Here is a 55,510-nt window from a genome sequence, read left to right as displayed (position 1 = left end):
CCGACCATTCGAGCGGATCGATGACGAGGGCCGGGTGGGAGAGCGGCCATTCCCGTGTCTCTTCGCTCAGCTCGGTCGGCGCATAGACCCGGTGAAAGACGCCCGCTTCTGACAAATATTGCCGGGCCCGCTGAAGACGCTGGACGCGCTCGGCCGGCGACAGGCCGAACAATTGTTCGACGACCGACCGATAGTGGGGCTTGATGACCCCGCCAGGCCCGATCATCTCGTCTCGGCCTCCTGCGGTCATCGCCGCATAGGCTCGTGCGAAAGAAGACAACTCAGTAGACCGCATCTTGCGCTACGTACCCCCGAAGGCCCGTGCTATAGCAGCTCGAACCTGTGCGAGAATTGCTTGGACGACACATGATGCGCGCCCGATTGCAACACTTCCTTCAAACCAAGAGCTGGGAGCGCTTCATCGTCTCCCTGATCGCGATCAACGCGGTTATTCTCGGCCTAGAAACGGATTCCCGTCTCATGAGCGAGATCGGACCGGTCCTGATCGCCCTCGATACGGCGATCCTCGGCGTCTTCGTCGTGGAGATCGCAGCACGGCTCTTTGCCTTCGGCACGCGCTTCTTCCGCGATCCCTGGTCCCTGTTCGACTTCTTCGTGGTCGGTGTCGCACTCCTGCCGGCGACCGGGCCGCTGACGGTGCTGCGCGCTCTGCGCATCCTGCGCGTGCTTCGGCTGATCTCGGTCGTCCCATCGCTGCGCCGCGTCGTCGGCGGCCTCATCTCGGCCTTGCCCGGCATGGGATCGATCGTCGCGCTCCTGGCGCTGACCTTCTACGTCTTCGCAGTGATGGCCACCAAGCTCTACGGAGCGACCTTTCCCGAATGGTTCGGCAGTCTCGGCGCCTCGGTCTATACGCTCTTCCAGGTCATGACGCTGGAAAGCTGGTCGATGGGCATCGTGCGGCCTGTGATGGAAGTCCATCCCATGGCCTGGCTCTTCTTCGTGCCCTTCATCCTGTCGACGACCTATGCCGTCCTCAACCTCTTTGTCGGTGTCATCGTCTCGGCGATGCAGGGCGAGCATCAGGCGGAGATCGATGCCGAACATGAAAAGCGCCACGATGAGAACACCGAGATTCTGGCCGAGGTCCGTGCTCTGAAGTCGGAGATCGCCGCGATCCGTACGACGCTGGAAGCGAAGTAGCGCTAAACGTCTGTCTTAGGATTAAACTTTGGTAAGCTTGCGACAGTCTTCACCTTTGTGATCAATCCACCTGTTACGAATAGCAGATGATTCTTCATCGTTGTAGACTAAAGAACTTCCCCTGGGTTCGATGCGCAGGAGTACGGTAGAGAAAGGGCTGGGTGGCCTTTTCAAAACCATCATGCGGCGAAACACGGACTGAAAGCGCGACGGAGACGTTGTGTCCGCGCTCTGTGTTCTCGAAAGGGAAAGAAATGGCTTTTCGCAAGCGCGCAAAACGGGATGCCATCGCTCTTGTAGCGGCGGGGATCGTCGCTTGTGTCACCGCGTCGGAGCTTGAGGTCTTCGATCACTTGCCGACTGGCCTCTTGCCCGACGACATCTTCGCTGCCCTCCTTGTCATCGGCGCGCTCAGCGTCGTTTATGCGTGGCGGCGTTTCTCCGACCTTCGTTTGGAAGCTGCCCGCCGCAAGGATGCCGAGGACCGCGTTGAATTCCTTGCCTTCCACGATCCGCTGACCGGCCTTTACAATCGTCAATTCGCCGAGACGGATTTCGAGCCCGTCTATCGCGATCTCGGCGAGCAGACCGCGCTTTTATCCATCAATCTCCGCGGCTTTAAGAAGGTCAACGATCTCCTGGGACACCAGGGCGGCGACCGCCTCTTGAAGGTGGTCGCGGGCCGCCTGCGCACGGCGTTCCCCAAAGCCTTTCTGATGCGCATGGGTGGAGACGAATTCTGCATTTGCATGCCGGCGAAGAGTGCCGAAGCGGCCGAAGCGGTCGCGGCGCTTGCGATCGAGGTCATCTCGAAGCCGGCCGGCATGGACGGCCATCATGTGGGGATCGGCGCCTCCATCGGCATCTATCTCGACGCGACGAAAACCCGGGATCTGGATGAGGCACGACATCGGGCTGAACTCGCCATGCATGCGGCCAAGAAACAGGGCTGGAACCAGGCCCGCCTGTATTTCGAGGCGATGGCATCGGAATTGGCGGAAAGGCTGCGCGTCGAACAGGAGTTGCGCCAAGCCCTTCGCGAGGGGACGATCATGCCCTATTACCAGCCCCTGATCCATCTGGCGGACGGTTCCGTCCACGGCTTCGAGGCGCTGGCGCGCTGGCGTGACCGGACTGGCGAATTCGTGCCGCCGAGCCTGTTCATCGATATCGCCGAAAATGCCGGGCTGATCACCGAACTTTTTGATCAGTTGCTTCGCCGCGCATGCCGGGACGCGGTGACATGGCCCTCCTCCATGATCCTCGCCTTCAACCTGTCGCCCACCCAGCTTTCCGACAGCTTGCTGGGTGAGCGGATCGTGGAGATCCTGCAAGAGACCGGCCTGCCGCCCGAACGTCTAGAAATCGAGCTGACCGAGAGCGCCGTCGTCAAGGAGATGGATTGCGCCATGCGCGTGATCGGCGATCTGAGACGGATCGGCATCAAGATCGCGCTCGACGATTTCGGCACCGGCTTTTCCAGCCTGTCCCAACTCGCCAATATTCCCTTCGACAAGATCAAGATCGATCGCAGCTTCGTCGCCTCCTTCGAGACGAATGCCAAACAGATGAAGATCGTCCGTTCGATCGTCGGTCTCGGTCAGGGTCTCGGCGCCGCGACGCTCGCCGAAGGCATCGAGCTTGAGAGCCAATATAAGGGTCTCACGCTTCTCGGCTGCGAGTTCGGCCAAGGCTATCTCTTCGCCAAGGCGATGCCGGCGGACGAGGTCGCCGCGTTTCTCGCCGGCTCCAGAGGCGAGAGGCTTGCGAGCGAGCCGTTCAAACGAACGGCCTGAAGAGCGCTTCACCGCCATTAGAAGCTGCGGAGGATCAGGCGGGCGGGATGAGCACGATCTTTCCGGCATGCGCCTTGGTCGTGAAGGCATCTTGGGCCTCCGCGATCCGATCGAGTGGGTAAGTGCGCGAGACCAAGGGCCTGATCTCGCCTTTTTCGATATAGGAGACGAGATTGGGAAAGATCGGTTCGTCCCAGGCGGTGCAGCCGATCAGCGTGATGTCCTTCAGATACATCACCCGCATGTCGAGCTCGACGATTGGGCCAGCGATCGCACCCGATGAGACATAGCGGCCGCCCCGGCGCAGAAGTGCCAGCATGACGCCGAAGTTCGCTCCGCCCACATTGTCGACGACGATGTCGATGCTTTCGGCCCCGAGCTGGGCGACTGGATCGTCATCGCGCGCCAGAACTCTATCGGCCCCGAAGCCGACGACGAGATCGCGCTTGGATGGGCTGGTGATGGCGATCACCTCCGCGCCCCGGCGTTTGGCAAGCTGGATGACGGCCGAGCCGACCCCGCCCGAGGCGCCGGGGACGAGAACCCGCATGCCCTCGGTGACGCCCGCCCGGTGGAGCATGTTCTCGGCCGTGCCGTAGGCGCAAGGGATCGAGGCGAGCTCGGCATCGCTCCATTCGCAGTCGACGCGAAAGGCCTCGCCCGCCGGCACGAGAACGAACTCGGCGAAGGCGCCGTCGAAATCCGAGCCGAGCCAGCGGGTTTCCATCTGATCGAAGCCATGGGCGCGCATGCAGGCCCGCACGATCACCCGTTCGCCCAACCGCCGCTTGTCCACCGCCTCGCCGACGGCGACGATCTCGCCGCAGCAATCGGTGCCCTGGATGAAGGGAAAGGGCGTTGCCTGGTTCCAGCCACCATCGGGACGTGCCGCATCCTCTCCAGCATCCGCCGTCCCGTCGCGCACGGAAGACGAATACCAGCCGAGGCGCGTGTTGATCTCGGTGTTGTTGACCCCCGCCGCGAGAACTTTAAGGACGACATCCTCCGGCCTCGGAACCGGAATCGGGACCTGGCGATTTTCGAGCTTGTCGGTGCCGCCCGTTCCGGTTGTCACGATCGCCATCATCATGGGTGCGCTCACGTCCATTCCCATCGTCCCATTGGACCTTTGCCGTGCCTTGAGAGCAAGCGCTTCGATCCCAGAAAGATGAAGAGGCCCTACGGTTTCCCGTAAGGCCTCTCGCTCCATCGTCGTTCAAATCCTCACTGGGTCGCCAGAAAGGCTGGACGTCTGAGATCAAGCGTCATCGGGAAGGACGGATCGGGGATTTCCCGAACCGGATCGTAATGCCCGCCCGTATGGTTGATCGGCTGGAAGCGGGCGAGACGCCGTGCTTCGGCCTCGTAGGAATTGATCGGGAAGGTGTCGTAGTTGCGCCCGCCCGGATGGGCGACGTGATAGACGCAGCCGCCCAGCGAGCGGCGTGACCAGCGATCATAGATGTCGAAGGTTAGAGGCGCATGGACGGGGATCGTTGGGTGGAGGCCCGATGGCGGCTGCCACGCCTTGTAGCGCACACCCGCGACCGCCTCCGTGCCGCGCCCGGTCGCCGTCATCGGCACTTCGCGGCCATTGCAGGTGACGATGTGGCGGGCCTTGTCGAAATTCGACAACTTGACCTGCACCCGCTCGACCGAGGAGTCGACGAAGCGGACCGTGCCGCCGATCGCCCCGGTCTCGCCCATGACATGCCAGGGCTCGAGCGCCTGACGCAGTTCCAAATCGATGCCCTCACGCTCGATCTTGCCGCAGAAGGGGAAGCGGAATTCGGCCTGGGCCTCGAACCATTCGGGCCGGATCGGATAGCCGTCGCGTCCCAGATCGCCAAGCACGTCGAGGAAATCGGCCCAGACGAATTCGGGCAGCATGAAGCGGTCATGGAGATTGGTACCCCAGCGCACGAATTTGCCGTCTTCCGGCCGCTTCCAGAATTTGGCGATCAGCGAGCGGATGAGCAGCTGCTGGGCAAGGCTCATCTTGGCGTCTGGCGGCATCTCGAAGCCGCGGAATTCCACGAGACCCAGCCGGCCCGTCGGCCCGTCCGGCGAATAGAGCTTATCGATGCATATCTCGGCCCGGTGGGTGTTGCCGGTCACGTCGATGAGGAGATTGCGGAACAGACGGTCGACCAGCCAGGGCGGCGTATTCCATGAATCGGGCGTCACCTGCGCCATGGCGATTTCCAGCTCGTAAAGCTGGTCGTGGCGGGCCTCGTCGATGCGCGGCGCCTGGCTCGTCGGGCCGATGAAAAGCCCTGAGAAGAGATAGGAGAGCGAGGGGTGGCGCTGCCAATAGAGGACCAGGGATTTCAGGAGGTCTGGCCGGCGCAGGAAGGGCGAGTCGAGCGGCGTCGCTCCGCCGACCACGACGTGATTGCCGCCGCCGGTGCCGGCATGCTTGCCGTCAATCATGAATTTATCGGTGCCCAGTCGCGACTGGCGGGCGTCCTCATAGACGCCGGTGGTGATCTCCTTGGCTTCCTGCCAGGAGCGGGCCGGATGGACGTTGACCTCGACGACGCCAGGGTCGGGTGCGACGCGGATGACATTGAGGCGCGGATCGAACGGCGGCTGATAGCCCTCGATCTGCACGGGCAGGTTCATCTCGCTCGCCACCTCTTCGACGGCGCCGAGAAGGTCGAGATAAGCCTCCGTGAAAGCGACTGGGGGCATGAAGACGCATAGCTTGCCATCGCGCGGTTCGATGGACAGCGCAGTTCGCACCGAGGCCTCGATCTCCCCCGGCCCATCGACGGTGACGAAATTGCCGCCGGAATCGCCAGGAACCGGGCCGTAGTCGGGATAGTCGTCGAGATCCTCCAGTGGCTCCATCCATTGGCGCATGCGCGGCGCGCCGTCTTCGCCGACCTCCATGGCCTGGCCGGCGCCGGGGCTGTGCTGTTGCATCTCGACTCGGCCATATTGCTGGCGCGAGCGGGGCGGCAGCGGCGGGAAGCGCTGAGTGGGATCCTGGGTGTAGAGGTAAGGGTATTTGCCCTTCGGAATCCACGGCAGGGCTGAGAGCGGCAGGCGATAGCCGAGGGCGGAATCGCCCGGCACCAGGAAGAGGCGCTTGCGCCGGGTGCGCCAGCGCTCGGAATACCAGGCGACGCGCCGCGAGCGAGCCTGCCAGGCCTGGAGCGGCAGGACATGGCCGGTCGGCGTGTCGAGCCCGCGATCGAAGACGGCGGCGATGCGGGCGCGCTCCTCCCGGTCCTCCAGCTTGGAGTCGGTCGGATCGACATTGTTCGGCAGCTGCGCCTCGCGCGCGATCCAATAAGCCGCGTCCTCATAGGCCGCGAGCACGTTTCCGGTGTCGATGCCGAGGCTGGCCGCGACCTTTTCCGTAAAGGCTTCCGATTCGGCCGCCGAAATGGGTCTGCGCTCGTCCTCGCGGGCGACGAAATCCGGGTTCGACCAGATCGGTTTTCCGTCCTTGCGCCAATAGAGCGAGAAGGTCCAGCGCGGCAGGGTCTCGCCGGGATACCACTTGCCCTGGCCGTAATGGAGAAAGCCGCCGGGCGCGAAGCGCTCGCGCAGGCGCCGGATGAGATCGTCGGCAAGGCCCCGTTTCATCGGGCCAGTCGCGTCGGAATTCCATTCCGGCGTCTCGAAATCGTCGATCGAGACGAAGGTCGGCTCGCCGCCCATGGTGAGGCGCACGTCATTGGCCTTCAGCTCGGCATCGACTTTCTCGCCAAGCTCGTCGAGCGCCTCCCAGCTCTCTTCGGAGAAGGGATAGGTGACACGGGGACGCTCGGAGATGCGTTCGACGCGCATGTCGAAGTCGAATTCGACCTCGGCATAGTCGACGCCGCCTGAGATTGGCGCGGCCGAGCGGAAATGCGGCGTTGCGGCGAGCGGCACATGGCTTTCGCCTGTCAGAAGGCCGGATGTCGGATCGAGGCCGATCCAGCCGGCGCCTGGCAGATAGACTTCCGTCCAGGCATGGAGATCGGTGAAATCGTAGGAGGTGCCGGCCGGCCCGTCGAGCGCGACGACGTCGGGCTTGAGCTGGATCAGATAGCCGGAGACGAAGCGAGCGGCAAAGCCGAGATGGCGCAGAACCTGGACGAGGAGCCAGGAGGAGTCGCGGCAGGAGCCGGACTTTTTCGTCAGCGTCTCCTCGGGCGTCTGCACGCCCGGCTCCATGCGCACGAGATAATCGACATGGTTTTCGATCTTCTGGTTAAGGCCGACCAAAAAGTCGATCGTCCTTTGCTCGGAGCGATCGATCTCCTTCAGGAAAGCTTTGAGCTTCTCGCCCGCCGGCTCGGGATCGAGATAGGATTCCAGCTCCTTCTTGACGTCCGGATCGTAGTCGAAGGGCCAGTTTTCCGCCGCCTCTTCGACGAAAAAGTCGAAGGGATTGTAGACGGTCATGTCGGCAAGAAGATCGACCTCGATCTTGAACTCGGTCACCTTCTCGGGAAACACGAAACGCGCAATGTAATTGCCGAACGGATCCTGCTGCCAGTTGACGAAGTGGTTCTCCGGCGTCACCCGCAGGGAGTATGACGGAACGCGCGTGCGCGAATGGGGAGCCGGTCGCAGTCGGATCAGCTGCGGCCCGAGCCGAACGGGCCTGTCATAGCGATAATGCGTCAGATGATAGAGGCTGGCGAGGATCGACATGGGCGCTTTCGTTGGTTGGCGTCACATCCCGAAGATTACCGCCTGAATGCTGCGCGACAAGCACTTGAACGCCTAAATATGCCGCAACCGGAGCGTCATGCCTGCGCATCTCGGAGATGGTCAGGCCTGCAAGGGCTCGGGCAAAGCTCTGGAACCAAATGATCTTCCATCGATTGTTGCGCCAATGCCCACTGGCGTGCCCCGCCTCATTTCGGACCCCAATATGAAGCTCTTTTCCTGCCCGGCCTGTGATCAGGTTGTGTATTTCGAAAACGTCACTTGCGAGCGCTGCGAGCGGGCGCTGGGCTATGATGCGTTGAGCGACCGGATGGTCGCGCTCGATCCGGAGGACGGTTTCTGGAAGGAGGCGGGGTCCCATTCGGATCAGCCGACCTGGAAATATTGCGACAATTATCAGTTCGGCGTCTGCAACTGGCTGATTCCGACCTCGGACGAGGCGACCTTCTGTCTGGCCTGCCGACACAATGAGACCGTTCCCGACGCCTCGGACCCGGAAAATGTCAGGCTCTGGCAAAAGATGGAAATCGCCAAGCGCCGGCTGTTCTATGCCCTCATCCGTTGGAGGCTGCCGCTGGTCACCCGCACAGAGCATGAAGAGGGGCTCGGCTTCGACTTTCTGGCGGAAGACAGCGGTCAGCCCGGCAATGTCATGACAGGGCATGATCGCGGGCTCATCACCATCGCCCTCGTCGAGGCCGACGATGCCGAGCGCGTCAAGCGCCGCGAGGCGATGGGCGAGCCCTATCGCACGCTTCTCGGCCATTTCCGCCACGAGGTCGGCCACTGGTATTGGGACCGGATCGTGCGCGACGGCAATCCCGGCGCGCTCGAAGCCTGCCGCGCGCTCTTCGGCGACGACACGGAGGATTACGGCGAGGCGCTGAAGCGTCACTATGCCAATGGTCCGAAGCCGGACTGGCAGAACGAATATGTCTCATCCTATGCTGGTGCCCATGCCTGGGAAGATTTTGCCGAGACCTGGGCCCATTATCTTCACATCGTCGATACGCTGGAGGTCGGCCACAGCTTCGGCGTCGTCGTCGATCCGCGCGTCAAGGATCGCGGGCTCCTGACGACCCAGATCGATTTCGACCCCTATGCGGCCAACACGACGATCGAAGAGATCACCGATGCGTGGTTTGCTGTTTCGGCCGCCCTCAACTCCTTCAACCGTGCCATGGGCCATGACGACCTCTATCCGTTCGTCCTCGCCCCGGCGGTGATCGAGAAGCTCGGCTTCATCCATCATCTGGTGCGCGGTCAGGCGGGGCAGGGGCAGATGGCGGCGGCTTGAGGACCGGCAGGCGCCAGATCTGTTTAAGTGGCGGCGGGCTTCGGTCCGCCGCAATGTCGATCAGGCGCTCGGCAAGCCGAACCACCTGGCAAGTGCCTGATCAACCGCCCTCATCGTGTCTTCATCGATCCGGCCCAATCACTTGCCCGACCTTATCGCGTGGGATCGTCTGCACCTTGTCGATCATGATCTGGGAGGGTTTTGTCAGCCCATTGCCTTGGTTGGGCTCAATGCCGATCCGGAAGAGCGGTGTTGGTCTGAGCTCTCCCGTGATCGGCGCGATGGATATCGAAGGATGCCATTCGAAGAGGTCCGATTGGAGCACGATCGCTGGACGCGGCTTGCCGTAAGCGCCGGGTATGACGACCGTAATCAGATCGCCGCGTTTCAACGCCAGCCGGACCGGTCTGTCACGACGGCCCATTCGTCGAGCGTTTCGGCTTCCAAAGCGTCCTTGCCTATAAGTGACGATTGACGTTTGGCTTCCGCGACCACTTTGTCGCCTTGATCGTCCAGACGCTCCAGATCGCTGATATGCTTCAAGATCGCCTCTTCAGCGAGGGCATTCATGGACCGTCCCGTTCGCTTTGCAACGGCAATGAGACGGTCTTCGATATCCGGGGTTAGGCGAAGTGTCGGCATGGTTGTGCTCCGAGATGGCATCAATTTATGCCTTGCTCGCGTTTCTGACAACGAAACTTGGTCCGGAATCCTCGCCCATAGATGTCCCACCAAGCGCCTTCACCGCCGGCCACGGAAAATTCACGGCCCATCGGGGGTGGAAGCCTCCGCTGTCGCTTTAGTTAGGCCCCCAACACGCAATCGGTCGAACGGCGCCGGCATCATCCGGCGATGCGTCGTCCGATGCTCCAAACAGATGAACCAAGCCGGACTGAGCGCGCAAAGCCTTGACCGGCGCGGGAAGGGCAAAGATCGAGACCATGACACTGTCCGATGATCGCTTCGCTTACGAGACGCTATGGGGGCCGCGCTTCGTCGAAGGGGGGGCGGAATTTCGCCTCTGGGCGCCCTCCGCCCCGTCGATCGAGCTGGCAATCGGCGACGAGGCGGGCAAACCGTCCGACTTTCTGGCGATGGAAAAGGACGAGGCCGGTTGGTGGCGTCTGACGACGGATCGGATCGCACCGGGCGGGGCTTACGGCTTTCGCCTGGAGAGCGGCCTGATCGTGCCAGACCCGGCCTCGCGCCAGCAGTTCGGCAATGTCCATTCCCTCTCGGTCCTCGTCGATCCGGCGGCCTATCGATGGGAAGCGCCCGAATGGAACGGGCGCCCCTGGGCCGAGACGGTCTTCTACGAGCTTCACACCGGCACCTTCACGCCGGCCGGCACCTTCGAGGGCATCTGCGAGAAGCTCGATCATCTGAAGGCGACCGGCATCACCGCCATCGAGCTTCTACCCGTCGCCCAATTCGGCGGCCGTCGCGGCTGGGGCTATGACGGCGTGCTGCTCTACTGCCCGCATGAAGCCTATGGTGGGGCGGAAGGGCTGAAGCGCCTCGTCGACGAAGCCCATAAGCGCGGGCTGATGGTGTTTCTCGATGTGGTCTACAACCATTTCGGACCGGACGGGAATTATCTCGGCGCCTATGCGTCCGAATTCTTCCATGAGGACATTCATACGCCCTGGGGCCCGGCGATCGCTTATGACGAGGCGCCGGTCCGCCGGTTCATGATCGACAATGCCCTGTTCTGGCTGGAAGAATATCGCATTGACGGCCTCAGGCTCGATGCGATCGATTCCATCAAGGACACGACGGACACGCCGCTGGTCAAGGAACTCGCCGCGGCCGTGCGCGAGCGCTTTCCGGCCCGGCATGTCCATCTGACCACCGAGGACGACCGCAACATCACCTGGCATATCGAGCGGGGCGAGGCCGGCAAGCCGCTTCTCGTCTCGGGCGAGTGGAACGACGACGTTCATCACACCGTCCATGTGCTCGCGACCCACGAGCAGGAGGGCTATTACGAGGACTATCTGAAGGCGAGCGTCTCCCAGCTTGCCCGAGCGCTCGCCACCGGCTTCGTCTTCCAGGGCGACTATTCCGCCCATCGCGACAAGAAGGTCGGCACCTCCTCCGAGCATCTGCCGCCGACAGCCTTCGTCAATTTCATTCAGAACCATGATCAGATCGGCAATCGGGCCTTTGGCGAGCGGCTCACCGATCTCGCCTCCCGCCGCATGGTCGAATGCGCTCAGGCGATTCTTCTCCTGTCGCCGCAGATCCCGCTGATGTTCATGGGCGAGGAATGGGGCGAGACCCATCCCTTCTGCTTCTTCACCGATTTCGACGGCGAACTCGGCGAGGCGGTGAGCAATGGCCGGCGCGCCGAATTCGCCAAATTCGCCGCCTTCCGGGACGAGCATTCGCGCGATCTGATCCCGGACCCCAATTCGCTGACGACCTTTGCGGCCTCGTCTCTCGACTGGTCGGTGCTGAAGCGTCCCAATCACCGGCGTCGCCTTGCGCAGGTCCGCCGGCTTCTGGCGATCCGCCAGGACGTGATCGTGCCGCTTCTTAACGATATTCCGCCGGGCTGCGGCAGCTATCATGTCGCCGATGGTTCGCTGGCCTTTTCGGTCGCCTGGACGTTGAAGGACGGGCAAGTCCTCCATCTCTTCGCCAATCTCGACGACGAGCCCTGGCCGCTGCCATCGAGCCTCACCAGCACCGATCTGACCGGCGGGCACCTCGTTCACGCCTATCCAGCCGAGGCCGACAAGGCGCTCGCCGAAGGCAGCCTGCCAGGCACCTCGGTCGTCTTTCGCCTCGCCCACCAGTCTCTTATCGCCGGAGCCGTCGCATGAGCGAACGCCTCGACCAACTCGCTGAAAGCCATGGCATCCAGATCGCCTATCGTTCGGAAATGGGCGAGCATAAGGAGATATCGGACGCGGCGAAGGAAGCCCTGCTCAAAGCGCTCTCCGTCGACCCCGAGACCGGCGAGGCCGGCGGCTTTTCCGAAGCGCGATCGACGCCCTCGCGCAGCTGCGCCTTGCCGCCCTCGATCGCCGAGCATCGCCGCTGGGGCATCGCCTGCCAGCTCTATGGGCTGCGCTCCGAGCGCAATCTCGGCATGGGGGATTTCGAGGATCTGGCGCGGCTTGCGGTCATCGCGGCGGGGGAGGGGGCGTCCTTCGTCGGCGTCAATCCGCTCCATGCTTTGTTCATGGCTGATGGTGGGCGCTTCTCGCCCTATTCCCCCTCGACCCGGCGCTTCGTCAATCCGCTCTATCTGGCGATCGACCGGCTGGATGGCGGACGCCAGGCGATCGACACCCTTCGCCGTGAGGTGCCGGAGATGTTCGAGGCCTTTGACGGCGATCTCGTCGATTATCCCGCTGTGGCGCGGCTCAAGAACCGGCTCTTGAAGACGATCTTCGAGGCCCGGCGCGAGGCGATCGCGGACGCCCAGGCCTTCGAACGCTTTCGTGCCGATGGCGGGGCGGCGCTTCATGCCTTCGCCCTCTTCGAGGCGATCTCGGCCGATCAGGTCGAAAAGGGTGGCCATGCCGGCTGGCATGGCTGGCCGGAGGCGCTGAAGGACCGAAGCGGCGCAGCGGTCGAGGCCTTCGAGGCGGCCAATCCCGACGCCGTCCTCTTCCATGAATGGCTGCAGTTCGAGGCCGACGAGCAGCTCGCTCAGGCCCAGGCGCGTGCGAAAGCCGCCGGCATGGCGATCGGGCTCTATCTCGATCTCGCTGTGGGCGTCGCGCCCGACGGGGCAGAGACCTGGGCCGATCCCTCGCTGACCGTCGCTGCGGCGCGTGTCGGCTCGCCCCCGGACATGTTCAACAGCCAGGGCCAGGATTGGGGCCTCGCGCCGCTTTCGCCCAAGGCGCTTGCCGAGCGCGACTACAAGCCGCTCAAGACCGCCTTCTCGCAGCTGACGGCCCATGCCGGCGCGGTGCGCATCGACCATGCCATGGGCCTTGCCCGCCTGTGGTGGATCCCTCAGGAGGCGGGCTCGTCCGGCGGCGGCTATGTGCGCTATCCGCTGGGCGAGATGGTCGATGCGGTCGCCGAAGCGTCCAATGCCAATCACTGCCTTGTCATCGGCGAAGATCTCGGAACGGTTCCGGAAGGCTTTCGCGAGGTGATGGAGGCGTCGAATATCTTGTCCTATCGCGTCCTCTATTTCGAGCGCCGCGACGAGGCCTTCCTCATGCCCGATGCCTATCCGCGCATGGCGCTCGCCTGCGTCTCAACGCACGATCTGGCGACGCTTGCCGGTTGGTGGGAGGGCAGCGACGTGCAGCTTCGTTTCGAAGCCGGGACTCAGGATCAGGCGGCCACCGAGCGTGATCTGAAATCGCGCGAAGGCGATCGCTATGCGCTGCTTCGCGCGCTCTCGCGAGCCGAACTCCTGCCGGAGGCTCTGCGACCCGTTCTGGAGACGAACGCGCCGATGCCGCAGGCGATGAGCTCCGATCTCGCTGAAGCCGTCCATCGCTTCGTCGCCCGCACCGACAGCTTGCTTCTGACCGTGCAGCTCGAAGACATGATCGGCTCCAAACGCCAGCCGAATCTGCCCGGCACGACCGATCAATATCCCAACTGGCGCATCCGCCAGGATGTGTCCCTGGAGGCCGTCGCGACCCATGAGGGTTTCCGCGCCATGGCGTCCGCTATGCGAGAAGAAAGGCCCAACGCCTCATGAGCCGTCCGCTCGTCGCCACCTATCGCCTGCAATTCCGTGAAGGCACGACCTTTCAGACGGCGCGCGACCTTTCCGCCTATTGGAAGCGGCTCGGCGTCAGCCATCTCTATGCTTCGCCGATCTTCGCGGCGGCCGAGGGGTCGACCCACGGCTATGACGTCACCGACTACAACGCCCTCGACGAGGACCTCGGCGGCATTGGCGATTTCACCGAAATGTCCAATGCGCTGGCCTCGGCCGAGATCGGGCTCATCCTCGATTTCGTGCCCAATCACATGGGCGTCTCGCCGCGCAATCATTGGTGGGAGGACGTGCTTCGCTGGGGCGAGGAAAGCCGCTACGCCCACACCTTCGATATCGCCTGGGAGGCCGCCCGGATCATCGTGCCGGTGCTTGCCAAGCCTTATGGCGATGCGCTCGAGGCCGGCGACCTGACCGTCCAGCTCGACGAGCGCAATGCCGCGCTTCGCTTCGATGCCAGCGGCTACGGCGTGCCGATCGATCCGCGCACCTATGGCCATGTCTTCGGGCTTCTCGATCATGCCGAGCGCGACCGGCTGGTGCGCCGTTTCTCGGTCTCGACGCCGGCGGAAGCCGACGAGTTGCGCGAGCGCCTTGCCGAGCATCTGACGGAGCCCGATTTCGTCTCGGCGCTGAAGGCGGCGCTTACCAAGATCAATGCCGACAAGCCCGCCCTCCACGCTTTTCACGAGGCCCAGGCCTGGCGTCTTGCCTGGTGGCGAACGGCACGCGAGCGTCTGACCTATCGCCGCTTCTTCGAGATCGCCGACCTCATCGGCGTGCGTCAGGAATTGCGCCGGGTCTTTCGGGAAAGCCATCAATTCGTCATTCGGCTCGCCCGCGAGCGCCGGCTGGACGGCATCCGCATCGATCACGTGGACGGGCTCGCCGACCCCAAGACCTATCTTTCGGATCTGCGCGAGGCTTTCCAATCCGTGCGCCGCTCGCCGGCGATCCATGTGGAGAAGATTCTGACCGGCGAGGAGCGGCTGCGCACCTCCTGGGAGATCGAGGGCACCACCGGCTACGAGTTCATCACCGCCCTGTCGGGCCTTTATGTGGACACGGCCCAGGAAGAGGCGATGACGGAGGCCTATGAGGCCTTTATCGGTCGCAAGGAGTCCCTGAGATCGATGATCGTCGCCGAGAAGCGCTCGATCTTCACGCACAATCTCGCCGGCGAATTGGCGGTTCTGACCAATCTCGCGCTCGATGTCGCCGCGCGGGGACTGTCGACCCGCGATCTCGGCCGCGACACGCTCGCCCGCTCCATCGTCGAGGTCGCCGCCGCGCTGCCCGTCTATCGCACCTATGTCTCGGTCGATGGCGTGCCGCGCCGTGACGTCGCCATTATCGACGAGGCGGTCGAGACGGCGATGGGCCGGCGCGAGGTCGAGGCGGACGAGCCGATCCAGTTCATCGGCCGGCTCATGAAGCTCGATTTCGAGGACGGCGCCGAGGTCGCCGGCGCGCTCGATTTCACCCGGCGCTTCCAGCAGACCACGGGCGCCGTCATGGCGAAGGCGGTGGAGGATACGGCCTTTTATCGCTACAACCGTCTGATCGCGCTCAACGAGGTCGGCGGCGAGCCGGACCAGTATGGTGCGGACCCGGACGCCTTCCACGAGGCGATGCGCATCCGGTTGGAAGACCAGCCCGAAGGGCTCCTGGCCACCACCACCCATGACACCAAGCGCGGCGAGGATGCGCGCGCGCGCATCTATACGCTGTCTGAAGCCCCGGAGACATGGCAGCGGCTCGTCGCCGGCTTCGCCGAAGCGATGACTGAATGGCGCAAGGCGGTCGATCCCGGCCTGTTCTCGCCGGATGGCGCGACCGAATGGGGGCTCTATCAGTCGCTGCTCGGGGTACTGCCGACCGATTTCGATCCCGCCGACGAGGAGCACTGCGCTGAGATCGCGGAGCGTCTGACGGCCTATGCCGAAAAGGCTGTGCGCGAGGCCAAGCGCTATACCAGCTGGACGGCGCCCGCCGAAGCCTATGAGTCGGCGCTGAAGGCCTTTGTCGAGGCGATGCTCGATCACAATGGCAGCTTCATTCAGACATTTTGGGACGCGGTTCAGCCCTTCGTCGTCGCCGGGGCGATGAACTCTTTCTCCCAGACGGTTCTGAAGCTCGCCGCGCCGGGCGTTCCCGACATCTATCAGGGGACGGAGTTCTACGATTTCTCGCTGGTCGATCCCGATAATCGCCGGGAGGTGGATTTCGATGCCCGCGTCGCGGCTCTCGGTGAAGAGGTGGCGCCGGCCGAGCTTCTGGCCGATTGGCGCAGTGGCCGCCTGAAGGCACATCTGACGCGGGCCGGCATCCGCCTACGCGCCGAGGCGCCCGAGATGTTCACCAAAGGCGACTATCTCCCCCTCGCGGTGGAAGGGCCGATGGCGCAGCATGTGGTCGCCTTTGCCCGAATCGGCGAAGGGGGAGGGGCGGCGATCGCAATCGTTCCGCGTCTGACGCTGACACTTCTGGACGGGCAGTCGAGGCCGATCGTTCCTCAGGAGCGCTGGGCCGATACGGTGATCCGTCTTCCCGACGCCTTGAATGCGACATCCTGGCGCAATGTTTTGACGGAAGCCCGGATCGAGGGCACGACGCTCGCCTTGAGCGATGTCTTCGCCGATCTGCCGGTGGCGCTTCTGTCGGGATCGTAAGGCGCTTTCGGCGATCGGACCGTGCTCGAGGGTCACTCCGGCCGGATCAGCACCGTGAGGCCGAAGACCACAAAAGCGACGACGGCGAGCTTCCAGAAGTCGCCGCGTCGCTTGAGCCCGGGCAGGCCGAGCGGGCGAATGAGGTGGGCGCCCATCAGGAGGATGAAGAGCAGGGAGAAGAGTTTCGTCATCGCCCAACCCTATGCCCGATCTCGAATAGTGATGCCAATTGCCGCCGCAGTTTGATTTCGCGGGAGCGTCAGATCCGGTCGAGGGCCCCTGTCGCCACCACCGGGCCCGTCGGTGCGCCGGTCGGCGAGCCGCCTTGGGGTTCGAGCGAGATGGCGAGGCTGGAGCCCGCCGTCTCGTCGGAAACGCCTTGAAGAACGAGACGCAGGGGCCGGCCTTCGGAGAGGAGCCCGAGCGAGCGGGGGGCAGCCCCGCCCGGCGGCAAAAGCCAGAGCTCAGGCACGCGCGATCCGTCGTCGATGGTACTGACCGGAACGAGCGTCGCCGTTCGCGCCTGAAGATCGAGGACGACGGTAAAGAGCGTCTGTCCGGTGTCCGAGGTCAGCCGCGCCGTCAGCGTTTCATTGCCAATCGCGGCGGGATTGTCGGCGGGGCCGGGCGCTAAGATCGCGATCGCCCCAAGGGATGCGACGGCCAGAAGCGAGCTCGCGACGGCAAGGGTGCGCCAGATCGGCGAGACGCCGCGACGCGCGGCCCTAGCAAGGCTTTCGATCCGCTGGTCGCGCGCGCCGTCCCGAACCCGCGCGATCCGGTCGAGATCGGCCTCGACCCGTTGCCAGACCTCAGCTGGCGGATTCTCCGGGGCAATTTGCGAATTGAGCGGCGCAAGCCGCTCCTGCCACCAGGCGACCCGCGCCGCAAAAGGGCCATCCTGGCGCATGCGGCGCTCGACCGCGCGGCGCTCGGCACCATCCATCACGCCCAGCGCATATTCCGCAGCCGGGTCCGGTCCTGCATCGGGCTCTGCGTCGCGTTCGCTCATTGCGACAGGCATCCCTTCAATCGCATCAGGCCACGCCTAATGATACTCTTGATCGTGCCGAGAGGCATCTCCCCCCGGCTTGCCAATTCCTGATAGGTCATCCCGCCGAAAAACGCGCTTCGGATGGCCTCGCGCGCCCGCTCGTCCAGATCGTCGAGGCAGGCGGCAAGCCTTTGACGATCCTCTTCGTCTTCCAACTGGCCGAGCGCGTCCGGCGTCTCGGCTACCATCTCCGGCGCATCGCCCCAATCGGCTTCGCCCCGCCGCCCAATCTGGCGCAGGCGATCAATGGCGCGGTTGCGGGCGATCGTCGACAGCCAGGTGATCGGACTGGCCCGGCTCGCGTCGAAATCGCTCGCGCGAGCCCAGACCGTAACGAAAATGTCCTGAAGCACGTCCTCGGCTTCCGGCCGGTCCTGCAAGATACGAAGACAGATGCCGAAGAGTTTCGCCGAGGTCATCTCATAGACCTCGTGGAGTGCGGCGCGGTCGCCATCGGCGACATCCCGCATCCGCTGGACCAGCATCTCACGCCGGTCGTCGGCGGTCTTTGGCGCCCCTCGCCTCATCTGGTCCTCCCCACCGGCTTTTACCAGAAGCCGAACAGGTCCCGCTTCCTAAAGTCAACGGCTTGGATGATCTGATGTCACCTTTCTCTCAACTGCCGCCGATCGCCGCAGACGAGGCAAGGCCTCGGCAATTGCGGAACGAAGCCGTGCGAGACGGGATTGACCTTAACAAATCCGTCTTCACGCTATTTGAAAAGGGACAAGGTCCATGGAAATCGACACCACCCAGGATAAGATCACGATCGAACCGGCTGGACGCGCCGTGAATGTCACCTTCAACGGCGCGATCCTCGCCAGCACGGAAGAGGCGCTACGCCTGAAGGAAGAGGGCCACGAGCCGGTCTATTACATTCCGCGTCACCGGGTGGAGATGGCGTTTCTCTATCCGACCGAAAAGCGCACGACCTGTCCGCTCAAGGGCGAGGCGCGCTATTGGAATATCTCGGCCGAAGGCATGGCGGCGGAAAACGCCGTCTGGTCCTATGAGGAGCCTTATGACGGGGTGTCGGAGATCGCGGGCCATATCGCTTTCGACAAGCGCTATGTGACGATCGACGATGGCGTCGGCGGTCAGGACATCGTCCCCGGACGGGACGTGAAATGAATTGAGATTTGCTCAGCCTCTTCACTGCAAAAGAAAACGCCCTCGGCCCGCGTGACGGGTCGGGGGCGATTGCTGGTCGCGATCGGTATGCCTTCGAAGTGGCTGACGTCGCCAACATCCCAGATTCCCAAAGGGGGATGACGGGTAGTCGTCTAAAGCCCATTCAGGCCGATCGGTCGTTGTCTCAATTCGTCTTTTGCGTGGCTGCCTCTTTGCCTGTCTGCGCGGAAGCCTGCTGCGTGGCCATCTTGCCGTGATCGTCGGTCTTTGCGCTTGCGGTCTTGTCGGCCTGCGCCTGAGGCGTGCCAACCACATCGACCACGTCGACCACCACACCGTCCTGAACCTTCTTCAGATCGAGATTCGCCTCGTAATATTTGCCGGCGTCCACATCCTTGACCGCCTGATCAACGTCCTGGGTCGCCTGGTCGAGGGGAACGAGAGCGGTGGCGAAGCTCATATCGATGCCCGCCAGCTTCAGCTGTTCGACGGCGCCGCTCTTGTCACCGGCCTTGAGGGCGACATTCGCTTTGCTGATCGCCGCATTGTTTTCCGGCGTCACCGTATAGTCTTCGCCAAGGATGATCTGCCCGTCGATCGGCAACCAGGTCTTCACTTCGGATTTGTCAGATTTGGCATTCGAGGCGTCGGCCGTCTTCTGCATTTGGGCATTCGGCTGTTTCATGTCCGCCTCGGCCTTTTCGAAGGCCGTGCCGTCGCTCTTGGCGGTTTTGAGCGAGGACTGCGCCTGATCGAGCAGCGTCTTGGCTTCGTCCGTGCGGCCGTCGAAGATCGCGAGGCGCGCCATCTGGACGTTGCGGAACGCCTGGAAGCCGTCATTGGAAAGTTTGGCGAAGTCCTTCATCGCCGGATCGTTGGCTTCGGTGGATTGGGTTGTCGCGGCAGCCGTGTCTTGCTTGTCCATTTGCGAAGCCGCGTAAGCGACCGGCGAGAGAGCCGTGGCTGCAACCAGGGTCAATGCGAGTAGGGATCTGCTTTTCATCGGATTGTCCTCCTTGAACTGCCGGGACCGCGGGAGCCAATCCCTCTCGGCTCGCTTCGTCTGCCCGGTTCGTGGAGAAAAACTTGCGTTCCTCGCATCTCGTTGCGTTACAAGTGGTTCATGAACCACTTGTAAGGAAACCGCCCCGAACGTTCGATCTTCGAGGCAGCGCGAAGCGTCAGCGATCGCTGTGCCCAAGGCTGCGTTCGGGATCGAGCCGGTCGCGGACCCGCTGTTTCAGGATTTTCGCTTCTGGAAACCCGCCATCGGCCTTTCGCTCCCAGAGGGTCTCGCCGTCATAGGTGATCTCGAAATGCCCGCCGGTGGAGGGAACCAGAGTGACGCCGCCAAGATCGGTGCCGAAGGTTGATAGGAGTTCCTGGGCCATCCAAGCGGCGCGCAGAAGCCATTGGCATTGGGTGCAATAGGCGATGGCAATCTGCGGTTTCTCGCTCGTCGTCATGGAGCTTGCCTCTGATCGGCCGGAAAGCGCGCAGCATAGGCCTCGGCTATCTCGCCTGGCCGCGTCAGCCAGATCGCCTCGCGCCGCTGCAAGATGTGGTGGAGCGCGCGTTTCAGCGCGCGCAGGCGATAAGGCTGACCGACAAGATAGGGATGAAGCGCGATGCTCATCACCGCCGGGGCGCTCTCGGCGGCCTCGATCATCTCGTCGAACTGGGCGATGATCATGTCCGCGAACTCCTCGGCCGAAGCGAGCCGCGCGGTGATCGTCGGTATATCGTTGATCTCGTGGCTATAAGGCACAGACAGGATCGGCTTGCCCGAGCGCGTCGCCATCCAAACCGGCTGGTCGTCATGACACCAGTCGAGGAGATAGCCATAGCCCGCCTCGGCAAGAAGGTCCGGGGTGACCTCGCTTTGCGAGATCCAGGGGCCGAGCCAGCCAGAAGGCATTCGCCCTTCCTGGCGCCGGAAGGTCTCGCTTACCTCTTCGATGAGCTTGCGCTCTTGGTCTTCGGGAAGGTCGCCCTGCCGCTCCGAATTGGTGCGCCCATGGCCGACGATCTCGTCGCCCCGCGCCCGGAACGCCTCGATCAGCCCCGGACAATTCTCATAGACCGCCGTGTTCGGCAGGACGGCAAGCGGCACGTCGAGCTGATCGAACACAGCTTTGAGACGCCAGACGCCGACCCGGTTTCCCCATTCCCGCCAAGCATAGTTGAGGACATCAGGCTCCTTGTGCTTGGGGGCGAGCGTCGCCCCGTCTCCCTCGCCGAATGAAAAGGTCTCGATGTTCAAGGCAATGAAGACGGCGAGACGCTTTCCATTCGGCCAGTCGAAGACGGGGCGGTCCGGGAGAGCGGAATAGGGAAAGCGGCCATGGAGACGTGTGATCGGCAAGGGCGGTCATCCTGAGAAGCGAGACCTTCGACAGGTCTGTGGCAGGCGAGAATGAGGGCGCCGATCGGCGCGCGGCAAGGGCGCGCGAGGCTTTTGCTGCGATGAGCCGCAGCGTTCGGCAAAATCGGATCGGGTCGGGGATATCACCACAGGATGCAAGAAAAGGCTTGCAATCGGGCGCTTCGGAGTCGACCCTGCCGTTTCGTTAGGCAACGAAAGGGCGGAAAGCGCGATATGCAAATTGGAATCTGGATTAGCCTCATCCTCTATTTCGGACTGATGCTCGGCATCGGCTTTTACGCATGGCGCAAATCCACCTCCAATTCCGAGGAATATATGCTTGGCGGGCGCCAGCTGAGCCCGTCCGTCGCCGCTTTGTCGGCCGGCGCCTCCGATATGAGCGGTTGGCTGCTGCTCGGCCTCCCTGGTGCGCTTTACGCCTCCGGTCTCGTCGAGGCCTGGATCGGCATCGGCCTTTTCGTCGGGGCGTTCCTCAACTGGATCATCGTCGCCCCGCGCCTTCGCGAACAAACCGAGCGCTACGACAATTCGCTGACGATCCCGGAATTTCTCGCCAAGCGCTTTCCCACACGGGCCTTCGCGCTCAGAACCGTTTCGGCCATCGTCATCGTCGTCTTCTTCGCCGTCTATACGGCTTCGGGCCTGGTGGCGGGCGGCAAGCTCTATTCGAGTGCCTTCGGTGATCTCATCGATCTCGGCAATGCCGGCAATTATCAGATCGGCATCTGGCTGACCCTCGGCATCGTGCTTGCCTATACGGTGGTCGGCGGGTTTCTCGCCGTTAGCCTCACCGACTTCGTCCAAGGCTGCATCATGATGCTCGCCCTCGTCATCATGCCGCTAGTCGTCCTCTATTCCGGCCAGGGCGGCGGCTTCGACCAGGCTGGCGAGACGCTGGCCGGCGTCGATCCGAATTTTCTGTCGCTGACGAGCGGGCTGACCTTCGTCGGCTTCCTGTCAGCGGTCACATGGGGCCTCGGCTATTTCGGCCAGCCGCACATCATCGTGCGCTTCATGGCCGTGCGCCGTGTCGAGGACGTGCCGACAGCCCGCAATATCGGCATGAGCTGGATGGCGATCTCGCTGATCGGCGCCATTGGTGTCGGCGTCTTCGGCCGGGCCTATGCGGTGCGCAACGGTTTGGATGTCCAGGATTCCGAAACGATCTTCATTGTCCTCGCCGACCTCCTCTTCCATCCGCTGATCACCGGCTTCCTCTATGCCGCGCTTCTCGCGGCGATCATGAGCACAATCTCCTCCCAGCTCCTCGTCTCCTCCTCTTCGCTGACGGAGGACTTTTACCGTCTCTTCTTCCGCCGCAATGCGAGCGACAGAGAGATCGTCACGGTCGGCCGCATCGCCGTTCTCGCCGTCGGGCTTGTCGCCGCATTCATTGCCGGCAATCCGGATTCTGAGGTTCTCGGCCTCGTTGCCAATGCCTGGGCCGGCTTCGGTGCTGCCTTCGGACCCCTGATCATCCTGTCGCTCACCTGGGACCGGATGTCGGGCACGGGCGCCGTCGCAGGCCTTGTGACCGGTGCCGTCGTCGTCGGCCTCTGGATCGCGCTCGGCTTCAATTCGAGCTTCCTCGGCGGCCCCGGCGTCTACGAGATCATCCCTGGCTTCATCGCGGCCTTCCTCGCCATCATCCTCGTCAGCTTGGCGACCCAGTCGACCAACGAGTTCCGCCCCCTGCCGGGGCGCGAGCCGCAAGCGGCGGAGTAAGGCGGCACCGTCCTCGATCGAGCCTGCGATCGAAGCGCTTTCGCTCCCATCGGCCTGACTGCGAGCGGCTGATACCGGGGACCACTCGAAATTCGAGCGGCGCTTCATCAAGTCGACGGACGAGTATTGAGCGAAAGGGGCACGTTATTCGTCCGATGGGCTGATCGGCGCGGCTGAGGTGAGACGAGCCGCCAAGTCGAGCCCATGCAACTGGCCTCCGGTCTTGATCTGAGGCCATTTGTATAGCCCCCGCGATTGAAGGTTTCAGGGGCCGGATGCGGCAGCATCTTGAGCCCCTGGTATTCGAGGCGCCTTGACGGAGAGCCGAAATGTCTTGCTGATTTCCCGATCAAAGCTGACGAAAAGCGGAATGCATGCTGTCGAATCGGGCAAAATGATGCAAAAGAAGGCGGGTTGCCTGGCGCGTTCGGGCTGATCATTCGATAGCGACACGCCTTTCTTCATGCTCCACAGCCTTCAACGCCTGGTTCCCCAACTCGGCTCGGTCAGCCGCGCCGAACAGCTCCGGTCGAGCATTGGTGCCTTGTTCGGCATCGCGATTACGGCCTTCACCATGCGCCTCATGCTCGGGCCTGACCCAGCCGTGCCGCTGCTGGTCGCGCCAATGGGCGCCTCCGCCGTCCTGTTGTTCGCCGTGCCCTCTGGTCCGCTCTCCCAGCCCTGGTCGATCCTTGGTGGTAATCTCTCGGCCGCGCTGATCGGCATCACCTGCCGGTTCGTCATTCCCGACCCGCTTCTGGCAGCCGCCGTCGCCGTGTGCCTTTCGATCGGCGCGATGTTCCTTCTGCGCTGTCTTCATCCGCCGGGTGGTGCCGTTGCGGTGACGACGGTGCTGGCTGGGCCGGTGGTCGACGACCTCGGCTATATGTTCGCCTTCGTCCCGATCGGCGTCAATTCGCTGCTGCTTCTCCTCGTCGCGATCGCCTTCCATAATCTTACCGGCCATCGCTATCCGCATTTGCGCCCCGCTCGGGCGACGAAGGGAAGTGCGGCGGGCGAGGCTTGGCAGCAGAGCGAAGCGGGCTTCACGCTCACTGACTTGAAGACGGCGCTGCGGGCCGAGGACCATTTCGTTGATATCGATCTCAACGATCTCGCCTCGATCCTCGCCGCTGCCCAGAGAGAAGCCTTGCGCCGGCGTGCCGGCGATGTGCTCTGCCAAGACATCATGATGCGCCATGTGGTCAGCGTTCCGCCGAGCGAGACGCTCGCCAATGCCTGGCACATCATGGAAACACGCGCGCTGCGCGCCCTGCCGGTGACGGAAGAGAGCGGCCGGGTGCTCGGTTTGCTGCGGCCAGAGGATTTCGTTGGCGCGGTCGGGCGGGGTATGGGGCGACCGGCTTTCGGGGCTTCTGGTCGTCTAAAGCGCGGCATGGATAGCGGGCTTTCGGTCCGCAGCGCCGTCAAGACGATCATGGCTCCCGTCGCCTCCAGCACCTTGCCGGAAACGCCCGTCGCCGAACTCGTCCCCCTGCTCGCACTGCCCGATGTCGATCACTGGCCAGTCTGCGACGAGGCGGGTGCTCTGGTCGGCCTCATCGCCCGCGCCGACGTTTTGGCCGCGCTCTTTGCCCCGCAATTGAATTCGAGCGAGACCCAGCGATAAGGCGAAACAGGAGCGGCTGGGCGCTGAATGATCGATGGCCGTGGAGGTGAAGGCTTCCCGCGTCTTCGGCCAGAAAGCGGACAAAGAAAAAGCCGGGTCCGAAGACCCGGCCAATAGATTGGGCTTCATGAGGAAGCCCTGGGAGGAAACGCCGGAGGGTTGAATGGGAGGAGGAGTTCAACCGCGTCCGACTGACCTCAATGTAAACTTTTTGCGCTGCAGCACCATGCCGAAATTGGCATGTCAGATATGTCGATGGCGCATGGCTGAGCATGCCATCTTCGAGATGTGAACCCAACGCGGTCACGTATCGTCGCATCTAGGGCCTGTGCCGCAGGGCTTTCACGCTTTAATAAAAAATCTTGAACTATGCATAGAGCGGATAAGTCAACAAACGGAACATTCCGTGCAGCAGGGCCGATGGCTCCGCATCGCCATTTACCATGACGGGCAATTGATGCGCGGTCCTGCCGCGCTTTTGCCTTGTCCGCGGTCGCCGCGAGGCCTTAATGTTTCGTTACTGGCGACATATGCCAGCCCGCCGTTCTCACAGAGACGGGCATTGCCGGCGGCAAGATCAACGGGTCGAGAGGCGTATGAGCGTATCCCAATCCTACACGCTGCGGGGCCAGCTGACGCGCCTCGACGCCACGACGCGCATCACCTTGGCGGTGCTGGCGCTGGCCAGCGGCGTCTATACCTATCTTGGCGTGCGCGATCTTCTGGATGGCAGCGCGACGGCGGTGTTTCTCGGCGCGATCGTCTATTCGTCGGCGGTGTCCGTCGCGATCTACGCCTTCTGGACCTATTTGATGCGCTTCATGCCGCATGTGCGCCAGCCCTCCGGGCGCCGCATGCTCTATCTTGCGATGGCGCTCGGCTCGGCGATGATCATCGCCATGTCGTCTTGGCTGAATGCCTCGGCGCTGGCCGGCTCGGCGGCCTTGGAGCAACATCTGTCGGTGACGACCGAGGCCTATCAGGAAAAGCTGAACGAGGCCCACGAGAGCGCGCTCGCGGCGCAATCGCTTCTGCCCGACATTCAGCTCGCAGCCCAGCGTTTCCAAGGGCTCGCCCAGGAAGAGGCGCGGTCCGGCGCGCTGACGGGCACTTCTGGCTCGGGCACCGTGGTCCAGCTTCTGCGCCAGATGGCGGGCCAACTGACCGGACTTCAGAGCGAGATCGAGGCAAGCCGCAGCACCGCTCAGACGATCTTCGACGAGGGCGGGGCGCGGCTGGCCGCCATGCGCCAGCTCGTCACCAGCCAGGGGCCGGTGAGCGACCGGGCCAATGCCTTTGCCGAAGAGGCGGTGCAGCTCTCCGGCCTGATCACCGCCCTGCAGCAGACCTCGGTCGCACCGGCCGTCAAGCGCGCGGCGGACGATCTCGGACGCTCCTTCATCGCGCCCGTCGCCGATGGCTCCGATCCGGCGCTGCGCGTGCGCCAGAGCGAGGTGGTCGGCCGGGTGGAGGAAGCCGTGCGCGCCCAGAGCGTCCAGCTCTCCCAGGCGGCCGATGAAATCCTCCAGCGCCCGGCGGTCGAGCCCTTCCGCTTCACCCCGCTTTCGGCGCCCGAAGCGGTCATCCGCTATGCCGGCGACTTCCTGCCCTCCTGGGCGGGGGCGATTTCCATTGATCTCCTGCCGGCGGTTCTCATCTTCATTCTCTGTATTGTCCAGGATGTCATTCGGCGCGAGGACGGCGAGGAGATGGAGATCGGCGATATGAGCGCGGCCGATCTGATGCGCGCGATCCGCATCCAGAAGCGTCTTCAGGCGAGCGAGGCCGGCACGGCTTTTGGTGGCGAGGCCGATCAGAGAGACGACGTCCGGCCCGACCACGGGCGGCCATCGAAGACACCGGCCGCAGCCGATCCTGAGAGCCGCGACATCGTCCAGCGCAACGATCCGGATGGGCCGACGCCCTTTCCCAAGACCGTCAGCCGGTAGGGCCGTCCCATGATCGGCGAAGAGGCAAGCCCAGGCTTTCTGGAGCGGACCGTTCTGGCGATCCCGGAAGGCTCGGTGTTGCGGACGATCTTCGTCGCTCTGCTCGTCTTGAGTGGCTGGCTCGTCTATCTCGACTGGCAGGACTTTGCCGCGCGCGAGGTCGACACCGCGCGAACCGAGCGCAGCGAACCGATGCCCATGCGCAGGCCCGAGCCCGGCGATCAGCTGCGCCCTTATCTCCCGAAGACGATCCCCGTCGCGCCCGATCGCGGCGAGCCGGTTCTTCCGGGCTATGACGGTCCAGTCGATTCGGAGGCCATGACGACGCCGATGGCCTTCTATCCGGCCGGCGATGGCGTGGTCTCGGCCGTTGGGCGGATCGAGATCGGTACGGCAAGGGCGTTTCGCCGCTTCCTGGCCGGCGAGGGCGCCGGGGCCTCGGCTGAGGCGACCCCGCGCGATGTCAAGCGCCTCGTGCTTCATTCGCCGGGCGGCTCAGTCGAGGACGCGCTCGCCATGGCCGCCGATATTCGGGCCGGGGGCATTTCGACCGAGGTGCCGGCGGATGGCTATTGCGCCTCGGCCTGTCCGCTGGTGCTGGCCGGGGGCCTGACCCGTGCGGCCGGCGAGGCGGCCTGGATCGGTCTTCATCAGGTCTATGCGGTCGACATCCCCGGCCTTCCGAAGGCGAGGGACTTCGATCGTTCGCTCTCCGACATTCAGGGCACGATCGCCCGCTGCCAGCAGCTTCTGGTCACCATGGGCATCGATCCGGCGATCTGGATCAAGGCGATGGAGACGCCGCCAGAGGATCTCTATGTCCTGACCGAGGAGGAGCTGATCACTTCGCGCTTCGTGCGGCCCTTTCCCGACGACGAGCGCTTCATCGGCCCGCGCCGTCCGGGCGATTTTCGCCTTGCGACCGCGTCACGGAACGCCGAGGCGCCGGTCGGTCCGTCTATTCCAGAAGCTTCAAGATCCGCAGGATAACGAGGGTCAGAAGAACGGCGACGACGCCGAGGCCGTATTCGCCAAGACCGGCGGCAAGGCCGAGCGCGCCGGCGACCCAGAGTGTCGCGCCCGTCGTCAGGCCCTTCACCTCGCCGCGCGCCTGGATGATCGCGCCGGCCGCCAGAAAGGCGATGCCCGAAGTGATGGCTTCGACGACGCGGATCGGATCGGCGCGGATATCGTCGGTTTCGAACCGGTCGATCAGGAGGGTCATCAAGAGAGTGAAGAGACAGGCGCCGATGCCCACCAGCATATGGGTGCGAAGCCCGGCTTCCTGCTCCTTGCGCTCGCGCTCATAGCCGACCACGCCGGCGAGCAGTGCCGCGACGACGAGTTGACCCGTCTGCTCCATGAGCATTGGGCTGACAAGCGTATCGAGAAAGCTCTCCATATTCGGTTCTCCCCATTCCGTCCTGGAGAGAAGCGCACCTCGTGCGCTCAAGTTCCGAGATCTGATCCGAAAAACTGTAAGCCGTGCAGAAGATTTTAGAGGCTTGAAACCGTCGTGGCCGAAAGGCTCGGCCACGACGGCGAATGCTTATGCGGATCAGTCGCGCAAGGCGCCACAGAAGCGCTGGATGCGCTGGCAGGCTTCTTCCAGAAGCGCGTCCGAGGTCGCATAGGAAATGCGGAAGTTCGGGCCGAGGCCGAAGGCCGAGCCGTGCACCACCGCGACGCCTTCCGTTTCCAGAAGCTCGGTGACGAAATCCTCGTCGGTCTCGATGATCTTTCCCGAGGGGGCCGTCTTGCCGATCGTCCCCGCGCAGGAGGGATAGACATAGAAGGCGCCTTCCGGCGTCGGACAGGTGATGCCCTTGGCCTGGTTCAGCATGGAGACGACGAGGTCGCGGCGCTTCTGGAAAATCTCGCGATTGGTCGGGATGAAGTCCTGGGTACCGGTCAGAGCCTCGACGGCGGCCCATTGGGCGATCGAGCAGGCGCCGGAGGTCTGCTGACCCTGGATCATGTCCATCGCCTTGATGAGCGCGAGTGGGCCAGCGGCATAGCCGATGCGCCAGCCGGTCATGGCATAGGCTTTGGAGACGCCGTTGACGGTGAGCGTGCGCTCCTTCAGGCCCGGCTCCACCTCGGCCGGGGTCACGAAGGTGAAGTCGCCATAGGTCAGATGCTCATACATGTCGTCGGTCATCACCCAGACATGGGGATGACGCATCAACACATCGGTCAGACCCTTCAGTTCCTCGCGCGAATAGGCCGCGCCCGACGGGTTCGAAGGCGAGTTGAAGAGGAACCACTTGGTCTTCGGCGTGATCGCCGCTTCGAGCGCTTCCGGCGTCAGCTTGAAATTGTCTTCGATCTTGGTGTCAACGATGACGGACTTGCCGTTGCAGATCGCCACCATCTCCGGATAGCTGACCCAATAGGGTGCCGGAATGACGACCTCGTCGCCCTCGTTCAGCGTCGCCATGAAGGCGTTGAAGAGTACCTGCTTGCCGCCGGTGCCAACGATCGTCTCTTCCGGCTTGTAGTCGAGATTGTTCTCGCGCTTGAACTTGTCGGCGATCGCCTGGCGCAGCTGGGGGATGCCGGAGATCGGCGTGTATTTCGTCTCGCCGCGCGCGATCGCGGCGACCGCCGCTTCCTTGATGTTGTCGGGCGTGTCGAAGTCGGGCTCGCCGGCGCCAAGGCCAATGACGTCGCGGCCCTTCGCCTTGAGCTCGCGCGCTTTCTGAGAGACGGCGATGGTGGCGGATGGCTTTACGCGGTCGAGGGCGTCGGCAAGGAATGCCATGAAGGAAAACTCCGGCTGGGGTCGCTTAGAAAGCCTTCGGCACCGCCCGGCGCCACGAAGGCGGGCGGACCCTAGTCAGCTTTGGGGGACGTGTCCAATATTTTCCCCGCTTCTGTGCCTCTTATCCGAGGCGCGTCGGGCGATTTCCGGTCCCGTGATCGGCGGATGCGCTCACGAACAAACTCCCGAAAATCTTATTGATTTGCCCATCTGGCCGAAATCAATCCCAGCCCGATATCTTTGGCCAATGAGGGGAGGGGCGAGCCTTGCGATCACAAGAAGCGATCGCAAGCTTCACCCGATTGAATTGGTGCGAGCGGGATGGGCCGGGCATAATCGGCCCCCTCGATGGGATAGGCTTTCAAGATGATCACGATCTACGGCATGCCGGACTCCGGTAATTGCTACAAGCCGAGGCTTCTTTGCGCCCTTGCGGGGCGGCCGTTCCGTCATGTGGAAATCTCGACCCGCGACGGCGGCACCGCTTCGCCCGACTTCCGTGCCAAGACCCCGATCGGCAAGGTGCCGCTCCTGGAAACCGAGGACGGTCGCTATCTGCCGGAATCGAACGCGATGCTCACCTTTCTCGGCGGGGGCACGGTCTTTGTGCCGACCGACCCGTTCATCCGCGCCGAAATGTTCGCTTGGATGTTCTTCGAGCAATATAGCCACGAGCCGAATGTGGCCGTGCGCCGCTCGCTGACGATTTATCCCGAACTTGCGGATGTGGCGAGCGAGGCTCGGCTTGCCGAGACGCTGGAAGGCGGGCGCAAGGCGCTTACCGTCATGGAGACGCGGCTTTTAAAGGCCGACTGGCTGGCGGGCGATCAGCCGACTCTCGCCGATATCTGCCTCTACGCCTACACCCATGTGGCGCCCGAAGGCGGCTTCGATCTTCAGGCCTATCCCGGCATTCTTCGATGGCTGAAACGCATCGAGGGCCTGTCCGGTTATAAACCCATGGACTGGCTTCCTAGCCAATGACCCTTCGAAGGACGATCTTTCCATGATCGTCGCTCAATCGGTCATGAGTTCGTCGCTTCCGCGTGAGAGAGAAGCGCCGAGGCGAAGCGAGGGATCGCAGAGCGAGGCCGATCGGTTTCAGCCTCAACGGGTCTAAGCCCGAACAACAATCGTCATGCGTTTAAGGCCACCAAAAGGGAGGTCGGGCGCAATTTGAACCAATCGTAATCGAAACGATGCACAGTCTTGCGGCCGATTGCGGTCGGAAAGGCTGGAGTGCACCGAGACGCTACCAGGGCCGTATCGTCGCGAGCGGCGTCGCGGCGGCCTGTCTTCGAGGATGAGTTTATGCAGTACGACCTCAGGGACCGTGTCCGGCACGAGATCCAACTGGCGCGGGCCGAGAGCCCTTGTGTGGATGTGGACGCGCTGTCGCGTTCGATCGCCGAAGAGTTCGGCTTCGACCCGGAATCGACCTTCGTCATGCTGAAGCGCCTCGTCATGCACGAATGCGCCCGGCTGGGCATCGGCATGCGGGTTCAGAGCGGCGCGACCGTCGGCGATGCGCCGCGCGAGGCAGCCAACCAACGCTCGGCCGGCAGGGGCTCTGCGGCCTGATCGATCGGGGGCGCAAACGCCGCGGGGCCGGTCTTGAACGGGCCGTCTTCGCGCTCCCCCCGTGCATTCGCGAAGAACTCGGCTTATATGCGGCCCGACCCATCAGGGAGAGGCATTTCCATGTCCGATACGCAAGCCAAATCCGACCAGATCCCGGTGACCGTCCTCACCGGCTATCTCGGCTCCGGCAAGACCACGCTCCTCAACCGCATCCTCTCCGAGGACCATGGCCGCAAATATGCGGTCATCGTCAACGAATTCGGCGAGATCGGCATCGACAACGACCTCATCGTCGAGAGCGACGAAGAGATCTACGAGATGAACAATGGCTGCGTCTGCTGCACGGTGCGCGGTGATCTCGTGCGCGTCGTCGAGGGGCTCACGCGGCGCAAGGGCCGGTTCGACGCCATCGTCGTCGAGACGACGGGCCTCGCCGATCCGGTGCCGGTCGCCCAGACCTTCTTCATGGACGAGGATGTGCGCGCCAAGACCGAACTCGACGCCGTCATCGCGCTCGTCGATGCCAAGCATCTGCCCTTGCGCCTGAAGGATTCCCGCGAGGCTGAGGATCAGATCGCCTTTGCCGATGTCGTTCTCCTCAACAAGACCGATCTCGTCACGCCCGAAGAACTCGCCAAGGTCGAGGCGACGGTGCGCGCCATCAATCCAACGGCGGTGATCCATCGCACGACCCGGGCCGGCGTCGATCTGACCAAGGTGCTTGGCCAGAAGGCCTTCGATCTCAAACGCGTCCTCGACAACGACCCGGATTTTCTGGACGAGGCGAAGGCGGCTCATGACGACCATGTCTGCGGGCCGGATTGCGACCACGATCATCACCATCATGGGCATGATCATCACGATCATGACCACGACCATCACGGCCACGATCACCATGATCATGGGCATCATCATCATGGCGAAGCCTCTGCGATCCATGACGTGACGGTGTCCTCGATCTCGCTGAGAGCGGGAGAGATCGATCCGAAGAAGTTCTTTCCCTGGATCCAGGCGCTGACCCAGGAAGAGGGGCCGAACATTCTTCGCCTCAAGGGCATCATCGCCTTCGACAACGATCCGGATCGTTATGTCGTTCAGGGCGTCCATATGATCATCGAGGGCGACCATCAGCGGGCCTGGCGCGAGGACGAGAAGCGCGAAAGCCGGCTCGTCTTTATCGGCCGCAATCTCGATCGCGAAGAGCTTTCGGCCGGCTTTGCCGCCTGCGCCGCACGCGTCAAGGCCGAGGCCTGATGCCGTCCATCGCAGCTTATGATTTGAACGAATTCGTCGAACGGGCGGTCTTCCTGAAGGATCGCCCGGCCTTCGCGCTTGCCGACGGCACCGTGCATCTGCCGGCCGGCGGTGAAAGGGTGCTGACCGCCCATCAAGGCGGGCTGCTCGCGGCCGAATACGACCCCTTCTCCGAGCGGCTTCTAACCGGCGGCGAGGACGGCCGCCTTGTCGCGATCTCGGGCGACGGGCACATGCGCGAGCTCGCCTCGATCGGCCGCAAATGGATCACGGCGGTCGCCGGCGGCCCGGGCGGGGCGGCGGGGTTCGCCTCGGGGCGTATTGCCTACGCTATGAAGCCCGACGGCACGGTCTTCGAGACGCCCCATGAGCGCTCGGTCGAGGGGCTTGCCTTCGCGCCGAAAGGGTTTCGCTGCGCGATCGCCCGCTATGACGGGGCGAGCGTCTTCTTTCCCGGCACGAATGCCGCGCCCCAATGGCTGGAATGGAAGGGCGCCCATCTCGCCATCGCCTTTTCGCCCGACGGCAAGTTTCTCGTCACGGCGATGCAGGAGAATGCCCTTCACGGCTGGCGCCTGTCCGATGGCAAGCATATGCGCATGACCGGCTACCCATCGAAGGTGAAGGACTGGTCCTGGTCGGCCAAGGGTAAGTTCCTGGCGACCACCGGGGCGCCGGCCGCGATCCTCTGGCCCTTCACCGGCAAGGACGGGCCGATGGGCAAGGCGCCGCTCGAACTCGGCACGCGCGGCGACGCGATGGTGACAGCCGTCGCCTGCCATCCGGCCGAAGACATGCTGGCGGTCGGCTATCAGGACGGCATGGTGCTCGCGGTCCGCTTTGCCGATGCCAAGGAAGCGCTCCTGCGCCGGCCGGGCGCCTCGCCCGTGCGCACCCTCGCTTGGGACAAGGGCGGCCAACGCCTCGCCTTCGGCACCGAGGATGGCTCTGCCGGCGTCATCGACATCGCCGGATAGGCGGGCCGCGCGCTCCATCGAAGACCGATCAAGAAGAAAGGGCCCCTGGCGACAGCCGGAGGCCCTTTTCGTTTCGGTGGGAGACGGTTGCTCTACTGGGCCGCCGCCATCTCGTCGGCCGACACGCCGCCGCCGAGCGAATGGACATAGACGGCGAGTTCCTTGACCGTCGTCTCGCCCAGCCGGTCGCCCCAGGCGGGCATCACGCCGTGGCGCGGCGCGGTGACCTGGGCGACGATGTCGGCATGGGTGCCGCCATAGAGCCAGATCGCGTCGTTGAGCGCCGGGGCGCCGAGATCCTGGAGGCCTTCGCCATTCTCGCCATGGCAGGCGGCGCAATTGTCCGCATAGATCGCCTCGCCGCGCGCGGCCGCGTCCGCCTCGGCGGATTGGCCCGACAGTTTGCGCACATACCAAGCGACGTCCTGGATCTGAGCGCGCTCCAGAATGCCGTCGCGTCCGAAGGCGGGCATTTCCGAGATGCGGGTCTCGTCGTCCTGGACGTAGCGGATGCCGTGCATCAGCGTCGTCTCGATCGCCTCGGGCGTGCCGCCCCAAAGCCAGTCGTCGTCATTGAGGTTGGGATAGCCCGGCCCGCCCTCGGCACCCGAGCCATGGCACTGGACGCAATTGACCTTGAAGGCCGCACGCCCGGCCGCGATCGCATATTGGCGCAGGCTGTCATCGGCGACGACCTTGGAGACGGACGAGGTCTTGATGCCTTCGATGAGGTCGGCATTCTGCGCCTCGCGCTCGGCCATCGCTTCCTGGATCGCTGTCCGGCTGTTCCAGCCAAGGACGCCGCCGGTGGCCGAATTGACCAGCGGCCAAGCCGGATAGAGGATCGTATAGACGATGGCGAAGACGATGGTTCCGTAGAAGATCGTCAGCCACCAGCGCGGCAGGGGTGTGTCGAGTTCCTTGATGCCGTCCCAGCTATGGCCGGTGGTCTCGGTCCCCGTGACCTCGTCGACCTGCTTGTCATGGGCCTTGTCGTTGTCGGCCATGGGATCAGTCCTCCTTGAAGGGGATGCGGGCCGCCTCGTCGGCGGATGCCTTGCCGCCCGGCCGGAGGGCGAAGAGAACGGCGCCGATGAAGGTCACCGTCATGAAGAGAAGGCCCCAGCTGTCGGCGAAGCTGCGCATGGCCTGATATTCGAAGTCCATGGGAGTCCCCTTTCGCTTCAGCGGATCGACGTCTCGGGCTCGAAGGTCGAGAAATCGACCAGCGTGCCGAGCATTTGCAGGTAGGCCAGAAGCGCATCCATCTCGGTGAGGCGTTGCGGATTGCCGTCGAAGTCGCCGGTGACGGCCTTCGGGTAGCGGGCGAGAAGTCCGCTCGTATCGGCATTCGGATCGGCCTGGGTGAGGAGATCGGCCTTGGCCTCGGTGATCATCTCCTCGCTATAGGGCACGCCCACCGCGACATTGGCCTTCAGATGGCCGGCCGGGTTCTCGACGACGAGTTCGGTGTCGGCGAGGAAGCCGTAGGACGGCATGATCGATTCCGGCACCACCGATTGCGGGTTCTGGAGGTGCTGGACATGCCACTCGTTCGAATAGCGACCGCCGACGCGGGCGAGATCGGGTCCCGTCCGCTTCGAGCCCCATTGGAAGGAATGGTCATACATCGACTCCGCGGCGAGCGAATAATGCCCGTAGCGTTCCACCTCGTCCCGGAAGGGCCGGATCATCTGCGAATGGCAGACATAGCAGCCCTCCCGGATGTAGATGTTGCGGCCCGCCAGCTCCAAGGGCGAGTAGGGCCGCATGCCTTCCACCTTCTCAATCGTGTTCTGAAGGTAGAAGAGCGGGGCGATCTCGACGATGCCGCCGATGGTGACGACCAGGAAGGAGAGGACGAGGAGCAGCGTGACGTTGCGCTCGATCTTCTTGTGGCCGGTCAGGACTTTGTTGGTGAGTTCATTGGCCATGTCTCGGCTCTCCTTATTCCGCCGCTTGAAGCGACGGGCTCCGGCCGCCCATCGGCGCTTCCTCGCGCAGATCGCCACGGATCGTCTTGTAGAGGTTGAAGCCCATGATCAGCGCGCCGGCGAGGTAGAGAAGTCCGCCAAGCGTGCGGAGCACGTAGTAGGGATGCATGGCGGCGACGGTCTCGGCGAAGGAGTAGACGAGATAGCCGTCGGGCCCGTATTCGCGCCACATCAGGCCTTGCGTGATCCCCGAGACCCACATCACCGCCGCGTAGAGGACGATGCCGAGGGTGGCGAGCCAGAAGTGCCAGTTGACGAGACGCATCGAATAAAGCCGCTCGCGGTTCCACAGGCGCGGGGTGAGGAAGTAGAGCGCGCCGAAGGAGATCATGCCGTTCCAGCCGAGAGCGCCGGAATGGACGTGACCGATGGTCCAGTCGGTGTAGTGGCTGAGGGCGTTGACCCCCTTGATCGACATCATCGGGCCTTCGAAGGTCGACATGCCGTAGAAGGCGACCGAGATGACCAGCATGCGCAGCACCGGGTCGGTTCTCAGCTTGTCCCAGGCGCCCGAGAGCGTCATCAAACCGTTGATCATGCCGCCCCAGGAGGGCATCCACAGCATGATCGAGAAGACCATGCCCAGCGTCTGCGCCCAGTCGGGCAGGGCGGTATAGTGGAGATGGTGCGGACCGGCCCAGATATAGAGGAAGATCAGGGCCCAGAAGTGGATGATCGAGAGCCGGTAGGAATAGACCGGCCGGTTGGCCTGCTTCGGAATGAAGTAATACATCATGCCGAGGAAGCCGGCGGTCAGGAAGAAGCCGACCGCGTTATGGCCGTACCACCATTGGGTCAGCGCATCCTGGACGCCCGAAAAGGCCGAGTAGCTCTTGGCGCCCATCAAGGAGACGGGCACCGCCAGATTGTTGACCACATGGAGCATGGCCACGGTGACGATGAAGGACAGGAAGAACCAGTTCGCCACATAGATGTGCGGTTCCTTGCGCTTCACCAGCGTGCCGACGAAGACCGCGAGATAGGCGACCCAGACGATCGTCAGCCAGAGATCCACATACCATTCCGGCTCGGCATATTCGCGGCTCTGGGTGATGCCGAGAAGATAGCCGGTCGCTGCCAGCACGATGAAGAGCTGATAGCCCCAGAAGACGAACCAGGGCAGGCCGCCGCCCCAGAGACGGGCGCGCGTCGTGCGCTGGACGATGTAGAAGGATGTGGTGATCAGCGCATTGCCGCCAAAGGCGAAAATGACCGCCGAGGTGTGCAGCGGACGCACGCGGCCGAAATTGAACCAGGGTTCGAGATTGAACTCCGGCCAGGCGAGCTGCGAGGCGGCGACGACGCCGACCAGGAAGCCGACAATGCCCCAGAAGGCGGTGGCAATGACGCCGTAGCGCACCACGTCGTCCTGATAGGCGACGGCGGTGGATGCGGCGGCGGTCGCCGTAGCGGCACCCGAGGCGCCGCCATTGGTCTTGAACGGGATCATCTTCGAATCGCCGAACTCGATCCGGTTGAGCAGGATCAGCGTGGCGATGGCGAGGACGAAGAACAGCACCCAGGCGTGGGTCTGAAACCCCGCATCCTGGGCGAACGCGGCGGCGATGAAGACCGCAAGCGTCGCAATGGCGAGGCCGAACGCCTCGACGTGGTTTCTCATGGGTTGGACCTCCGGATGACGACCGAGCGCGGGGCATCAGGGGTCCCCCTCGTCACGCGTTCGGCCATTGGCCATCACCTGCCAGTCGCGGCGCCGTGATGCCTTGACCTGGATCAAGGCGGGCTCATCAGCCTCGGCGCTAAGAGGTGAAGGACGGTCAGACGATCGGCCCATGGCGGGAGGAGGCGAGGGCGAGAGGCTCCGCACTCGAAAGTGCCTGTCCGGTTCGAGGGCGTCTGAGCCAAACGCGGGGGAGCCCGGCCCGAAAGGTGAGGCCATGCCGCCCGATCAGTCCGACACACTTCTGGCGGAGCAGAGCCTTCGATGAGACCCGATCACCCCAATTCCGGTGTCCCTGGCCGCAAATCGGCCAATATCTACCCGCTCGGAATCGAGACGAGGCTTGGTCCCGAGCTCGAGGCCCATATACGCGCGCAGGAGAATCTTTGTGCTCGGCTGGAGGCCCTGGCCGACGGGCTTCCCGACAAGATCGATCGGCAGATCTGCCTACATCTCGCCAGGCAGATCGGCGCGGTGGTCAAGAAGGCTCATCGTTTTGAGGAAGGGCTTCTGTTCCCGCTCTTGCGAGGCCGTGCGATCGGCGACGAATCTCTCGCCCAGACCCTGACTCGGCTGCAATACGAGCATTTCGAGGACGAGGCCTATGCGGACGAACTCGCGGAGGCTTTGACCGGCTTCGTCACAGGCTCGGGCCGGCCGAATGCCGAGACCCTCGGCTATATGTTGCGCGGCTTCTTCGAGGCGATGCGCCGCCATCTCGCCTTCGAGCGCGAACATCTTCTGCCGCTGTTAAGCACCCCTCAGGCCGGGAGCCCTGTCCATGCCGCATGATCCCGCCGCCATCCTCGCCTGCCATGGCCAGCGGGCACCGCGCTATACGAGCTATCCGACGGCGCCGCACTTCACCTCGGGAAGCGGTTCGAGCCTCCAGGGCGCCTTTATCGAGACGCTCGATCCAAAAGAGCCGGTCTCGGTCTATTTGCACATTCCCTATTGCGATCGCCTCTGCTGGTTCTGTGGCTGCCACACCAAGCATACGCTGCGCTACGAGCCCGTCGCCCGCTATGTGGACAGTCTGGTCGAGGAAATCCGGCTCTTTCGCGAGCGTGTCGGATGTCGTCTGCCGCTCGACCGGGTCCATTTCGGCGGCGGCTCGCCAAGCATGCTTCGCTCGGCCGAATTTCACCGGCTGAACGATGCTCTGGACGAGGCCTTCGAGCTTCTTCCCGACGCCGAGATCGCGGTGGAGATCGATCCCTCCGACGTGACCCCTGAGACACTGGAGGGGCTGCGGCTCATCGGTCTCAACCGGGCCTCGATCGGTGTTCAGGACTTCGATCCGGACGTCCAGGCGGTGATCAACCGGCCCCAAAGCTTCGAGGCGACGCGCGATGTGGTGACCGCTCTGAGGGCCGGCGGGCTCTGCACGGTCAATATCGATGCGCTTTACGGCCTGCCGCGCCAGACGCCGGAGCGGCTGATGCGCACCATCGATCAGGTGATCTCCTTAGAGCCGGAGCGCGTCGCCCTGTTTGGCTATGCCCATGTGCCCTGGGTGAAGACCCATCAAAAAATGATTGCCGACGCGGATCTCCCTGACGAGGCGCAACGCTTCGCCGATGCCCGCGTCTCGGCCGAGCGGCTGATCGAGGCCGGTTATCAGGCGGTCGGCATCGACCATTTCGCAAAGCCCGGCGACCGGTTGGCGCGGGCCGCGCGCGAGGGCCGGCTCCATCGCAATTTCCAAGGCTATACGGTCGACGAGTGCCGCACCTTGATCGGCTTCGGGGCCTCGGCGATCAGTCGTTATCCCGGCGGCTACGTCCAGAACGCCGTGCCGATCCATCTTTATAAGGACCGGGTGGCGGCGGACACCCTTCCGGCCGAGAAGGGCTATGGCCTCAGCGAGGACGACGTTGTGCGCGCCTATGCCATCGAGCGGCTGATGTGCGATTTCTCCGTCGATTTCGCCGATCTCGACGCCCGTTTCGGCGCCGCAGCCCGGCCAGCGATCCGGGCTGCGACGCTGAAGTTGGCAACTGATCCGTTCGGCCTTGCGCGCTTGGAGGATCACCGGATCACCGTCAGCGAGACCGGGCGTCCTTTCACCCGGATCGTCGCCTCCTGGTTCGACGCCTATCTCGACGAGGGGGGCGTCCAATATTCGAAAGCCGTGTGAGGCGGCGCTATTGGCCGAGCCTCATGGCTTCATCCGCCAGCCGGTCTTGAAGATCCAGGAGATGAAGGCAAGGGCGAGGCCCATGAAAACCAATGTCATCGTCAGGCTGACGACAATCGAGACGTCCGAGCTTTCGAAGAAGGCCCAGCGGAAGCCGGAAATCAGATAGACCACCGGATTGGCCAGCGAGACATCGCGCCAGAAGGGGGGCAGCATGTCGATCGAATAGAAACTGCCGCCGAGAAAGGCCAGCGGCGTGACGACGAGCAGGGGCACCAGTTGCAGCTTCTCGAAGCCGTCGGCCCAAATGCCGATGATGAAGCCGAAGAGCGCGAAGGTCACCGCCGTCAGCACCAGGAAGACAAGCATCAGGATCGGATGAGCGATGGGCAGGTCGATAAAGGCCATCGCCGTTCCGAGGATGATGAGGCCGAGAATGATCGACTTCGTCGCCGCCGCCCCGACATAGCCGAGCACCACCTCGAATGCGGAGACCGGTGCCGAGAGAACCTCGTAGATCGTCCCCGCGAAACGGGGAAAATAGATGCCGAAGGCGGCGTTGGAGATCGACTGGGTCAAGAGCTGCAGCATGATGAGGCCCGGCACGATGAAGGCGCCATAGGCGATGCCGTCGACCTCCTGAATGCGCGAGCCGATCGCCGCGCCGAAGACGATGAAGTAGAGCGATGTCGAAATCACCGGCGAGATGACCGACTGCATCACCGTGCGCCAGGCCCTCGCCATCTCGAATTTGTAGATCGCCGCAACCGCATGGATGTTCATCGCGTCTCCTCCACGAGACCGACAAAGATCTCTTCCAGCGTCGATTGCTTGGTGGCGATATCCTTGAAGCGCACGCCGTTCTCGGCGAGGAGCCGCATCAAGGAACCGATACCGGTCCGCTCGGCCCGCGTGTCATAGCTATAGGTCAGGCTCTGCCCGTCCTCGGACAAGGCAAGATCGAATTCGGATAGGGCTGGCGGAATGGTGGTGAGCGGCTCCTGAAGCACAAGGGTCAGCTCCTTGTGACCGAGCTTCTGCATCAATTCGGCCTTGTCCTCGACAAGGATCAACTTACCGCCGGCAATCACGCCGATGCGGTCGGCCATCATCTCCGCTTCTTCGATATAGTGGGTCGTCAGGATCACGGTGACGCCTGTCTTTCGAAGATCGCCGACGACCGCCCACATCTCCCGGCGCAGCGAGACGTCGACGCCGGCCGTCGGCTCGTCGAGAAAGAGGATGTCCGGCTCGTGAGCGAGTGCCTTGGCGATCAAGACACGCCGCTTCATGCCGCCGGAAAGCTGGCGCAGCTGGCTGTCGCGTTTTTCCCAAAGGGTCAGCGACTTCAAGACGCGCTCGACCACGGCGGGGTCCTTGGGCTTGCCGAACAGGCCGCGCGAGAAGGAGACGGTGTTGTGGACGGTCTCGAAAGCGTCGGTGGTCAGCTCCTGCGGAACGAGACCGATCTTGGCTCTGGCCGCGCGATAATCCTTGACGACGTCGTGGCCGTCGACGGTGATCGTGCCCTCGCTGAGGCGCGCGAGACCGCAGATGAGCGAGATCAGCGTCGTTTTGCCGGCGCCGTTCGGACCGAGAAGCGCAAAGATCTCGCCTTTTTTGATATCGAGATCGACGGTGTGAAGCGCCTGAAAGCCGCCCTCATAGGTCTTGGAGACCCCTTGGATCGACAGGATCGGCGGCGTTTGGACAGATGACATCGCTTTGGCTGAAAGCCCCGTTCGGTGGGATGAGGTCGAAGGGGCCGGAGGCCCGGACGCGACCAAGATAGGTGGTGACCCAAGGATTGGAAGGGGCCTTTAGGGACGGGGCCCTTGCAAGGTCAATCGCCGCCTTGCCCGCGATACAAGGCGATGAGGCGCGGGACATAGAAATCGACGAAGGCGCGGACGGCCGGCAGCATGTAGCGCCGGGACGGAAAGGCCATGTGATAGATCGCCTCTTCGGCCCGCCAGGCCGGCAGGACGGGGACCAGCTTGCCTTCGGCCATCGCCTGACCCGTCAGAATGGCCGGCAGGCGCGCAATGCCGATCCCGGCAATTGCGGCCGATAGGACGAGATTGACCGAGGGGCTTGAAAAGACCGGCTCCAGAGTCACTCGATCGAGGGTGCCTTCTGGTCCGACCAGGGACCAAATCTCCTCCCCATTCTGGGATTCCGAGCCGATGACCGGCAATCGGGCGAGATCGCTCAGATGGGTCGGCACGCCATGACGCTGCAGCAACTCGGGGCTTGCCGCGAGCCCGCCCCGGATGGGGCCGATCCGGCGGATGACGAGGTCGCCGTCGCCATCGAAGCGCGAACGCACGCGCAAGGCGACGTCGATCCGCTCCTCGATAAGATCGAACCGTCGGATCCCAACAAGGAGTTGGACACGAACCTTGGGATTGACGGACATGAACTCCGGCAAGCCGTCGACAACCGCCTGTGCAGCAAGGCCCGGGGGCGCGCTGACCCTGACGATGCCCCTCGGTTCGGCGGTCAGCGAACGGGCGCTGTCCTCGGCGGCCTGCATCTCGGCAAGGGCCGCCTGGGCATGGGCATAGACGGATTGGCCGGCCTCGGTCGGCTCGAAGCGTGAGGTGGTACGCTCGATGAGGCGAACGCCGAGTCGCTCCTCCAGATTCCGGATGCGGCGGCTGAGCATCGACTTGGCGACTCCGAGTTCACGGGCCGCCGGCGCGAAGCCGCGATGGCGCAAGACGGCTTCGAAGTAGAAAAGATCATCGAAGGTTCCGCGCATTCTTGTTCTTTCTTGAGAACGGCCCGTGCGATTTTGCTGCCTACAGGATTGCCCGTTCTCGGATTAGATCATGCCTACACCGGACGGCCAGCGGCTCCGATCCTTTTTCGAAAGAATCGCCCCTCCGCCTCGGCCGGGAGCAACAAGGCCAACAAGGGTCTTTATTGCAACCCGATCGAAATCTCCCAACCGAATGGAGACCCGTCATGACACGTTTCAAAACAATCACTGCAGCCGCTCTCGCCACCGTCACGCTCGCCGCCGCGCCGGCCTTTGCGGAATCGATCCCGGGTTCGGACGTCGCCTTTCACGATCAGAGCGTTCATAGCCAGCGCGTCACCGCCGCCGACCGCACCTATGGTGCGCCCAACTTAGCTGTCGACACCTTGGCCAACGCCCATCAACCGGTGCCGCAGGATGTGATGATCCCAGGATCGGACGCTTCCCGGAAGCTCTATAACGCGCAGATCCGGCGAACCGTCTCCGCCTCGACGGGGCAGGGCTTCGTCGCCTCACAACACCATCAGCCCACCCATTCGGGCGTCTGGGTGCCTGGTTCGGGCGCCGATTTCTGATCGGCCTCGTAGCGGCGCAGGCCGAAGACGATGATCATGCTGGCGGCAGGCTTCGCGCCTGTCGCCTTTTTTCGATGTTGGGCATCCACTCGATGGGCCCGTTCACCGGCTTTACGCCGTCGACTTATGTGGCTCGCAACGCGCTTGCCGCCACGCCGCGCATTTGCCTTGCCGCCAAAAGCAGGAGGCCGAGCGTGACGGCGTTCAGGACATGCCACAGAAAATGGGTGCCGATCGGCCATACATCGCAAAGCGGTTGATCAGCCATGCGGCAGCCGAGCGAGACCGCAAAGACCAATCCGGCAAGGAGCACGGTTCGCCCGACCGGCTTCTTGCGAAGGATGAGAAAGAGCCCGATCCCGAGCATGGCGAAGAGGCCTGGAAGATAGGCCGCCGACGAACCGGCGAGCGGCGCGAAGACCGGTTCGGCAAGAAGCGAGGCGGCGAAAAAGGCTGCGGTGCCGAGCCCCGTCCAGAGCGGTGAGAGGCCGATGAAACGGCGCAGAGCGAAAGCGAAATAAGCGAAAATGAAAATCGTGATCGGAATGACGTCGGCAAGGCTCGCCCATCGCGTCGCGAAGGTGTGAAACAGAAACGAGCCGATGCCGATGGCAAAGACGATGGCGAGGAGCACGATTTCGAAGACGCCGAGGCGCCGGCCCTGGCTGGGCCGGAGCGCGGGCAGAAGCGCCAGAAGGAAGGCAGCGTTGGTGACGGCATTCAGCGGCTCGGACCAGAAGCCCGGATCGGTGCGCTCGCAATAGGCGTCGATCGTCTGGAACCAGTCCAAGGCGCCGGCCGATCAGCTCTTGGCGTCGAAGATCTGGTCGGATTCCCGCGCGGATGACTCGACACTCGGCTTGGAAACCAAGACGCTGGGAGATCCCTCATGCGCGTCGTCGAAATCGACGACGATGGTCGCGCCGGCGGCCGAAGCCGCCCGGTGGAGATCCTCTGCCGTCTTACAGACGAAATTGGGCTTTTTGGCGCGCGACGTCTCGGTCTCGACCGGCATTTTGATGCGATCGAAGACGGCAGGCGTCGCCTCGTCGATCACCACCAGGCCGTCGCCATAGGTGAAGTCGCCCTGGACGAGATCACCGGTGACATCGGCACGCGGCGTGCGGCGATCGAGACCGACGCGCGAATAAAGCCGGTCGACAATCGCAGCGGCGTTGCGATAGCGGCGGGTGGAAGGTGTCGTTTCCGCCATGGGCATGGTCCTTGAGGAGAAGAAGGGCCAGAATCGACCCTTTGCATGTTGATCGGGAACGGGCGGCGAGGGCCGCCTGTTCCCATGTCGTTAAAAGTTCATGAACGTGTGAAGAAGCGCAAGACGGCGTTTCGCCCTTTGCGCTGTCCCCGCTGCATCATTGGGCGGCGCTCGCCGTCTGGCCGAGCCTCATGCAGTTGGCGAAAAAGGTCGTCGTCGCCGGCCAATCGGAGAAGACGCCGATCACTCCGACCTGATTGGCGAGGACGTCGAGCAGCTTCAGCATGTCGCCATCCGAATCCGTGATGTCGGAGATCGACTGGTAATACCAGCCACCGCCCGAGGCGAGCGGCCCGGAGCGTTCCAGCGACCAGGTGATGATGTCGAGCCCAGCCGCCTTGGCCGCTTCGGCATAGGGCGAGGGGACGATCTCGCTGTCCTTGGCGGTGACGAGCATCCAAAGCGGCGGAGCGATGATCTGCACGCCTTCATCCGCGAGCGCCTGCATCGACGGCTCGAAGGTCTCCGGCTTCAAGGGATCGAAGCCTTCCAGCGTCTCGTCTCGATTGTCGAGATAGACCGCCTGCTGGCCGAATTCCGGATATTCGCGGATCCAAAAGCGGATATCGTCGAGATTGAAGGACTGGGGATAGACGTCCTTCGGATCGACGCCCGACGCGATATAGTCCTCGATCATCTGCCGGGCATAGTCTTCCTGGCTGTAATCGCCCTCGAAAGGCATCGCGACTTCCGGGGTCTTCAGCTCGGGCGTGAACTTGCGGCCAAAGGACTTGATGAGATCGATCGAGTCCTTGTGGGTCATCAAAGTGCCTGGCGAATAGAGCGTCGTGCGCCAAGAAGCGTTACCACCTTGGAAGGCTTCCGCCGTCGTCGCCGTCTTGTCCGAGGAATCCATCTTGGCGTTCAGCGAGCGGAACTCGGCCAGCGTCAGATCCGAGGTGCAGCAGGTGGCGGTCGCTTCCGCGCCGTCGGTCGCCGGCGAGAACGGATTGGTGCATTTGGCCGCCAATTCGGGCCGGGTCAGGATATCGGTGGTCGTCGCCAGATCGCATTGGGCATGGCGACAGACGAGCTCGCGATCCTTGGTGAAGGAGACGTCGCATTCGATAACGCCGGCACCCTGGCGCGCGGCGGCCGTATAGGACTGGCGCGAATGCTCGGGAAACTGGAGCGGGGCGCCACGATGACCGATCGACCAGTCATTGACTTCCATCGGCTGGCCGATGCAGCTTGCGAGCTTCTCCTTCAGGGGACCGTCTTCCAGCGTGTCGACGAGATAGGCCGGGCGAACGCCGACTTCGGCCGATGTCGAAGCGCTCTCTTGCGCGAGAGCCGGGCCGGTCAGGCACGTCAGGAGGGCCAGAAACCAGAAGTCTTTCCGTGAGGCCATGATCGCGGCTCCTTTCCAATCGGCTTGAATTCGGTTGGGCATATGGCGCGCCGAAAGGCGACGCTCATTGCTGTGATCTAGCCAAGTCAGACGACAGGGTGACGACGGATCGGCGAGAAATCCGCATTCATAATTCGCGAGCGTTGGTCGCACCGGCGATCACGCAGGGTTCATCTCGCCCTGCAATTGCATCCTGCGGTCCTTTCGGGCGAAAGACAGCCGACGAAGCACATAACCGGAGTGAGCCGCTGATGGGCGAAGGTGCGGTGAAAGCAGACGGGGAAAGGGACCATGGCGGTTCTGCCCAAGAGACGATCGAGGCTTCGGTCCGGTTGATTCCCGTTTGCGCAGGGCTCGCACTCTTTGCTCTCTTCCTGGTTTTGCCCGCGCCGGAGGGCCTGTCGACCGAGGGCTGGCGCGTCGTCGCCGTGGCAAGCCTGATGATCGTCTGGTGGATCACCGAGGCGATCCCGGTCGCGGCCACCGCGCTTCTGCCGCTGGCCCTCTTTCCCCTGACCGGCGCCGTCGAGATGGGGCCGACAGCCGCGCCCTATGCCGACCCGACGATCTTTCTCTTCATGGGCGGTTTCATGCTGGCGAAAGCCATGCAGACTTGGAATCTCCATCGGCGCATCGCCCTGTCGATCGTCGCGCGCACCGGATCGCGCCAGCATCATATTGTCGGCGGCTTCATGCTGGCGACCGCCTTCCTGTCCATGTGGGTCTCCAACACGGCGACGACCGTGATGATGCTGCCCATCGCCCTGTCGGTCGCCGGCCTTCTGGCGGATGATGCCGGCGACGAAGCGGGAAGCGCGAAATTCGCTCTCGCCCTTCTGCTCGGGCTTGCCTATTCGGCCTCGATCGGCGGTGTCGCGACGCTGATCGGTACACCGCCCAACGCCCTTCTCGCCGGCAGTCTCTCCCAGGCCTATGGCTATGATCTCGGCTTCGGTCGCTGGATGCTGATCGGCGTTCCGATCGCCGCGATCATGCTGGTCATTTCCTGGCTGCTTCTCACGCGGATCGCCCTGCGCCTGCCGACCCACCAAATCGAGGGCGCCGAACGCCTGATCAAGGATCAGGTCGCAGCGCTCGGGCGCTGGTCGCGGCCCGAGATCATCGTCGGCGTCGTCTTCATCTCGGCCGCGCTTCTTTGGGTGTTTCGCTCGGCGCTCCAAGGCATCATACCGGGGCTCAACGATGCCGGGATCGCGATTGGCGCCGCTCTGGTCCTCTTTCTGATTCCGTCGGGCACGACAAAGGGCGTCGCTCTTCTCAATTGGGAGACGGCGTCGCGCATTCCCTGGGGCGTTCTCCTTCTCTTCGGCGGTGGGCTGAGCCTGGCCAAGGCCGTGGCGGAGACCGGGCTCGATCAGTGGATCGGCAATGCGATCGGCGGATTCGCGGGGGCCCTACCGCTCATCGGCATCGTGCTTCTGGTCGCAACGGTCATTCTTCTCCTGACCGAATTCACCTCCAACACCGCGACGGCGGCAACCTTCCTGCCGCTCCTTGCGGCCCTTTCCGAAAATCTCGGTGAAAATCCCTTAATGCTCGCCGTCCCGGCAGCGCTCGCGGCCTCCATGGCTTTCATGATGCCGGTGGCAACGCCGCCCAATGCGCTCGTCTTCTCTTCGGGGAAGGTCACGATCCCGCAAATGGTCCGCTATGGCGGCTGGCATAATCTTGCCGCCCTCCTGGTCATCTCGACGCTCGGCTATCTCATCCTCACGACCCTTTTCGGCGTGAGCGTCGGCGAATTACCGGATTGGGCGACGAAGGGCGCCGAGGCGGTGCAGTAGCGCCGTTTATCTCTCGCGACACGATGCGGCATTTGCCCTCCCACGCCATCGGTCGCACTATGGCGAACCCGCGAGAGGCCAAGAGAGGGCGCCGACTTTGTTCCGGCAGGCACCCTGATGCTTCTGGCGGCCTTCAAGATCCGGCATCGCCATAGGATCCGGGATCGGGCAGCATGGGAGGATGGCATGGGATGGATAACCTATGGGACGGTGGGTCTCGCACTCGCCTTGTCGCTGACGGAAGCGGTGCCGGCCCTGGCACAGGCGGCGGAGAATAGCCGCGCAAGCGTCGCCGTCATTGGCTTCGACTATTCGGATTCATCGGGCGAGCTCGAGGATCAGTCGGCCGAACATGCCGAACGGGTCGCCGCCTTTCGCCGGCAATTGCGCGACGGGATCATAGCGTCGGAACGCTTTGAGGCGGTGGAGCTTCCTTGCGTCGAGACCTCGGGCTGCACGCGGGGAAGCGCGCGGGCGGATCATCTCTTGAAAGAAGCGCGCGAAGCCGGCGCCGACTATCTGGTCTTCGGCTCGATCCACAAAATGTCGACCCTGGTCGGCAGCGGCCGGGTCGACGTTCTCGACGTCGAACGCGACCGGATCCTCATCGACCGCATCCTGTCCTTTCGCGGGGATAATGACGACGCGTTTGCCCGTGCTGCCGGCTTTGCCGCCAAGGATATCGTCAAGACGCTTGCCGAAGGCGAAACCGCGCGTCAGCGAGAAGCCGGACGCTGATCATCGACGATCATCGCCCGCTCGCATCGCTCGATATCGCGATGCGGCAGCGTGGGGCGCCAAGAAATCGTCCGAGGCCGGTCGGTCAATGATGCGGCAGAGAATTCGGTGTCTGTCTGTCGATCTTCGCGAGGCGCGCCGCAGCCCCGCCGATCGCATTGCGGAAGGCATTGTCGAAGGTGACGCCCGATATCGCCCAGCGTGAATCCATGACGCCTGGAGCTTCAAGATGCCAGGCGGCGCGCCAGCCCAACGCTTCGGCGTCCCAGTCGAGTGTGCCGGATAAAAACACTGCGGCCGCCGGATATCGGCCCGCAGGGGTTCTGTGTCCCGCCACACGGTTTTCCGGGTCGCCGGTCCCGGAGCGTGGGGCGATCTGGTCGGAACCGGCTCCCTGGCCATCCGGCGCAATGTGCTTCATTCGCGTCAAGTCCGTCCGTGTCGGCAGATGCAGCGACATGCCGAATTGAGCCGCTGCCGCGAAAAGTGCGTCCTTCTGGTCAATCCCATGGCGATCATCGGCCGCGAGGAAGAAAGACCCCGCTTCAGTCCTGATGGTGATGAGCGCGACGAGCGGCGGCCTGTCGATCCAGGCGGACGAGCCCAGCGAGGCAAGGGCGGCGTCGACTTTGACTGGGTCGAAGGCAACCGTGAGATCGTAAGGTCGGTCGCGTGAGCCCTGTTCGTCGTGATGCGGAATCCCCTCCATCCGATCGCGATAGCGATAGGAGACCATATAGGATGGGGCTTGTTCCGACAGGCGCACCGCTCTTGGTTCGCTGGCAAGCGAGATATCGCCCGACAGTTTGACGAAGACCTGCAAGAGGCAGTCGCGCAGGGCCGGTATTCGGGTTTCCGCCCGCTCGCCGGTGACGATCGTTTGACCTTCGTAAAGTGTGAGATCGGCAGCGATCCCGGGAGCGCCGGCGCCGGAAAGGAGCGCGATCGTCAAGCCCATGATCGGAAGACTGGCCCAATTCATAGCGATAGACCCCATAGGCAGAACCGCCGGACATGCTGGAACTGTCTTAAGATTGTCGCAGAGCTTTGGCGGAGAGTCACCTCCGCCTTTCGAGCCACTTGCGATTGGCCAGCCTAGTGCCCGAAGCGATCAAGCGCAGTCGTCGCTGCCCGTTCGCCAGCGATCGATATCGGCCGCAGCCTTGTCGCCAGCCTGGCTGCCGGTGAGGGGCCCGTAAATCGACACGTCGGAGGAGCCGGTCCTCCCTTCGATCACGAGAAGCGGGCGCTCTTCGGGCTTGCCTTCCGGCACGATCAGGAAGCGCGGACGGCCGGAAAAGGAGGAAAGCTCCGGGGCCAGGCCGTAGGACTCGAAGACCGGATCGCCGGAACGAAACCAGCAGCGATCGGCATTGAGGGTCAGGCGCTCCATGAGATCGAGCCCGGTCTGTCCGCCGGGTGACGTGGCGGACGGCTCCGGCACCGTCCCGCAGCCAGCAAGAAGCGTGGCTGTGGCCACGAACAGGGCGCTCGTGACGCGAGAAGCGGGACGGAGCAAAGGGGTCGTCCTGGGGTGGGTCGTCATGCGGCGAGACTGGCCGATAAGCCGAGAGCGCTTTCGAAAATCGCCCGCCCGTCCGTGCCGCCATGCTCCGATTCGACGAGATTTTCCGGATGGGGCATCATGCCAAGGACATTTCCCTCAGCATTGACGATGCCGGCAATGTCGCGGACCGCGCCATTCGGGTTCGTGCCTTCGGCATAACGGAAGACCACACGACCTTCGCCTTCAAGCTGGCTGAGGGTCTCGTCATCGGCGAAATAGTTGCCGTCGTGATGGGCAACAGGGCAGCGAATGACCTGACCCTTCATGTAGCCGCTCGTAAAGCGCGTCTCGGCCGTCACGACTTCGAGCTTCACCTCCCGGCAGACGAAGCGCAGCGTCGTGTTGCGCATCAGGGCGCCGGGTAGCAGCCCGGCTTCGCAGAGGATTTGAAAGCCGTTGCAGACGCCAAGGACCGGCACGCCGCGGCCTGCCGCTTCGACGACGGCCCGCATCACCGGCGCGCGCGCCGCAATGGCGCCGCAGCGCAGATAGTCGCCGAAGGAAAAGCCGCCCGGAATGACGACGAGATCCACATCTGGCAGGCTCGTCTCGGTCTGCCAGACGGTCTTGGGTGCCTTGCCGGTGATCGTGGTCAGCGCCGCGATCATGTCTCGGTCGCGATTGAGGCCGGGAAGAAGGACGACGGCTGTGTTCATGGATCCGATCTATACGGGGTTTCGGGCTCGGCCAATTCACGAAGTTCGAGGCGCCGCTCGATTCGATCGAGGCGATCCTCGTGCCGGTCGAGCTTTAAATAGATATTATGGATGTCGCTCTGCATCGATAGAAGATGCCCGCGCATGGCACTCAACTCCTGCCGAATGCCTTGCTGCCCGAATTTCAGTTCCGAGATATCGGACTGCACCGATTTCAGAACCTCATAGATCAGCTCATTCGTGACATGGGCCATGTCGGCACATCCCTTGCCCTCAATCGAGGGTAATAGAATAGTCCTCGATCACGGTATTCGCCAGCAGTTTTTCGCACATGGCATCGAGGCGGGCCTTGGCGCCATCCCTGTCGTCGCCCTCGATCTCCACATCGAAGACCTTGCCCTGGCGCACCGAGGCGAGGCCCTCGAAGCCGAGATTGCGGCAGGCGCCCTCGATCGCCTTGCCCTGCGGGTCAAGAACGCCGTTCTTGAGCGTGACGGTGATGCGCGCCTTGATCACTGGATGAGCCTGTCCCTGGAATAGATGAGTCGCAAAGCCGGTGCCGGCTGCTTGACGGGCCTGCGCCGCCTCACTTGACCAACACCGGCCCCGAGGGGCGGGGCGGCTCGTTCTCGTTCATGATGCCGAGCCGGCGGGCGACTTCCTGATAGGCCTCTACGAGACCGCCCATATCCCGGCGGAAGCGATCCTTGTCCATCTTCTCCTGGGTGTTGATGTCCCACAGACGGCAGGAGTCGGGGCTGATCTCGTCGGCGACGACGATGCGCATCATGTCGCCTTCGAAGAGCCGGCCGGTCTCGATCTTGAAGTCGATCAGCTGGATGCCGACGCCGAGGAAGAGGCCGGAAAGGAAGTCGTTGACCCGGATGGCGAGCGCCATGATGTCGTCGATTTCCTGGGGGCTCGCCCAGCCGAAGGCCGTGATGTGTTCTTCGGAGACCATCGGGTCGTCGAGCGCGTCGGCCTTATAATAGAATTCGATGATCGAGCGGGGCAGGACGGTGCCCTCCTCGATACCGAGGCGCTTGGCGAGCGAACCCGCCGCGATATTGCGCACTACGACTTCGAGCGGGATGATCTCAACTTCCTTGATCAGCTGCTCGCGCATGTTGAGCCGCCGAATGAAGTGCGTCGGAATGCCCATCTTGTTCAAATGCGAAAAGATGTATTCCGAAATCCGGTTGTTGAGGACGCCCTTGCCATCGACGACTTCATGCTTCTTCTTGTTGAAAGCGGTGGCGTCGTCCTTGAAGAACTGGACGAGAGTGCCGGGCTCGGGGCCTTCGTAAAGGATCTTGCCCTTGCCTTCGTAGATGCGGCGGCGACGTGTCATATCAAACTCTGCTCGTGCGGTGCGGACCCAGCGAGGGCGCACGGCGTCCATGGGTCACGTATCGCGGTGAATAGACCAAAGCGCACGGCTCCACAATCGCCGCTCGTTGCAAAGCGGCGAAGCGGAGCCATGCATGAAACAAGAAAATCGGCACTCGGCCCCTCCTGTTCAAGAGAGGGAGGCAGCCTGAACCGCTTTCTTCCCCAAGGCTGACCGAGATCAACACCGGGCTTTACCCTTGTGCTAAGAGGGGCCGGAGAATCACCGGCGCAGAGTTTGCGGAGGATTTACGACCCATGATGTTCAACGATCGCGAACGCGACTTCGAGAATCGCTACGTCCACGACCAGGAACTGAAGTTCCGCATCCGCGCCCGGCGCAACAAGCTCCTGGGGCAGTGGGCGGCTGAGAAACTCGGCAAGAGCCCAGACGAGGCGAATGCCTATGCCCAGGCCGTGATCCGGGCCGATTTCGAACTGCCGGGCGAGGACGACGTCTTTGCCAAGCTGCGGCACGATTTCGACGCTGCCGGCATCGAGATCTCCGACGCCGACATTCGTGCGAAGATGGCCGAGTCGCTTATCGAGGCCGAAAAGCAGGTCATGGCAGAGTGACGAACGAACCCGTTCTGGAAAGCCGTCTGCCGGCGCGCCTCAGCGAGGGGCGGCTGGCCTTGTCGGCCTGGTTTTCGACGCCCCACCCCCTGGTCCAGGAAGCCTTTCTCGGCGCTGATTTCGATCTCGTCACCTTCGACATGCAGCACGGCATGCACGAGGCGGGCGAGATTCGCGACGGCGTGGCGCTGGCGAGCCGCTTCGGCCGTCCGGCCGTCGTTCGCGTCCCGGTCGGGGCTTATGGCCTCGCCTCCTGGGCGCTCGACATGGGCGCCAGCGGCATCATCATGCCGATGATCGAGACCGTGGCCGATACCGAGGCGTTGGTGAAGGCGGTGAAATATCCGCCGCTCGGCCTTCGTTCCTATGGGCCCGCAAGGGCAGCCGAGCTGATGAAGCGATCCGCGGCCGATTATGTCGCCGGCGCCAATCGCGAGACGCTCGCCTTCGCCATGATCGAGACGCCGGGTGCGATGGCCGCGCTTGAAGACATCGCCGCCGTCGACGGTCTCGACGGGCTCTTCGTCGGCCCGGCCGATCTCTCGATCTCTCTGTCGGACGATGGCCGGCTCGATATCGAGGGTGACAGGCTCAAGACTGCGCTCAACCGCATCGTCGCGGCCACGGAAGCCGCCGGCAAGATCCCCGGCATTTACGCGCCGACGGCGGAGCATGCCCGCCATTACGCGGCGCTCGGCTTTCGCTATGTCTGCGTCTCCTCCGACATCGGCGTCGTGAAGGAAGGCGCCCGGCGTCTTGCCGAGGAAGCACGGGGCTGAGGACGGCGAAGAGCGACGGCCCCCGGTTTCAAACGAGGGCCGTCCTGATCAAACCGCCTGACCGCAGGCCCGGCGGAAGCGGATGACGGTTTCGGCCATGCCGAATTCCAGCGCATCGGCGGTCAGGCCGTGGCCGATGGAGACCTCGGCAAGGCTTGGAATACGGGCGATCAGCGCGGGGAGATTGGCGACGGTGAGGTCGTGGCCGGCATTGACGCCGAGGCCATGAGCGATCGCGGCGTCGGCGCTAGCGCCGAGTTTGTCGATCTCGCGGCTGGCCGCCTCCGGGTCGCCCCAGGTGCCGCCATAGGGGCCGGTATAAAGCTCCACCCGGTCGCAGCCGGTCTCGGCCGCGGCTTTCATCTGATCGGCATCCCCGTCGCCATCGGCAAAGAGCGAGACGCGCGCGCCTTGCGCCTTCAAACGCTCGACGATCGGCGCGAGCCAAGCGCCCTCGCTCTTGAAATCGAAGCCATGGTCGGAGGTCGGTTGAGAGGGATCGTCTGGCACGAGCGTCACCTGTTCGGGGGCCGCACGGGCGACGAGTTCGAGAAACGCCTCGGACGGATAGCCCTCGATATTGAACTCCGCTTCTGGAAATTCCGAATCGATCAGGCGGCGGATGTCGGGCAGATCGGAAAAGCGGATATGGCGCTGATCCGGCCTCGGATGGACCGTCAGCCCGTGCGCGCCGGCCTGGAGCGCGATTCGGCCAAGCCCGGTCACGCTCGGCCAAGGTAGGTCCCGCCGGTTGCGCAGAAGAGCGATGGCGTTGACGTTCACGGAAAGTTCGGTCGGCATAACGGCTCCGAATTCAGGACGAAAGTCGAATCGACGACAGGAGATTGCACCGTTCCCGCGAAATTCAAAGACAGCGCCGTTGACTTGCCGGCATCGGCCCGCAACTCTGGCAGCGGAGCTCGAGACTGAAACGCGGGAGGTTGCCTTGGGCGGCTCGAAATTCATTCCAATCGTCGTGGCGGGCCTTATCGGCCTCTTCCTCGGCTGGCTGTTGGGTCCGGATGTCGGCGACGTGGAGGAGCAGATGTCCTCGGTCCAAAGCTCGATGGCCGAGCAGCAGGACGCGATCGCACAGCAGGTCGGTGCCCTGCAGACCCAGATCCAGGCTCTGAACGAGCAGGTGGCGGGGCAGGCCGATAGCGCCGGCAAGACCGTCACCGATGCTGTGGGCGGCATCAGGAGCGATTTGCAGACCTCGATCGAGGAGTTGCGGAACGCTTCCGGCCAGGCCACGTCCTCGGCGCAGGAGCAGATCAGCCAAGTTGCCAGTGATGTGTCGAACCGTCTTCAGTCGATCGAACAGACGGTCGGCCAGCTCGGGGAGCGGCTCGATCAGGCCAGCTCCGGATCGTCGGCCGGGGATCAGGGCAACGGTCAGGGCGGCGGCGATCTCGCCGGCCGGGTCGGCCCGAACGGGGCGATCCTTCTGCCGGAACAGGCGGCCCTTTTCGGCAATACGCGTGTCGACCTCGTTTCGGTCTCGGGCGATCAGGCCACGATCTCGGTCGGGGGCCAGGAGCAAACGGTTTCGAGCGGCGACTCGGTCGATCTCTCCGGCGATTGTTCGGTGTCTCTCGCCGGTGTATCCGGCGGCGCTGCCTTCCTTTCAGCCGAGGGATGCTCTTCCGGTGGGTCGGATGCGTCCGCTTCGGGCGGCTCGTCCGGTGGCGGCGATGCCGGTCGGCTCGCCTCGCAGATCGGCCCGACGGGCGCGATCCTTCTGCCTGAACAGGCCGCGATCTTCGCCGGCACTCAGGTGAATCTCGTCTCCATCGACGAAAGCGCTGGCACGGCTTCGGTCGCCGTTGGCGGCACGGATCAGTCGACGGTTTCGGCGGGCGACAGCATCGACATCGCCGAGAACTGCTCGCTTACTCTTGCGGGCGTTGCCTCGGGCGCTGCCTATTTCTCCTCCGAAGGGTGCGGCAATGCGCCTTCGAGCGGTCAAGGTCAGGGCGAGGCGGCCTCGAACCAGTCCTCCGGCAGCGGCGGCGCTTCGTCCAGCGACAATCAGAGCGCCTCGAACCAGGCGGCTTCTGGGTCGGATGGCTCGTCGTCCGGCGGCACGTCCTCGGGCGGCGATAGCTACGGCGTCGGTCAGACGGCTTCGATCGGCGATGCGCGCATCTTCGTCTCCGGCGTTTCGGATTCGGGCGCGACGCTCTACTCCGCCGATGGCGGACGCAAGAGAGTTGATGTCGGTTCGACCTATGATGCCGGCAATGGCTGCGCGGTGACGGTCCAGGCCGTCGAAGGTGGCAGGGTGACGCTGTCGCAATGTGGCGCGGGCGGCGGTCAGAATGCGTCCAACGCCTCCTCCGGCTCCGGTTCGGACGCTGGCGGCCAGGCCCAGCAGGCGGCCAGTTCGTCCAGCAACGGCCAGTCCGGCGGCGGTGAAAGCTATGGCATCGGCGAGACGGCAAGCTTCGGCGATGCGCGCGTCTTCATCTCGGCCGTGTCCGACTCCGGTGCAACGCTCTTCCCGGCCGGCGGCTCGGATCGGCAGATGGTCGAAGTCGGCTCCTCCATGGATATCGGCAATGGCTGTACGGTGACGGTGAACGGTGTCGAGGGTAGCCGGGTCCAGCTGTCTGGCGGCTGCGGCGATCAGGCCGCCAGCACCAGTGGCCGGGGCAACGGCCAGTCCGAAAGCGGTGGCCAGGCGGCGGCTCAGGCCTCCGGCGCGAATGCCGAGCGGAACGCGGCTTCGAGCGAGCAGCCCGCCAATGCCGGCGGCAATGACGCCGCCGCCGCGTCCGGTGGCGGCCAGCAGGCTTCGGCCGGAAGCGGCGAGGGCTATGCCACCGGTCAGACGGCGACGTTCGGCGAGCAGCGCGTCTTCGTTTCGGCGCTCTCGGGGTCCGGCGCGACGCTCTATGTTCCTGGCGCAGGCCGCGAACAGGTCGAGGCCGGCTCGTCGATCGATGTGGGCAATGGCTGCTCGATCACGCTGGACGGCGTCAGCAATGGTCGGGCGCAGATTTCTGCAAGCGGCTGCTGAACCCATCGGATGAAGACGTGCGGCCCGCTCTGAAAAAGCGGCGGCCGCGCTTCGATCGACCCTTATGACAAAGGCGCGGTGCCCCGATTGGCCCCGCGCCTTTCTTATGTTTGCGCGCCCGCTCATCGTGTCCGCGCTCTACAAAGACAGCGCCCACGTGGTTGGAGCACGATGCGGAAAAGTTGCATTGAGGGTCTACGACAGTGTCTTCAAACGGCATAGATCGCGCGCTCGGCATTCGAAGGTCAGGCTTTGACTCTCATCGCGCATGTCATTCTCGATCCCCGTGCCTACGACATTCACACATCCTGCGAAGAGCCTTTATTCCAGGGCTTTGCGACCGACCGTTGTCTTGACGATGACCTTGGCGACTTGTCTCAGCTGCCGGCAGCAAGCACCGACGACTTCTCCCCCTGGGGGAGAGCGACTGTCTTTCCGGTCAAG

Annotated in this window: 55 protein-coding genes (1 of these 55 cut by a window edge); 24 read left to right on the top strand and 31 right to left on the bottom strand. The window is 63.5% G+C overall.

Features of this window, described 5'->3' with window-relative positions; all coding sequences use genetic code 11:
• On the bottom strand, positions 1-250 hold the 5' end (the start) of the coding sequence (locus tag B9A15_RS16400; protein WP_244556998.1) for a circularly permuted type 2 ATP-grasp protein. 2,138 nt of this gene lie to the left of the window's left edge; 250 of the gene's 2,388 nt are visible here — the first part of the coding sequence; the start codon lies at positions 248-250; its stop codon lies beyond the left edge, outside the window.
• Positions 251-369: 119 nt separating this feature from the next.
• Here B9A15_RS16400 and B9A15_RS16395 point away from each other — a divergent pair, with 119 nt between their 5' ends.
• Both B9A15_RS16395 and B9A15_RS16390 read left to right on the top strand, forming a co-directional pair.
• A complete protein-coding gene (locus tag B9A15_RS16395) occupies positions 370-1,164 on the top strand; it encodes an ion transporter (protein ID WP_084411640.1) in 795 nt (264 codons plus the stop codon).
• A gap of 254 nt (positions 1,165-1,418) precedes the next feature.
• Positions 1,419-2,960 carry a putative bifunctional diguanylate cyclase/phosphodiesterase gene (locus B9A15_RS16390; protein WP_084411603.1) on the top strand — a complete coding sequence of 514 codons (1,542 nt, stop codon included), beginning with the start codon at positions 1,419-1,421 and terminating at the stop codon, positions 2,958-2,960.
• Between the two features lie 34 nt (positions 2,961-2,994).
• Here the strand turns inward: B9A15_RS16390 and B9A15_RS16385 are convergent, their stop codons facing one another.
• Both B9A15_RS16385 and B9A15_RS16380 read right to left on the bottom strand, forming a co-directional pair.
• On the bottom strand, positions 2,995-4,062 hold the full coding sequence (locus B9A15_RS16385) for an alcohol dehydrogenase family protein (RefSeq protein ID WP_425292966.1): 1,068 nt from the start codon (positions 4,060-4,062) through the stop codon (positions 2,995-2,997).
• Between the two features lie 122 nt (positions 4,063-4,184).
• Entirely contained in the window at positions 4,185-7,616 is a 3,432-nt protein-coding gene (locus tag B9A15_RS16380) for a transglutaminase family protein (RefSeq protein ID WP_084411602.1), read from the bottom strand.
• A 223-nt stretch (positions 7,617-7,839) separates the two neighbouring features.
• Here B9A15_RS16380 and B9A15_RS16375 point away from each other — a divergent pair, with 223 nt between their 5' ends.
• Positions 7,840-8,931: a zinc-binding metallopeptidase family protein gene (locus tag B9A15_RS16375; protein ID WP_084411638.1), complete on the top strand. Its 1,092-nt coding sequence runs from the start codon at positions 7,840-7,842 to the stop codon at positions 8,929-8,931.
• Between the two features lie 121 nt (positions 8,932-9,052).
• On the opposite strand, the gene B9A15_RS16370 is transcribed toward B9A15_RS16375, so the two are convergent.
• Together B9A15_RS16370 and B9A15_RS16365 are read right to left on the bottom strand one after the other, a co-directional pair.
• Positions 9,053-9,355, bottom strand: coding sequence for a type II toxin-antitoxin system PemK/MazF family toxin (locus B9A15_RS16370; RefSeq protein WP_244556996.1), 303 nt, complete (start codon positions 9,353-9,355; stop codon positions 9,053-9,055).
• Positions 9,319-9,573 carry a CopG family transcriptional regulator gene (locus B9A15_RS16365; protein WP_139798443.1) on the bottom strand — a complete coding sequence of 85 codons (255 nt, stop codon included), beginning with the start codon at positions 9,571-9,573 and terminating at the stop codon, positions 9,319-9,321. Before B9A15_RS16365 ends, B9A15_RS16370 begins: the two co-directional genes overlap by 37 nt.
• Positions 9,574-9,872: 299 nt before the next feature.
• Between B9A15_RS16365 and treZ the strand changes: the two genes are divergently transcribed.
• The 3 genes from treZ to treY are packed head-to-tail and all read left to right on the top strand — an operon-like array spanning position 9,873 to position 16,305.
• Positions 9,873-11,759: a malto-oligosyltrehalose trehalohydrolase gene (gene treZ, locus B9A15_RS16360; protein ID WP_084411637.1), complete on the top strand. Its 1,887-nt coding sequence runs from the start codon at positions 9,873-9,875 to the stop codon at positions 11,757-11,759.
• Positions 11,756-13,612 (top strand): 4-alpha-glucanotransferase, encoded by a 1,857-nt coding sequence (malQ, locus tag B9A15_RS16355; RefSeq protein WP_084411600.1) that lies wholly within the window; start codon positions 11,756-11,758, stop codon positions 13,610-13,612. The genes treZ and malQ overlap by 4 nt, the downstream gene beginning before the upstream one ends.
• Positions 13,609-16,305 (top strand): malto-oligosyltrehalose synthase, encoded by a 2,697-nt coding sequence (gene treY, locus B9A15_RS16350; RefSeq protein ID WP_084411599.1) that lies wholly within the window; start codon positions 13,609-13,611, stop codon positions 16,303-16,305. The genes malQ and treY overlap by 4 nt, the downstream gene beginning before the upstream one ends.
• A gap of 32 nt (positions 16,306-16,337) precedes the next feature.
• Here the strand turns inward: treY and B9A15_RS23035 are convergent, their stop codons facing one another.
• The 3 genes from B9A15_RS23035 to B9A15_RS16340 form a co-directional block, all read right to left on the bottom strand.
• On the bottom strand, positions 16,338-16,496 hold the full coding sequence (locus tag B9A15_RS23035; RefSeq protein WP_170923337.1) for a hypothetical protein: 159 nt from the start codon (positions 16,494-16,496) through the stop codon (positions 16,338-16,340).
• Positions 16,497-16,564: 68 nt separating this feature from the next.
• On the bottom strand, positions 16,565-17,317 hold the full coding sequence (locus B9A15_RS16345) for an anti-sigma factor (protein ID WP_170923336.1): 753 nt from the start codon (positions 17,315-17,317) through the stop codon (positions 16,565-16,567).
• Complete coding sequence (locus B9A15_RS16340) at positions 17,314-17,886, bottom strand: sigma-70 family RNA polymerase sigma factor (RefSeq protein WP_084411597.1); 573 nt, start codon at positions 17,884-17,886, stop codon at positions 17,314-17,316. Before B9A15_RS16340 ends, B9A15_RS16345 begins: the two co-directional genes overlap by 4 nt.
• Before the next feature lie 208 nt (positions 17,887-18,094).
• Here B9A15_RS16340 and B9A15_RS16335 point away from each other — a divergent pair, with 208 nt between their 5' ends.
• Positions 18,095-18,490 (top strand): DUF427 domain-containing protein, encoded by a 396-nt coding sequence (locus B9A15_RS16335; RefSeq protein WP_084411596.1) that lies wholly within the window; start codon positions 18,095-18,097, stop codon positions 18,488-18,490.
• A 184-nt stretch (positions 18,491-18,674) separates the two neighbouring features.
• On the opposite strand, the gene B9A15_RS16330 is transcribed toward B9A15_RS16335, so the two are convergent.
• The 3 genes from B9A15_RS16330 to B9A15_RS16320 all read right to left on the bottom strand — a co-directional run bounded on the left by B9A15_RS16330 (position 18,675) and on the right by B9A15_RS16320 (position 20,855).
• Positions 18,675-19,493, bottom strand: a complete 819-nt coding sequence (locus B9A15_RS16330) for a YfdX family protein (RefSeq protein WP_084411595.1) — start codon at positions 19,491-19,493, stop codon at positions 18,675-18,677.
• Between the two features lie 178 nt (positions 19,494-19,671).
• On the bottom strand, positions 19,672-19,956 hold the full coding sequence (locus tag B9A15_RS16325; protein ID WP_084411594.1) for an Rdx family protein: 285 nt from the start codon (positions 19,954-19,956) through the stop codon (positions 19,672-19,674).
• Positions 19,953-20,855, bottom strand: a complete 903-nt coding sequence (locus B9A15_RS16320) for a polysaccharide deacetylase family protein (RefSeq protein ID WP_084411593.1) — start codon at positions 20,853-20,855, stop codon at positions 19,953-19,955. Before B9A15_RS16320 ends, B9A15_RS16325 begins: the two co-directional genes overlap by 4 nt.
• Positions 20,856-21,089: 234 nt before the next feature.
• Between B9A15_RS16320 and putP the strand changes: the two genes are divergently transcribed.
• Positions 21,090-22,601 (top strand): sodium/proline symporter PutP, encoded by a 1,512-nt coding sequence (gene putP, locus B9A15_RS16315; protein WP_084411592.1) that lies wholly within the window; start codon positions 21,090-21,092, stop codon positions 22,599-22,601.
• A gap of 264 nt (positions 22,602-22,865) precedes the next feature.
• Here putP and B9A15_RS22650 read toward each other — a convergent pair whose 3' ends face one another.
• A complete protein-coding gene (locus B9A15_RS22650; protein ID WP_139798442.1) occupies positions 22,866-23,066 on the bottom strand; it encodes a hypothetical protein in 201 nt (66 codons plus the stop codon).
• Between B9A15_RS22650 and B9A15_RS16310 the strand changes: the two genes are divergently transcribed.
• The 3 genes from B9A15_RS16310 (at position 23,065) to B9A15_RS16300 (ending at position 27,170) form a co-directional block, all read left to right on the top strand.
• Complete coding sequence (locus B9A15_RS16310; RefSeq protein ID WP_084411591.1) at positions 23,065-24,231, top strand: HPP family protein; 1,167 nt, start codon at positions 23,065-23,067, stop codon at positions 24,229-24,231. The genes B9A15_RS22650 and B9A15_RS16310 overlap by 2 nt on opposite strands.
• Before the next feature lie 596 nt (positions 24,232-24,827).
• Complete coding sequence (locus B9A15_RS16305; protein WP_084411590.1) at positions 24,828-26,180, top strand: hypothetical protein; 1,353 nt, start codon at positions 24,828-24,830, stop codon at positions 26,178-26,180.
• Between the two features lie 9 nt (positions 26,181-26,189).
• On the top strand, positions 26,190-27,170 hold the full coding sequence (locus tag B9A15_RS16300) for a COG3904 family protein (RefSeq protein ID WP_084411589.1): 981 nt from the start codon (positions 26,190-26,192) through the stop codon (positions 27,168-27,170).
• Here B9A15_RS16300 and B9A15_RS16295 read toward each other — a convergent pair.
• Together B9A15_RS16295 and B9A15_RS16290 are read right to left on the bottom strand one after the other, a co-directional pair.
• Positions 27,139-27,582: an MgtC/SapB family protein gene (locus B9A15_RS16295; RefSeq protein WP_084411588.1), complete on the bottom strand. Its 444-nt coding sequence runs from the start codon at positions 27,580-27,582 to the stop codon at positions 27,139-27,141. The genes B9A15_RS16300 and B9A15_RS16295 overlap by 32 nt on opposite strands.
• A 156-nt stretch (positions 27,583-27,738) precedes the next feature.
• A complete protein-coding gene (locus tag B9A15_RS16290) occupies positions 27,739-28,944 on the bottom strand; it encodes a pyridoxal phosphate-dependent aminotransferase (protein ID WP_084411587.1) in 1,206 nt (401 codons plus the stop codon).
• A gap of 366 nt (positions 28,945-29,310) precedes the next feature.
• On the opposite strand from B9A15_RS16290, the gene B9A15_RS16285 reads away from it, so the two are divergent.
• The 4 genes from B9A15_RS16285 (at position 29,311) to B9A15_RS16270 (ending at position 32,756) form a co-directional block, all read left to right on the top strand.
• Positions 29,311-29,928, top strand: coding sequence for a glutathione S-transferase family protein (locus B9A15_RS16285; RefSeq protein WP_084411586.1), 618 nt, complete (start codon positions 29,311-29,313; stop codon positions 29,926-29,928).
• Positions 29,929-30,255: 327 nt separating this feature from the next.
• Complete coding sequence (locus tag B9A15_RS16280; RefSeq protein WP_139798441.1) at positions 30,256-30,525, top strand: hypothetical protein; 270 nt, start codon at positions 30,256-30,258, stop codon at positions 30,523-30,525.
• Positions 30,526-30,645: 120 nt separating this feature from the next.
• Positions 30,646-31,779 (top strand): CobW family GTP-binding protein, encoded by a 1,134-nt coding sequence (locus B9A15_RS16275; RefSeq protein ID WP_084411584.1) that lies wholly within the window; start codon positions 30,646-30,648, stop codon positions 31,777-31,779.
• Complete coding sequence (locus B9A15_RS16270; protein ID WP_084411583.1) at positions 31,779-32,756, top strand: WD40 repeat domain-containing protein; 978 nt, start codon at positions 31,779-31,781, stop codon at positions 32,754-32,756. Before B9A15_RS16275 ends, B9A15_RS16270 begins: the two co-directional genes overlap by 1 nt.
• 92 nt (positions 32,757-32,848) lie before the next feature.
• Here the strand turns inward: B9A15_RS16270 and ccoP are convergent, their stop codons facing one another.
• The 4 genes from ccoP to ccoN are packed head-to-tail and all read right to left on the bottom strand — an operon-like array spanning position 32,849 to position 36,371.
• Positions 32,849-33,763, bottom strand: coding sequence for a cytochrome-c oxidase, cbb3-type subunit III (ccoP, locus tag B9A15_RS16265; RefSeq protein WP_084411582.1), 915 nt, complete (start codon positions 33,761-33,763; stop codon positions 32,849-32,851).
• 4 nt (positions 33,764-33,767) lie between these two features.
• Positions 33,768-33,923 carry a cbb3-type cytochrome c oxidase subunit 3 gene (locus B9A15_RS16260; protein WP_084411581.1) on the bottom strand — a complete coding sequence of 52 codons (156 nt, stop codon included), beginning with the start codon at positions 33,921-33,923 and terminating at the stop codon, positions 33,768-33,770.
• 17 nt (positions 33,924-33,940) lie between these two features.
• On the bottom strand, positions 33,941-34,690 hold the full coding sequence (gene ccoO, locus B9A15_RS16255; protein ID WP_084411580.1) for a cytochrome-c oxidase, cbb3-type subunit II: 750 nt from the start codon (positions 34,688-34,690) through the stop codon (positions 33,941-33,943).
• Positions 34,691-34,703: 13 nt separating this feature from the next.
• The gene (ccoN, locus tag B9A15_RS16250; protein ID WP_084411579.1) at positions 34,704-36,371 is read right to left on the bottom strand and encodes a cytochrome-c oxidase, cbb3-type subunit I; all 1,668 of its coding nucleotides are present in this window, start codon (positions 36,369-36,371) and stop codon (positions 34,704-34,706) included.
• Between the two features lie 324 nt (positions 36,372-36,695).
• Here ccoN and B9A15_RS16245 point away from each other — a divergent pair, with 324 nt between their 5' ends.
• Both B9A15_RS16245 and hemN read left to right on the top strand, forming a co-directional pair.
• The gene (locus B9A15_RS16245; protein WP_084411578.1) at positions 36,696-37,223 is read left to right on the top strand and encodes a hemerythrin domain-containing protein; all 528 of its coding nucleotides are present in this window, start codon (positions 36,696-36,698) and stop codon (positions 37,221-37,223) included.
• A complete protein-coding gene (hemN, locus tag B9A15_RS16240; RefSeq protein ID WP_084411577.1) occupies positions 37,213-38,571 on the top strand; it encodes an oxygen-independent coproporphyrinogen III oxidase in 1,359 nt (452 codons plus the stop codon). The genes B9A15_RS16245 and hemN overlap by 11 nt, the downstream gene beginning before the upstream one ends.
• Positions 38,572-38,592: 21 nt before the next feature.
• Here the strand turns inward: hemN and B9A15_RS16235 are convergent, their stop codons facing one another.
• The 3 genes from B9A15_RS16235 to B9A15_RS16225 form a co-directional block, all read right to left on the bottom strand.
• Positions 38,593-39,354, bottom strand: a complete 762-nt coding sequence (locus B9A15_RS16235) for an ABC transporter permease (RefSeq protein ID WP_084411576.1) — start codon at positions 39,352-39,354, stop codon at positions 38,593-38,595.
• A complete protein-coding gene (locus B9A15_RS16230) occupies positions 39,351-40,292 on the bottom strand; it encodes an ABC transporter ATP-binding protein (protein WP_084411575.1) in 942 nt (313 codons plus the stop codon). The genes B9A15_RS16235 and B9A15_RS16230 overlap by 4 nt, the downstream gene beginning before the upstream one ends.
• Positions 40,293-40,414: 122 nt before the next feature.
• Positions 40,415-41,335: a LysR family transcriptional regulator gene (locus B9A15_RS16225; protein WP_084411574.1), complete on the bottom strand. Its 921-nt coding sequence runs from the start codon at positions 41,333-41,335 to the stop codon at positions 40,415-40,417.
• A gap of 206 nt (positions 41,336-41,541) precedes the next feature.
• On the opposite strand from B9A15_RS16225, the gene B9A15_RS16220 reads away from it, so the two are divergent.
• Complete coding sequence (locus B9A15_RS16220; protein ID WP_084411573.1) at positions 41,542-41,910, top strand: hypothetical protein; 369 nt, start codon at positions 41,542-41,544, stop codon at positions 41,908-41,910.
• Between the two features lie 124 nt (positions 41,911-42,034).
• On the opposite strand, the gene B9A15_RS16215 is transcribed toward B9A15_RS16220, so the two are convergent.
• From B9A15_RS16215 to B9A15_RS16205, 3 genes are all read right to left on the bottom strand, one after another.
• A complete protein-coding gene (locus tag B9A15_RS16215; protein WP_084411572.1) occupies positions 42,035-42,700 on the bottom strand; it encodes a ceramidase domain-containing protein in 666 nt (221 codons plus the stop codon).
• Between the two features lie 12 nt (positions 42,701-42,712).
• On the bottom strand, positions 42,713-43,123 hold the full coding sequence (locus B9A15_RS16210) for a VOC family protein (RefSeq protein WP_084411571.1): 411 nt from the start codon (positions 43,121-43,123) through the stop codon (positions 42,713-42,715).
• Between the two features lie 157 nt (positions 43,124-43,280).
• Complete coding sequence (locus B9A15_RS16205; RefSeq protein ID WP_084411570.1) at positions 43,281-44,534, bottom strand: glycerophosphodiester phosphodiesterase family protein; 1,254 nt, start codon at positions 44,532-44,534, stop codon at positions 43,281-43,283.
• Positions 44,535-44,785: 251 nt separating this feature from the next.
• Here B9A15_RS16205 and B9A15_RS16200 point away from each other — a divergent pair, with 251 nt between their 5' ends.
• Together B9A15_RS16200 and B9A15_RS16195 are read left to right on the top strand one after the other, a co-directional pair.
• Entirely contained in the window at positions 44,786-46,339 is a 1,554-nt protein-coding gene (locus B9A15_RS16200; protein WP_084411569.1) for an SLC13 family permease, read from the top strand.
• A 186-nt stretch (positions 46,340-46,525) separates the two neighbouring features.
• Complete coding sequence (locus B9A15_RS16195) at positions 46,526-47,077, top strand: DUF2380 domain-containing protein (RefSeq protein ID WP_170923335.1); 552 nt, start codon at positions 46,526-46,528, stop codon at positions 47,075-47,077.
• An 85-nt stretch (positions 47,078-47,162) separates the two neighbouring features.
• On the opposite strand, the gene B9A15_RS16190 is transcribed toward B9A15_RS16195, so the two are convergent.
• The 6 genes from B9A15_RS16190 to purC form a co-directional block, all read right to left on the bottom strand.
• Positions 47,163-48,059: a DUF2066 domain-containing protein gene (locus B9A15_RS16190; protein WP_170923334.1), complete on the bottom strand. Its 897-nt coding sequence runs from the start codon at positions 48,057-48,059 to the stop codon at positions 47,163-47,165.
• A gap of 129 nt (positions 48,060-48,188) precedes the next feature.
• The gene (locus B9A15_RS16185; RefSeq protein WP_244556995.1) at positions 48,189-48,557 is read right to left on the bottom strand and encodes a hypothetical protein; all 369 of its coding nucleotides are present in this window, start codon (positions 48,555-48,557) and stop codon (positions 48,189-48,191) included.
• A gap of 62 nt (positions 48,558-48,619) precedes the next feature.
• A complete protein-coding gene (gene purQ / locus B9A15_RS16180) occupies positions 48,620-49,300 on the bottom strand; it encodes a phosphoribosylformylglycinamidine synthase subunit PurQ (RefSeq protein WP_084411565.1) in 681 nt (226 codons plus the stop codon).
• Complete coding sequence (locus tag B9A15_RS16175; protein WP_084411564.1) at positions 49,297-49,554, bottom strand: hypothetical protein; 258 nt, start codon at positions 49,552-49,554, stop codon at positions 49,297-49,299. Before B9A15_RS16175 ends, purQ begins: the two co-directional genes overlap by 4 nt.
• Before the next feature lie 19 nt (positions 49,555-49,573).
• Entirely contained in the window at positions 49,574-49,816 is a 243-nt protein-coding gene (purS, locus tag B9A15_RS16170) for a phosphoribosylformylglycinamidine synthase subunit PurS (protein WP_084411563.1), read from the bottom strand.
• 70 nt (positions 49,817-49,886) lie between these two features.
• Entirely contained in the window at positions 49,887-50,651 is a 765-nt protein-coding gene (purC, locus tag B9A15_RS16165; RefSeq protein WP_084411562.1) for a phosphoribosylaminoimidazolesuccinocarboxamide synthase, read from the bottom strand.
• Between the two features lie 296 nt (positions 50,652-50,947).
• On the opposite strand from purC, the gene B9A15_RS16160 reads away from it, so the two are divergent.
• Positions 50,948-51,265, top strand: a complete 318-nt coding sequence (locus B9A15_RS16160) for a DUF1476 domain-containing protein (protein WP_084411561.1) — start codon at positions 50,948-50,950, stop codon at positions 51,263-51,265.
• Positions 51,262-52,044, top strand: coding sequence for an HpcH/HpaI aldolase family protein (locus tag B9A15_RS16155; protein ID WP_084411560.1), 783 nt, complete (start codon positions 51,262-51,264; stop codon positions 52,042-52,044). Before B9A15_RS16160 ends, B9A15_RS16155 begins: the two co-directional genes overlap by 4 nt.
• A gap of 48 nt (positions 52,045-52,092) precedes the next feature.
• On the opposite strand, the gene B9A15_RS16150 is transcribed toward B9A15_RS16155, so the two are convergent.
• Positions 52,093-52,845 carry a pyridoxine 5'-phosphate synthase gene (locus tag B9A15_RS16150; RefSeq protein ID WP_084411559.1) on the bottom strand — a complete coding sequence of 251 codons (753 nt, stop codon included), beginning with the start codon at positions 52,843-52,845 and terminating at the stop codon, positions 52,093-52,095.
• A gap of 145 nt (positions 52,846-52,990) precedes the next feature.
• On the opposite strand from B9A15_RS16150, the gene B9A15_RS16145 reads away from it, so the two are divergent.
• Both B9A15_RS16145 and B9A15_RS23255 read left to right on the top strand, forming a co-directional pair.
• Positions 52,991-55,066 (top strand): hypothetical protein, encoded by a 2,076-nt coding sequence (locus tag B9A15_RS16145; protein ID WP_084411558.1) that lies wholly within the window; start codon positions 52,991-52,993, stop codon positions 55,064-55,066.
• A 252-nt stretch (positions 55,067-55,318) separates the two neighbouring features.
• A partial coding sequence (locus B9A15_RS23255; RefSeq protein ID WP_210190535.1) for a hypothetical protein occupies positions 55,319-55,510 on the top strand: 192 nt, incomplete at its 3' end.

Source organism: Fulvimarina manganoxydans (assembly GCF_900176465.1).
GTDB classification, from domain to species: Bacteria; Pseudomonadota; Alphaproteobacteria; order Rhizobiales; family Rhizobiaceae; genus Fulvimarina; species Fulvimarina manganoxydans.
Note: the sequence above shows the minus strand (reverse complement) of the source record. Positions and strands in the feature narration are given on the sequence as shown.

Bases quoted from the DNA above. Each gene is read 5' to 3' on its own strand.
- B9A15_RS16365 (WP_139798443.1), bottom strand. From the start codon at position 9,573: ATGCCGACACTTCGCCTAACCCCGGATATCGAAGACCGTCTCATTGCC.
- purC (WP_084411562.1), bottom strand. From the start codon at position 50,651: ATGACACGTCGCCGCCGCATCTACGAAGGCAAGGGCAAGATCCTTTAC.
- B9A15_RS23035 (WP_170923337.1), bottom strand. From the start codon at position 16,496: ATGACGAAACTCTTCTCCCTGCTCTTCATCCTCCTGATGGGCGCCCAC.
- hemN (WP_084411577.1), top strand. From the start codon at position 37,213: ATGCCGCATGATCCCGCCGCCATCCTCGCCTGCCATGGCCAGCGGGCA.
- B9A15_RS16380 (WP_084411602.1), bottom strand. From the start codon at position 7,616: ATGTCGATCCTCGCCAGCCTCTATCATCTGACGCATTATCGCTATGAC.
- B9A15_RS16335 (WP_084411596.1), top strand. From the start codon at position 18,095: ATGGAAATCGACACCACCCAGGATAAGATCACGATCGAACCGGCTGGA.
- treZ (WP_084411637.1), top strand. From the start codon at position 9,873: ATGACACTGTCCGATGATCGCTTCGCTTACGAGACGCTATGGGGGCCG.
- B9A15_RS22650 (WP_139798442.1), bottom strand. From the start codon at position 23,066: ATGAAGAAAGGCGTGTCGCTATCGAATGATCAGCCCGAACGCGCCAGG.
- B9A15_RS16260 (WP_084411581.1), bottom strand. From the start codon at position 33,923: ATGGACTTCGAATATCAGGCCATGCGCAGCTTCGCCGACAGCTGGGGC.
- B9A15_RS16390 (WP_084411603.1), top strand. From the start codon at position 1,419: ATGGCTTTTCGCAAGCGCGCAAAACGGGATGCCATCGCTCTTGTAGCG.
- B9A15_RS16340 (WP_084411597.1), bottom strand. From the start codon at position 17,886: ATGAGGCGAGGGGCGCCAAAGACCGCCGACGACCGGCGTGAGATGCTG.
- B9A15_RS16150 (WP_084411559.1), bottom strand. From the start codon at position 52,845: ATGCCGACCGAACTTTCCGTGAACGTCAACGCCATCGCTCTTCTGCGC.
- B9A15_RS16375 (WP_084411638.1), top strand. From the start codon at position 7,840: ATGAAGCTCTTTTCCTGCCCGGCCTGTGATCAGGTTGTGTATTTCGAA.
- B9A15_RS16310 (WP_084411591.1), top strand. From the start codon at position 23,065: ATGCTCCACAGCCTTCAACGCCTGGTTCCCCAACTCGGCTCGGTCAGC.
- malQ (WP_084411600.1), top strand. From the start codon at position 11,756: ATGAGCGAACGCCTCGACCAACTCGCTGAAAGCCATGGCATCCAGATC.
- B9A15_RS16210 (WP_084411571.1), bottom strand. From the start codon at position 43,123: ATGGCGGAAACGACACCTTCCACCCGCCGCTATCGCAACGCCGCTGCG.
- B9A15_RS16275 (WP_084411584.1), top strand. From the start codon at position 30,646: ATGTCCGATACGCAAGCCAAATCCGACCAGATCCCGGTGACCGTCCTC.
- B9A15_RS16220 (WP_084411573.1), top strand. From the start codon at position 41,542: ATGACACGTTTCAAAACAATCACTGCAGCCGCTCTCGCCACCGTCACG.
- B9A15_RS16290 (WP_084411587.1), bottom strand. From the start codon at position 28,944: ATGGCATTCCTTGCCGACGCCCTCGACCGCGTAAAGCCATCCGCCACC.
- B9A15_RS16305 (WP_084411590.1), top strand. From the start codon at position 24,828: ATGAGCGTATCCCAATCCTACACGCTGCGGGGCCAGCTGACGCGCCTC.
- B9A15_RS16295 (WP_084411588.1), bottom strand. From the start codon at position 27,582: ATGGAGAGCTTTCTCGATACGCTTGTCAGCCCAATGCTCATGGAGCAG.
- B9A15_RS16205 (WP_084411570.1), bottom strand. From the start codon at position 44,534: ATGGCCTCACGGAAAGACTTCTGGTTTCTGGCCCTCCTGACGTGCCTG.
- B9A15_RS16370 (WP_244556996.1), bottom strand. From the start codon at position 9,355: ATGGGCCGTCGTGACAGACCGGTCCGGCTGGCGTTGAAACGCGGCGAT.
- ccoO (WP_084411580.1), bottom strand. From the start codon at position 34,690: ATGGCCAATGAACTCACCAACAAAGTCCTGACCGGCCACAAGAAGATC.
- putP (WP_084411592.1), top strand. From the start codon at position 21,090: ATGCAAATTGGAATCTGGATTAGCCTCATCCTCTATTTCGGACTGATG.
- B9A15_RS16270 (WP_084411583.1), top strand. From the start codon at position 31,779: ATGCCGTCCATCGCAGCTTATGATTTGAACGAATTCGTCGAACGGGCG.
- B9A15_RS16345 (WP_170923336.1), bottom strand. From the start codon at position 17,317: ATGAGCGAACGCGACGCAGAGCCCGATGCAGGACCGGACCCGGCTGCG.
- ccoP (WP_084411582.1), bottom strand. From the start codon at position 33,763: ATGGCCGACAACGACAAGGCCCATGACAAGCAGGTCGACGAGGTCACG.
- B9A15_RS16245 (WP_084411578.1), top strand. From the start codon at position 36,696: ATGAGACCCGATCACCCCAATTCCGGTGTCCCTGGCCGCAAATCGGCC.
- B9A15_RS16200 (WP_084411569.1), top strand. From the start codon at position 44,786: ATGGGCGAAGGTGCGGTGAAAGCAGACGGGGAAAGGGACCATGGCGGT.
- B9A15_RS16160 (WP_084411561.1), top strand. From the start codon at position 50,948: ATGATGTTCAACGATCGCGAACGCGACTTCGAGAATCGCTACGTCCAC.
- B9A15_RS16190 (WP_170923334.1), bottom strand. From the start codon at position 48,059: ATGAATTGGGCCAGTCTTCCGATCATGGGCTTGACGATCGCGCTCCTT.
- treY (WP_084411599.1), top strand. From the start codon at position 13,609: ATGAGCCGTCCGCTCGTCGCCACCTATCGCCTGCAATTCCGTGAAGGC.
- B9A15_RS16195 (WP_170923335.1), top strand. From the start codon at position 46,526: ATGGGATGGATAACCTATGGGACGGTGGGTCTCGCACTCGCCTTGTCG.
- purQ (WP_084411565.1), bottom strand. From the start codon at position 49,300: ATGAACACAGCCGTCGTCCTTCTTCCCGGCCTCAATCGCGACCGAGAC.
- B9A15_RS16175 (WP_084411564.1), bottom strand. From the start codon at position 49,554: ATGGCCCATGTCACGAATGAGCTGATCTATGAGGTTCTGAAATCGGTG.
- B9A15_RS16280 (WP_139798441.1), top strand. From the start codon at position 30,256: ATGCAGTACGACCTCAGGGACCGTGTCCGGCACGAGATCCAACTGGCG.
- B9A15_RS16300 (WP_084411589.1), top strand. From the start codon at position 26,190: ATGATCGGCGAAGAGGCAAGCCCAGGCTTTCTGGAGCGGACCGTTCTG.
- B9A15_RS16225 (WP_084411574.1), bottom strand. From the start codon at position 41,335: ATGCGCGGAACCTTCGATGATCTTTTCTACTTCGAAGCCGTCTTGCGC.
- ccoN (WP_084411579.1), bottom strand. From the start codon at position 36,371: ATGAGAAACCACGTCGAGGCGTTCGGCCTCGCCATTGCGACGCTTGCG.
- B9A15_RS16330 (WP_084411595.1), bottom strand. From the start codon at position 19,493: ATGAAAAGCAGATCCCTACTCGCATTGACCCTGGTTGCAGCCACGGCT.
- B9A15_RS16230 (WP_084411575.1), bottom strand. From the start codon at position 40,292: ATGTCATCTGTCCAAACGCCGCCGATCCTGTCGATCCAAGGGGTCTCC.
- B9A15_RS16235 (WP_084411576.1), bottom strand. From the start codon at position 39,354: ATGAACATCCATGCGGTTGCGGCGATCTACAAATTCGAGATGGCGAGG.
- B9A15_RS16325 (WP_084411594.1), bottom strand. From the start codon at position 19,956: ATGACGACGAGCGAGAAACCGCAGATTGCCATCGCCTATTGCACCCAA.
- B9A15_RS16395 (WP_084411640.1), top strand. From the start codon at position 370: ATGCGCGCCCGATTGCAACACTTCCTTCAAACCAAGAGCTGGGAGCGC.
- B9A15_RS16285 (WP_084411586.1), top strand. From the start codon at position 29,311: ATGATCACGATCTACGGCATGCCGGACTCCGGTAATTGCTACAAGCCG.